At 37.9% G+C, this 57671-nt stretch carries 52 protein-coding genes and 1 tRNA gene (2 of these 53 running past the window's edge); 32 read left to right on the forward strand and 21 right to left on the reverse strand.

Translation table 11 applies throughout. The annotated features are described in order from the left end of the window. The 3 genes from lspA to MCS_RS05230 form a co-directional block, all read left to right on the forward strand. Positions 1-277 carry the 3' portion of a signal peptidase II gene (gene lspA / locus MCS_RS05220; RefSeq protein ID WP_004856213.1) on the forward strand. Its footprint begins 227 nt before the window's first position, so the window shows 277 of its 504 coding nt (coding positions 228-504); its start codon lies off the left edge, out of view; the stop codon is at positions 275-277. Between the two features lie 819 nt (positions 278-1096). After that, a complete protein-coding gene (locus tag MCS_RS05225; protein WP_004856214.1) occupies positions 1097-1870 on the forward strand; it encodes a Bax inhibitor-1/YccA family protein in 774 nt (257 codons plus the stop codon). A 108-nt stretch (positions 1871-1978) separates the two neighbouring features. Then, positions 1979-2842 (forward strand): endonuclease/exonuclease/phosphatase family protein, encoded by an 864-nt coding sequence (locus MCS_RS05230; protein WP_004856215.1) that lies wholly within the window; start codon positions 1979-1981, stop codon positions 2840-2842. Between the two features lie 5 nt (positions 2843-2847). Here MCS_RS05230 and polA read toward each other — a convergent pair whose 3' ends face one another. The 6 genes from polA to MCS_RS05260 form a co-directional block, all read right to left on the reverse strand. Further along, positions 2848-5754, reverse strand: coding sequence for a DNA polymerase I (gene polA, locus MCS_RS05235; RefSeq protein ID WP_004856216.1), 2907 nt, complete (start codon positions 5752-5754; stop codon positions 2848-2850). Positions 5755-6077: 323 nt separating this feature from the next. Then, the gene (gene dnaQ / locus MCS_RS05240) at positions 6078-6785 is read right to left on the reverse strand and encodes a DNA polymerase III subunit epsilon (protein ID WP_004856217.1); all 708 of its coding nucleotides are present in this window, start codon (positions 6783-6785) and stop codon (positions 6078-6080) included. Between the two features lie 5 nt (positions 6786-6790). Next, positions 6791-7378, reverse strand: a complete 588-nt coding sequence (gene coaE / locus MCS_RS05245; RefSeq protein ID WP_004856218.1) for a dephospho-CoA kinase — start codon at positions 7376-7378, stop codon at positions 6791-6793. Beyond that, positions 7375-8256 (reverse strand): shikimate dehydrogenase, encoded by an 882-nt coding sequence (locus tag MCS_RS05250; RefSeq protein ID WP_004856219.1) that lies wholly within the window; start codon positions 8254-8256, stop codon positions 7375-7377. Before MCS_RS05250 ends, coaE begins: the two co-directional genes overlap by 4 nt. Beyond that, entirely contained in the window at positions 8249-8845 is a 597-nt protein-coding gene (locus tag MCS_RS05255) for a Maf family nucleotide pyrophosphatase (RefSeq protein ID WP_024864148.1), read from the reverse strand. The genes MCS_RS05250 and MCS_RS05255 overlap by 8 nt, the downstream gene beginning before the upstream one ends. Before the next feature lie 14 nt (positions 8846-8859). Next, a complete protein-coding gene (locus tag MCS_RS05260) occupies positions 8860-9684 on the reverse strand; it encodes a pyruvate, water dikinase regulatory protein (RefSeq protein WP_004856221.1) in 825 nt (274 codons plus the stop codon). Positions 9685-10239: 555 nt separating this feature from the next. Here MCS_RS05260 and rho point away from each other — a divergent pair. The 6 genes from rho to MCS_RS05290 are packed head-to-tail and all read left to right on the forward strand — an operon-like array spanning position 10240 to position 17165. Next, complete coding sequence (gene rho, locus MCS_RS05265) at positions 10240-11505, forward strand: transcription termination factor Rho (RefSeq protein ID WP_004856222.1); 1266 nt, start codon at positions 10240-10242, stop codon at positions 11503-11505. A 32-nt stretch (positions 11506-11537) separates the two neighbouring features. Then, positions 11538-12845, forward strand: coding sequence for a tRNA uridine-5-carboxymethylaminomethyl(34) synthesis GTPase MnmE (mnmE, locus tag MCS_RS05270; RefSeq protein ID WP_004856223.1), 1308 nt, complete (start codon positions 11538-11540; stop codon positions 12843-12845). 46 nt (positions 12846-12891) lie between these two features. Continuing rightward, positions 12892-14760, forward strand: a complete 1869-nt coding sequence (mnmG, locus tag MCS_RS05275) for a tRNA uridine-5-carboxymethylaminomethyl(34) synthesis enzyme MnmG (RefSeq protein ID WP_004856224.1) — start codon at positions 12892-12894, stop codon at positions 14758-14760. Then, a complete protein-coding gene (rsmG, locus tag MCS_RS05280; protein ID WP_004856225.1) occupies positions 14760-15407 on the forward strand; it encodes a 16S rRNA (guanine(527)-N(7))-methyltransferase RsmG in 648 nt (215 codons plus the stop codon). The genes mnmG and rsmG overlap by 1 nt, the downstream gene beginning before the upstream one ends. Positions 15408-15413: 6 nt before the next feature. Continuing rightward, positions 15414-16211 (forward strand): ParA family protein, encoded by a 798-nt coding sequence (locus MCS_RS05285; protein ID WP_004856226.1) that lies wholly within the window; start codon positions 15414-15416, stop codon positions 16209-16211. Between the two features lie 48 nt (positions 16212-16259). Beyond that, positions 16260-17165, forward strand: a complete 906-nt coding sequence (locus tag MCS_RS05290) for a ParB/RepB/Spo0J family partition protein (protein WP_004856227.1) — start codon at positions 16260-16262, stop codon at positions 17163-17165. A 486-nt stretch (positions 17166-17651) separates the two neighbouring features. Here MCS_RS05290 and gloB read toward each other — a convergent pair whose 3' ends face one another. From gloB to dapF, 5 genes are all read right to left on the reverse strand, one after another. After that, positions 17652-18413 (reverse strand): hydroxyacylglutathione hydrolase, encoded by a 762-nt coding sequence (gloB, locus tag MCS_RS05300; RefSeq protein ID WP_004856229.1) that lies wholly within the window; start codon positions 18411-18413, stop codon positions 17652-17654. 66 nt (positions 18414-18479) lie between these two features. Further along, entirely contained in the window at positions 18480-19175 is a 696-nt protein-coding gene (locus MCS_RS05305) for a septation protein A (protein WP_004856230.1), read from the reverse strand. Beyond that, complete coding sequence (gene ftsY, locus MCS_RS05310; RefSeq protein WP_004856231.1) at positions 19172-20380, reverse strand: signal recognition particle-docking protein FtsY; 1209 nt, start codon at positions 20378-20380, stop codon at positions 19172-19174. Before ftsY ends, MCS_RS05305 begins: the two co-directional genes overlap by 4 nt. A gap of 14 nt (positions 20381-20394) precedes the next feature. Then, entirely contained in the window at positions 20395-21678 is a 1284-nt protein-coding gene (mtaB, locus tag MCS_RS05315; protein WP_004856232.1) for a tRNA (N(6)-L-threonylcarbamoyladenosine(37)-C(2))-methylthiotransferase MtaB, read from the reverse strand. Beyond that, positions 21678-22529, reverse strand: coding sequence for a diaminopimelate epimerase (gene dapF, locus MCS_RS05320; protein WP_004856233.1), 852 nt, complete (start codon positions 22527-22529; stop codon positions 21678-21680). Before dapF ends, mtaB begins: the two co-directional genes overlap by 1 nt. Before the next feature lie 234 nt (positions 22530-22763). On the opposite strand from dapF, the gene MCS_RS05325 reads away from it, so the two are divergent. The 8 genes from MCS_RS05325 to lpdA all read left to right on the forward strand — a co-directional run bounded on the left by MCS_RS05325 (position 22764) and on the right by lpdA (position 33886). Next, positions 22764-23306 (forward strand): AprI/Inh family metalloprotease inhibitor, encoded by a 543-nt coding sequence (locus MCS_RS05325; protein WP_024864149.1) that lies wholly within the window; start codon positions 22764-22766, stop codon positions 23304-23306. Between the two features lie 104 nt (positions 23307-23410). Beyond that, positions 23411-24592: a cell division protein ZapE gene (gene zapE, locus MCS_RS05330; protein ID WP_004856235.1), complete on the forward strand. Its 1182-nt coding sequence runs from the start codon at positions 23411-23413 to the stop codon at positions 24590-24592. 292 nt (positions 24593-24884) lie between these two features. Beyond that, positions 24885-25847, forward strand: a complete 963-nt coding sequence (mdh, locus tag MCS_RS05335) for a malate dehydrogenase (protein ID WP_004856236.1) — start codon at positions 24885-24887, stop codon at positions 25845-25847. Positions 25848-25941: 94 nt separating this feature from the next. Beyond that, positions 25942-27138 (forward strand): ADP-forming succinate--CoA ligase subunit beta, encoded by a 1197-nt coding sequence (gene sucC, locus MCS_RS05340; RefSeq protein ID WP_004856237.1) that lies wholly within the window; start codon positions 25942-25944, stop codon positions 27136-27138. 3 nt (positions 27139-27141) lie between these two features. Further along, on the forward strand, positions 27142-28044 hold the full coding sequence (gene sucD / locus MCS_RS05345) for a succinate--CoA ligase subunit alpha (protein WP_004856238.1): 903 nt from the start codon (positions 27142-27144) through the stop codon (positions 28042-28044). Between the two features lie 159 nt (positions 28045-28203). Further along, positions 28204-31203, forward strand: coding sequence for a 2-oxoglutarate dehydrogenase E1 component (locus tag MCS_RS05350; protein WP_004856239.1), 3000 nt, complete (start codon positions 28204-28206; stop codon positions 31201-31203). Between the two features lie 32 nt (positions 31204-31235). Next, positions 31236-32447: a 2-oxoglutarate dehydrogenase complex dihydrolipoyllysine-residue succinyltransferase gene (gene odhB / locus MCS_RS05355; RefSeq protein ID WP_004856240.1), complete on the forward strand. Its 1212-nt coding sequence runs from the start codon at positions 31236-31238 to the stop codon at positions 32445-32447. Positions 32448-32479: 32 nt separating this feature from the next. Further along, entirely contained in the window at positions 32480-33886 is a 1407-nt protein-coding gene (gene lpdA, locus MCS_RS05360) for a dihydrolipoyl dehydrogenase (protein WP_004856241.1), read from the forward strand. A gap of 152 nt (positions 33887-34038) precedes the next feature. Here lpdA and MCS_RS05365 read toward each other — a convergent pair whose 3' ends face one another. After that, on the reverse strand, positions 34039-35277 hold the full coding sequence (locus tag MCS_RS05365) for a saccharopine dehydrogenase family protein (protein ID WP_004856242.1): 1239 nt from the start codon (positions 35275-35277) through the stop codon (positions 34039-34041). 56 nt (positions 35278-35333) lie between these two features. Further along, the gene (locus MCS_RS05370; RefSeq protein ID WP_004856243.1) at positions 35334-36431 is read right to left on the reverse strand and encodes a carboxynorspermidine decarboxylase; all 1098 of its coding nucleotides are present in this window, start codon (positions 36429-36431) and stop codon (positions 35334-35336) included. 176 nt (positions 36432-36607) lie between these two features. Between MCS_RS05370 and MCS_RS05375 the strand changes: the two genes are divergently transcribed. The 7 genes from MCS_RS05375 to mnhG all read left to right on the forward strand — a co-directional run bounded on the left by MCS_RS05375 (position 36608) and on the right by mnhG (position 43322). Then, on the forward strand, positions 36608-37108 hold the full coding sequence (locus tag MCS_RS05375; RefSeq protein WP_004856244.1) for a BA14K family protein: 501 nt from the start codon (positions 36608-36610) through the stop codon (positions 37106-37108). Between the two features lie 186 nt (positions 37109-37294). Continuing rightward, positions 37295-40216 (forward strand): monovalent cation/H+ antiporter subunit A, encoded by a 2922-nt coding sequence (locus MCS_RS05380; protein WP_004856245.1) that lies wholly within the window; start codon positions 37295-37297, stop codon positions 40214-40216. After that, entirely contained in the window at positions 40216-40557 is a 342-nt protein-coding gene (locus tag MCS_RS05385; RefSeq protein ID WP_004856246.1) for a Na+/H+ antiporter subunit C, read from the forward strand. Before MCS_RS05380 ends, MCS_RS05385 begins: the two co-directional genes overlap by 1 nt. Continuing rightward, positions 40557-42179 carry a monovalent cation/H+ antiporter subunit D gene (locus tag MCS_RS05390; protein ID WP_004856247.1) on the forward strand — a complete coding sequence of 541 codons (1623 nt, stop codon included), beginning with the start codon at positions 40557-40559 and terminating at the stop codon, positions 42177-42179. Before MCS_RS05385 ends, MCS_RS05390 begins: the two co-directional genes overlap by 1 nt. Continuing rightward, on the forward strand, positions 42176-42661 hold the full coding sequence (locus MCS_RS05395) for a Na+/H+ antiporter subunit E (protein ID WP_004856248.1): 486 nt from the start codon (positions 42176-42178) through the stop codon (positions 42659-42661). Before MCS_RS05390 ends, MCS_RS05395 begins: the two co-directional genes overlap by 4 nt. After that, positions 42658-42939 carry a K+/H+ antiporter subunit F gene (locus MCS_RS05400; RefSeq protein WP_004856249.1) on the forward strand — a complete coding sequence of 94 codons (282 nt, stop codon included), beginning with the start codon at positions 42658-42660 and terminating at the stop codon, positions 42937-42939. Before MCS_RS05395 ends, MCS_RS05400 begins: the two co-directional genes overlap by 4 nt. Continuing rightward, on the forward strand, positions 42936-43322 hold the full coding sequence (mnhG, locus tag MCS_RS05405; protein WP_004856250.1) for a monovalent cation/H(+) antiporter subunit G: 387 nt from the start codon (positions 42936-42938) through the stop codon (positions 43320-43322). Before MCS_RS05400 ends, mnhG begins: the two co-directional genes overlap by 4 nt. Before the next feature lie 39 nt (positions 43323-43361). On the opposite strand, the gene MCS_RS05410 is transcribed toward mnhG, so the two are convergent. The 4 genes from MCS_RS05410 to MCS_RS05430 form a co-directional block, all read right to left on the reverse strand. Next, entirely contained in the window at positions 43362-43742 is a 381-nt protein-coding gene (locus MCS_RS05410) for an MliC family protein (RefSeq protein ID WP_004856251.1), read from the reverse strand. A gap of 17 nt (positions 43743-43759) precedes the next feature. Further along, the gene (locus MCS_RS05415; RefSeq protein WP_004856252.1) at positions 43760-44155 is read right to left on the reverse strand and encodes an MliC family protein; all 396 of its coding nucleotides are present in this window, start codon (positions 44153-44155) and stop codon (positions 43760-43762) included. A 408-nt stretch (positions 44156-44563) separates the two neighbouring features. Then, positions 44564-45703: a 3-dehydroquinate synthase gene (aroB, locus tag MCS_RS05425; RefSeq protein ID WP_004856253.1), complete on the reverse strand. Its 1140-nt coding sequence runs from the start codon at positions 45701-45703 to the stop codon at positions 44564-44566. After that, positions 45693-46310, reverse strand: coding sequence for a shikimate kinase (locus tag MCS_RS05430; protein ID WP_004856254.1), 618 nt, complete (start codon positions 46308-46310; stop codon positions 45693-45695). Before MCS_RS05430 ends, aroB begins: the two co-directional genes overlap by 11 nt. A gap of 260 nt (positions 46311-46570) precedes the next feature. On the opposite strand from MCS_RS05430, the gene MCS_RS05435 reads away from it, so the two are divergent. The 3 genes from MCS_RS05435 (at position 46571) to MCS_RS05445 (ending at position 49291) form a co-directional block, all read left to right on the forward strand. Next, positions 46571-47509 (forward strand): tyrosine recombinase, encoded by a 939-nt coding sequence (locus MCS_RS05435; protein WP_004856256.1) that lies wholly within the window; start codon positions 46571-46573, stop codon positions 47507-47509. 74 nt (positions 47510-47583) lie between these two features. Further along, entirely contained in the window at positions 47584-48540 is a 957-nt protein-coding gene (locus MCS_RS05440) for an acetyl-CoA carboxylase carboxyltransferase subunit alpha (protein WP_024864151.1), read from the forward strand. 37 nt (positions 48541-48577) lie between these two features. Then, positions 48578-49291 (forward strand): L,D-transpeptidase family protein, encoded by a 714-nt coding sequence (locus MCS_RS05445; RefSeq protein ID WP_035451903.1) that lies wholly within the window; start codon positions 48578-48580, stop codon positions 49289-49291. Positions 49292-49480: 189 nt separating this feature from the next. Here the strand turns inward: MCS_RS05445 and MCS_RS05450 are convergent, their stop codons facing one another. The 3 genes from MCS_RS05450 to MCS_RS05460 all read right to left on the reverse strand — a co-directional run bounded on the left by MCS_RS05450 (position 49481) and on the right by MCS_RS05460 (position 52576). Next, on the reverse strand, positions 49481-50551 hold the full coding sequence (locus MCS_RS05450; protein ID WP_004856259.1) for a CobW family GTP-binding protein: 1071 nt from the start codon (positions 50549-50551) through the stop codon (positions 49481-49483). Next, positions 50548-51654: a D-alanyl-D-alanine carboxypeptidase family protein gene (locus tag MCS_RS05455; RefSeq protein ID WP_004856260.1), complete on the reverse strand. Its 1107-nt coding sequence runs from the start codon at positions 51652-51654 to the stop codon at positions 50548-50550. Before MCS_RS05455 ends, MCS_RS05450 begins: the two co-directional genes overlap by 4 nt. Before the next feature lie 118 nt (positions 51655-51772). Further along, on the reverse strand, positions 51773-52576 hold the full coding sequence (locus MCS_RS05460) for a lysophospholipid acyltransferase family protein (protein WP_035451905.1): 804 nt from the start codon (positions 52574-52576) through the stop codon (positions 51773-51775). A 130-nt stretch (positions 52577-52706) separates the two neighbouring features. Here MCS_RS05460 and thiD point away from each other — a divergent pair, with 130 nt between their 5' ends. Continuing rightward, entirely contained in the window at positions 52707-53570 is an 864-nt protein-coding gene (thiD, locus tag MCS_RS05465; RefSeq protein WP_004856262.1) for a bifunctional hydroxymethylpyrimidine kinase/phosphomethylpyrimidine kinase, read from the forward strand. A gap of 141 nt (positions 53571-53711) precedes the next feature. On the opposite strand, the gene MCS_RS05470 is transcribed toward thiD, so the two are convergent. Further along, a tRNA-Gly gene (locus MCS_RS05470) sits at positions 53712-53786 on the reverse strand. A 192-nt stretch (positions 53787-53978) separates the two neighbouring features. Here MCS_RS05470 and MCS_RS05475 point away from each other — a divergent pair. The 4 genes in view from MCS_RS05475 to holA are tightly spaced (at most 51 nt apart) and all read left to right on the forward strand, a layout consistent with a single transcriptional unit that may run on beyond the window. Continuing rightward, positions 53979-54944: an ABC transporter substrate-binding protein gene (locus tag MCS_RS05475; RefSeq protein WP_004856263.1), complete on the forward strand. Its 966-nt coding sequence runs from the start codon at positions 53979-53981 to the stop codon at positions 54942-54944. Positions 54945-54995: 51 nt separating this feature from the next. Next, positions 54996-55892: an ABC transporter permease gene (locus MCS_RS05480; RefSeq protein WP_004856264.1), complete on the forward strand. Its 897-nt coding sequence runs from the start codon at positions 54996-54998 to the stop codon at positions 55890-55892. Continuing rightward, positions 55885-56679 (forward strand): ABC transporter ATP-binding protein, encoded by a 795-nt coding sequence (locus MCS_RS05485; protein ID WP_004856265.1) that lies wholly within the window; start codon positions 55885-55887, stop codon positions 56677-56679. The genes MCS_RS05480 and MCS_RS05485 overlap by 8 nt, the downstream gene beginning before the upstream one ends. 4 nt (positions 56680-56683) lie before the next feature. Further along, positions 56684-57671 carry the 5' portion of a DNA polymerase III subunit delta gene (holA, locus tag MCS_RS05490; protein ID WP_004856266.1) on the forward strand. 56 nt of this gene lie beyond the right edge of the window, so the window shows 988 of its 1044 coding nt (coding positions 1-988); its start codon is at positions 56684-56686; its stop codon lies off the right edge, out of view.

Raw genomic sequence — 57671 nt, forward strand, 5'->3', positions numbered from 1 at the left:
TCTTTTATGGCTATGGAAAAATACTGAATACAATAAACCTTTATCGCGCTTCGGTCTTACCCTTATTATTGGCGGAGCAATCGGCAATCTTATTGATCGTATCCGTTTTCAACATGTGACTGACTATATACTCTTTCATATTGATGATATTTTTTATTTTGCTATTTTCAATCTTGCTGATAGTTTTATCACACTTGGCGTCATAGCTTTGCTTATCGAGGAAGTCCGCACCTGGATGAAAAGAAGACGTCATTCTAATTGTAAATTTTCTGAATAAAAACCTATTCACTCACCTAAAATAGTTGCATTTCATCCAACATATCTATGAAATGAATATGATTTTTTTATTTGTGAATGCATTGCCTTCTGTTTTTGACACTGTTTCCTTAGTAGCTGTAGTTGTTATGTTAAAATATTTTTTATTAATTTATAAAGGATAACCATCGCTATCTAGCTTAAACGAGAACACCTAATACAGAAAGATTTTCCCTTTTTAAACCCTCTTATGATGAATCATCCAAAAACCATTTTAGAAAAGATTAAATATTCCTTTTTAAAAATTATCTTAACGCAGAAATTTTGCAATATTGGAAAAGAGCAGAATATAATGATCCTAGTCTATTATTGGATAAACATCAAAATGGCAATATCTAATGGGTTTTAGCTTCTCCCCTTCATAAGGAACGCTATGAAATTAATAGGAAGTATCGTGAAATGAGACTGAAACAAAGTAAAAGATTGCTCTACAAATTTATCCATAGGCAATATCATGGCGTACTGTGCCTCGCTTTGTGAGAAAGAAAAAACGTTCACATTCAAGCTTTTTTTCACACACAACATATTTCTAAAAGGATTGAATATGTTTGGCAAAAATAAACTCTTTCCTTAACAATTTGTAAGGTTTCTTACTAACAAAAGTCTCTTGTAATTTTTAAATAAATCTCCATAATAGGGGAAGGCATGCTGGAATTCCGCCAGCGGCGCCTGGGTTAGGTTGTGTTTGCCAAGTAAGGGCTTATACAGAGCTGTCGCCGTAAGGACACAGATTCTTTTAACCCCCACACCTGACGGAACATATGCTAAAGGACTTTTAATTATGGCTGATTTCAAAAATTTACGTTCGGCATCTATTTCTCATGCCGATGCATCAATTGATCGAGGATTGCGCAGCTATATGCTGGGCGTCTATAATACAATGGCCGTTGGTTTGCTCATCACAGCAGCTGCTGCTTATGTAATTGCATCATTAGCAACAACAACAGATATGAATCAGGCAGCCGCCCAAATCAATAGCAGCGTTTACTTAACCCCATTTGGAGTCACATTTTACACATCACCATTTTCTTATATTGTTATGTTTGCACCGCTGGTGGCGGTATTCTTCCTCAGTTTCAAAATCAATACACTGAGTACAAGTGCTGCGCGGAGCCTTTTCTTTGGCTATGCTACTCTCGTTGGACTTTCTTTGTCCTCGATTCTGTTGCGTTATACAACAGAAAGTATTGTGCAGACATTTGTCATTAGTGCAGCATCATTTGGTGCTCTTTCGCTTTATGGTTATACAACGAAGCGTGATCTCACAGCTGTAGGGTCATTCCTTTTCATTGGTTTGATTGGTTTGATGCTTTCTATGATTGTGAATATCTTTCTTGGATCAAGTGCCTTGCAATTTGCTATTTCTGTGATAGGCGTTTTTATCTTTGCTGGTTTAACAGCTTATGATACCCAGAACATTAAATTAATGTATTACGAAGGGGATGGAGATGATACCAAAGGCCGTAAAATTATTATGGGTGCATTGAATCTTTATCTTGATTTCATCAATATGTTTATCTTCTTGCTGCAATTTCTTGGTTCAAACCGTAATTGATTGCAACAATTATTGCTATTATTAAAAACCTTGTTTCCCCTTGAGAGAAACAAGGTTTTTTAGTTTTCAGCACAAGCTTTTATTCTTTTGGCACATCATATTCACAAAATGACAAAGAAATCTTATACGCAGAAATTTCCTCGGTTTACCACATTTGTCCAGAAAAAGCTCCATAGCTCTCTTTTAAATGCTATCCGCAATCGCTCTACTCATTGGCCGGATACAATCAACCGGAATGATAATTATGATCTTACTATTGCTTCTTATAATGTGCATAAATGCATAGGTATGGATAAAATTTTTAATCCTACGCGTATTGTACGTGTTATTACTGAACTACAAGTTGATATTCTCGCTCTTCAAGAAGCAGACAAGCGTTTTGGTGAACGTATTGGTTTGATTGACTTGCAATTGTTAAAAACCGAAACAGGTCTAATTCCAATTCCTCTAAACACTATGTCACCTCATGGTCATGGCTGGCATGGTAACGCTCTTTTTTTACGAAAAGGATGTGTACACGACATTTTACAAATCACTCTTCCTGGTATTGAACCGCGTGGCGCTGTAATTGTAGAATTGAAAATGGAGGTTGGTTTTATTCGTGTAATTGCCGCGCATTTTGGCTTATTACACCATTCTCGTAATAAGCAAACAAAAATGCTCCTTGCTCTTTTGCAAAATCGCCCTCTTATGCCTACAATTCTCATTGGAGACTTTAATGAATGGAGGATAGGAAAAAATTCATCTCTAAACCATTTTTCTTCCTATTTTGATAGTACAATTGGAACTGTTCCAAGCTTTCCTTCTCGCTTTCCTTTTCTGGCCCTTGATAGAATTTTTGCTTTTCCTCATCAACTGGTAAAAAAAGTTGAAAGTCACCATTCACCGCTTGCACGCATTGCCTCAGATCATTTGCCTATCAAAGCTTATCTCGACCTTGCCAAGGCGGTAACCTTTCTAAAAAATAAATGAAAAAACTAATGTGCTTCATCCCAATTTTTAGCAGCCATTACTTTGACTTCTAACGGTACAGATAAGGATAATACCGGCATTGTAGCATTTTCCATAACCTTTTTAACAAGAGTCATGGTTTTTTCACTCTCATCTTCCGGTACTTCAAAAATCAGTTCATCATGTACTTGCAACAACATTTTTGCTGACAGTTTTTCTTTTTCCAAAGTATCTTCCATTTGAATCATGGCACGACGAATAATATCTGCCGCCGATCCTTGAATAGGCGCATTAATAGCAGCTCGCTCATTAAAAGCACGAACTTGTAAATTAGCCGCTTTTATTTCTGGATAGTGAATACGACGTCCAAAAATGGTTTCTACATAACCATTTTTACGTGCAAAATCCTTCGTTTCTTCCATGTAATCTTTAATTCCTGGAAATCTTTCAAAATAAAGTTGAATATAACGCCCTGCTTCTTGCCGTGAAAGACCTAATTGATTAGCTAGTCCAAAAGCTGAAATACCATAGATAATACCAAAATTAATTGCCTTCGCGCGTCGCCGTATATCTGAGGGCATCCCCTCTATTGCAACCCCAAACATTTGCGACGCCGTTATAGCGTGAATATCCTGACCTTGAGCAAAAGCCTCTTTTAATGCCGTGATATCTGCAACATGTGCAAGAATGCGCAATTCAATCTGGCTATAATCAGCAGAGAGTAGCAAGTGTCCTTTTGGAGCAATGAAAGCTGTACGAATTTTACGCCCTTCAGCAGTTCGCACTGGAATATTTTGTAAGTTTGGCTCTGATGATGACAGCCGCCCCGTTGATGTTGTTGCTAAAGAATAATTCGTATGAACACGTCCTGTTTTGGGAAAAATATAAGAAGGTAAAGCATCCGCATAAGTAGATTTTAATTTTGCAAGTTGACGCCAATCTATAACTTTACGTGGTAAAATATGACCTTCAGCAGCTAATTCCTCTAAAGTTTGCGCAGAAGTTGACCACTGTCCACCTTTGGTCTTAGCTCCTCCAAGTAATCCCATTTTTCCAAAAAGGATATCACCTAATTGCTTTGGCGAAGCAAGATTAAACCTTTCACCAGCTAATTGATAAATTTCCTCTTCCAGAATAAAAGCAGCCTGAGCTAATTCTCCTGAAAGGCGTAATAAAATTTGCCTATCAACAAGGATCCCACGTTCTTCCATTCTGGCAAGAACTTCTATCAGTGGTCGATCAAGACGTTCATAAATTCTTGTCATTCCCTGCGCCACAATCTGTGGTTTTAAAACTTGCCACAAACGGAGTGTAATATCAGCATCTTCCGCAGCGTAAAGAGTTGCCTGCTTCAAATCAACTTGTGCAAAAGAAGTAATTTTTTTTCCGTTATGTGTTAAATCTTTGTAAGAAACCGGTTTATGACCAAGCCAGCGCTCTGATAAAGCATCCATACTATGTGTTAAAACTCCAGCATCTAAAGCATACGATAAAAGCATTGTATCATCAAAAGAGCGTATCACAATGTCGTATTGCTTCATCACTAACCAGTCATATTTTATATTCTGACCAATTTTTAATACTGCATCATTTTCTAAGATCGGCTTTAAAAGTGCTAAAGCTTTTTCTATCTCAATTTGCCCAACAATGCGTCCACTGCCTAAAAGGTCATCTCCCCCCTCAATATGTGCAAGTGGTACGTAGGCTGCTTTTTCTGGTTGTAATGCTAACGAAAAACCAACAAGCTTTGCTTGCAGTGGGTCAAGTGAAGTTGTTTCTGTATCAAAAGCAAAAAATCCCTGTTCTTGCGCTTCTGATAACCATTCTTTCAAAGTTTTTTCATCAAGAATTGTTGTATAAGACTCTCTTATAACTTTTTGAAACAGTGCCTGATCTTTGCGTTTCTGTGCTAAAACTTGTGGAGAATTTTTAGAAAGATTATGAGAAAATTCCTTCTCTGTTTTTTTTTCATCAAAATTAAACTCATATACAGGATTCGTCCATTCAACAGACATGTCAAGTGCATCAATAGCGGCCGCATCACATTCTGTTGCTTCTGCTACACGCCGTGTTAATGTTGTAAATTCCATCGCCTTAAGAAAAGCAATTAAGCGTGGGCCATCTTGTGATTCTAAAATTAAATCATCTAAATTTCTCTCTATAGGCACGTCAGTTCTCAGTCGAACCAATTCACGAGAAATCTTTACCTGTTCACTATAAGATTGGATATTTTCACGCCGTTTTGTTTGTTTAACTTCTGATACGCGCTGTAATAAAAGATCAAGAGTACCAAATTCATCTAGCAATTGTGCCGCTATTTTGGGACCAATGCCTGGAATACCTGGTATGTTATCTGTTGAATCTCCAGTTAAAGCTTGCAAATCAATCATTTTTTCAGGTGTTACACCCCATTTTTCTACAACTTCATCAACACCAATATGTTTGTCTTTCATTCCGTCATACAAAGAAACATGTGCATTCACTAATTGCATAAGATCTTTATCAGAAGAAATAATTGTTGTTTTTGCTCCAACCTTTGTTGCCATCTGTGCATAGGTAGCAATTAAATCATCCGCTTCAAATCCTTCCTTTTCAATACAAGGCACATTAAAAGCCTTTGTTGCCTGGCGAATCAGGAAAAATTGAGGAATAAGATCTTCAGGAGGAGTTTCCCTATTAGCTTTATATTGTGGATAAATCTGCTTCCGAAAAGTATCAGATGAATAATCAAAAATAACTGCAAAATGCGTTGGAACAATGCCGGAGGCTGTGTTGCGTGCATCACAGAGTAATTTCCACAACATATTACAAAAACCAGCTACAGCTCCTACAGGAAGTCCGTCTTTTTTACGCTTTAGAGATGGTAAAGCATAGTAAGCACGAAAAATATAACCTGATCCATCAACCAAAAAAAGATGATCTGTTGCTTTCATGACAATTTCATTTCTCCATTTCAGCTAAAAAACATCTTACTCTTATATATTTTTTTTAATTGTTGTTTTTAATTTTATCGATCCGCCTCTAAAAAGCCATTTTTTGTTTTCATAAAGCATAACTGTCATTACGTTTTATTTAGTACCTAGAGCTTTTCTTTGCTGTTACAGGATATAATAGCTTTCATTTTGCTCCTCCTATGATAGCTGAGGTACGATGTAGTGACAGGGTCGTTGTGGTGTTCCCCTCCCCACAACGACCGTTTTTTATAAATCATGTTATTGCTAAATTTTTAATGATCTTTTCAAAAATAGTGTTCTTTCTATTCGGGGATTTTGAAATCATTCCAAAGAGCTTTTTCACCCATTTTTTTGATAAAATTTGCGTGCATATTTTTTTCATGGACACTTAGCCTTGCAGGAAGAACTTCTGGACGAGACTTAACTGCATAAAGACCGCTCTTATCATTTTGGCTATCTACATTGATGCCATCCTTGTTATTAAAGCCCAGTACGCCTTGTTTTCCACCAATAAGTTCAATATAAACATCAGCGAGAATTTCAGCATCAAGCAAAGCTCCATGCAAGACACGATGACTATTGTCAATTCCAAAACGTTTACATAAAACATCAAGAGAATTAGGACCCATGGGAAACTTACGTCGTGCCATAGCCAATGTATCAAGAATATTATCAACACTGATAAGTGGCTTATTCGCACGTCCTAATTCTGCATTAAGAAAGCCAATATCAAAACTTGCATTATGCGCAATCATTGTAGCGCCATCTATAAATTCTAAAAATTCATCAACAATATCACTAAAGCTTTTTTCATTTTTTAAACGTTCATTGGTCAATCCATGGATCGCTACAACTTCATCAGGAATAATAACTCCTTGCGGATTCAAATAAACATGGAATTGACGTCCTGTAAGATAACGATCAACCATTTCTACACAACCGATTTCGATTATGCGGTCTCTTTCTTTATCTAAACCTGTTGTTTCTGTATCAAAAATAATTTCACGCATTTATTTTAATTCTTTAGCAAACCTTCTATTAAACAAAAAACCTGTTGGCGTGTATTCTCTAAATCTTTTCCTGTATCAATAATAAAATCAGCGCGTTCTCGTTTTTTTTCATCAGACATTTGTCTAGCATTGATCAAGGCAAATTTTTTCTCATTCATATTTGGACGAATCTCTATACGCCCTTTTTGTATAGCTGATGGAGCAGAGACAACAACTACACTATCTACACGTTTTTCACTCTTTGTTTCAAAAAGAAGTGGAATATCAAGAACGACTAATTTTTCTCCTTTTTGGCGCGCTATATCAATAAACTCTTTTTCTTTTTTTTTGACTAAAGGGTGAATTATTTTTTCCAATTTTTGTAATTTTTCATTATTCTTAATCAAGATTTCAGAAAGCTTTAACCGATTAACTTTACCATTTTCAATAACACTAGGAAATGTATGTGCTATGAGAGATAAAGTCGGTTCACTCTCATAAAGTTGGTGTACTACTTCATCAGCATTAAAAACAGAGATACCAGCCTGTTTGAAAAAATCAGCAACTGTTGATTTTCCCATAGCAATTGATCCAGTAAGTCCTATGATTTTCATTCCTTTTCTTCACCCATGTCCTCTAAAATTGCTGCTCGTAATGCTTTTGTAACCTGTGGTCTTATTCCAAACCATCGTTCAAAACCAGGAACAGCTTGATGTAAAAGCATACCAAGTCCATCTACTATCCTTAAACCATGCGCTTTTGCTTGTTGTAAAAAAGGCGTTATCAATGGTGTGTAAACGATATCTGTTACCAATGTTGTTGTTTTTGTTTTATGAAAATCGCAAAAAAAAGAATCACTTTTATTCTCGTGTGAATTTGTCATCCCCACAGAAGTCGTATTGACAATTAAATCAGCCTGATAAAGTATTTCATTAGAACAGTGCCAATCGTAGACTTTTACAAGTTTTCCAAAATATTCGGCTAAATCATTTGCTCGTTTTTTTGTACGATTAAGCAAATAAATACGTTCAAATCCACGTTCCCTTAAAGCATATAAGATTGCACGCGCAGCACCTCCTGCTCCAAAAACAAGAGCTGTCTCCCCAACCCAACCAGGGATAGAATCATCAAGATTCGCACTAAAACCATAGGCATCAGTATTTGTAGCACAAAGTTTATTTTCTTCGTACCATAATGTATTAGCAGCACCAATCATTGTTGCTACTTCATCTTTATAATCTGCTAAATGAAAAGCTTCTTGCTTATAAGGTAAGGTAACATTCCCTCCACAAAAACCTCTTTTTTGTATAGATACAAGAAAATGGCTAAATTCTTCAGATGTTACTTCTTGTGCGAAATATTCACCCTGCAAACCGTAATGTTTAAGCCAAAAATTATGAATCTTCGGTGATTTTGAATGGCTAATAGGAGAACCAACAACAAAAGCGCGTGGAGAAATTATTTTTTCGCGTTTTATTGTAAAGTTAACCATCGATAATTCCCAAATGACGTAATTTTTCTAATAAGGGTAATAAAGGTAAACCAATAATAGTAAAAAAATCTCCATCAATCTTTTCAAAAAGATGGATTCCTTCTCCTTCAATTTGATAAACTCCCACGCTGTTAAAAACATCTGTTCCCACACGAGCTAAATAACGTTTAATAAACTCCGATGAGAGAGAACGTACTGACATATATGCACTAAAAGCTTCCACCCAAATTTCTTGACCATTCTGAAATAAAGCTACTGCACTATGAAGAGAATGGGTTTTTCCTGATAAATCAGATAAACGTTGATGTGCTTCTTTGCTACTTTTTACTTTGTAAAAAATATGTCCTTCCAAATCAAGGACTTGGTCACAACCAATAACCAAAGCATGAGGAAATCGATCAGAAACATTTTTTGCCTTTGCACTTGCAAGAAAGCAACTGAGTTCTTTAGGTGTCTTTTTTTTTCCTTCCTTTTCTACTTCTCTTTCATCAAAAGAAGCTCCTTCAATGAAAAAATTTAAACCTGCCTTTTTCAATAATTGCGCACGATAAGAACTAAGGGATGCTAAGATTAACGTATCTGCTACCATAGGAGTTTTTTCTTTCATTTTCCTTCACGAAATCGGGATAAAAGTTCAAATATAGCTGCAGCTGTTTCTTCAATAGAACGTCGTGTGACATCAATAATAGGCCAACCAAAACGTTCACAAATGCGTTTTGCATAGGTTAATTCCTCAGCTATATTCACACGATCAGTATAACTTTCAATGACATAACCATTCCCAAAATCTCTATTTTGACGAATATGCGATATCCGTTCTGCTGAGGCAATTAAACAAACAATCAGAGAATTGTTTGCTTCTAAAAGAGCCTCTGGTAAATCAATTCCCGGAATAAGTGGTATATTAGCTGTTTTTATTCCACGATTTGCTAAATAAATACTTGTTGGCGTTTTAGAAGTTCTTGAGATTCCTACAAGAATCACATCTGCATTCGATAAATTATTGGAAGACTGTCCATCATCATGCTCTATTGTAAAATCCAACGCCTCAATACGACGAAAGTAATCTGCATTAAGATCATGCTGCGCACTCGCACGCAAATTTGTCGGTGTTCCAAGGTAAGATTGAAAGGCATCTAAAACAGGATATAATATATCAATACAGGGAACCTCTATTTTTTCGCATCTCCTTCTAAGAAGCAATTTAATTTTTTTATCAATGATTGTGTAAAGAACAATTCCGGGTTCTTTTTGTATTTCATCAAGAGTTCTCTCTAACTGCTTTTCATTGCGAATCATAGGATAAATATGTTCTGTCGCCTGAATTGTCGTGTATTGAGATGCTACAGCTCTTCCAACAGAAATTAATGTTTCTCCAGTTGCATCAGAAAGCATGTGTAAATGAAAGGACTTTTTTTCTTTTGTCACAAAAATTTTAACTCCTTGTTAACAAATGTGCATATATCTTAGTTTCTCCGGTAAAGTGAAAATTTAAAGATAATCTTACACTTTTATACACAAATTGAATGCGTGTGATAAATGAACTCCTTTCAGTTTTAAAGATCGGGGATAAAACTTTTAAAGTAGTATTATGGCTCATTTTTTTTCTTTTCTTTTTGTGGATAAAATTGAGGATTAATGAAGTATAAATAATAATCCACATTAAACACAGGTTTTAATAAGAAGAATCCTTTTCTTTAAAATTTAATTTATACAAAAATCTTCGGAAATTTTTTTATAAAAATTCATTTATCAATGATAGAAAACAATTTTATATTTTCATCTCTATAGTTTAATAAATTGTTTCAATTCCTTTATATAAAGCTGTTAAGTGATATATGAAAACAAATCATTATGAATGATGCTTGCAGTTTAAGAAAGTTAAGTGTAAAATGCCTCTACATTTCATAGGAATGTTCCATTCTTTAAATTTTCCGTGAGTTAATTTCAAAACAATTCCCCTCCTACTAAAGAGCATATTTCATGCAAGAAATGAAACTACAAGAACTTAAAAGTAAAAATCCCGTTGAACTCGTCTCTTTTGCTGAAACATTAGAAGTTGAAAATGCTTCCTTAATGCGTAAACAAGAATTAATGTTCGCTATTTTGAAAAAACTTGCTCTGCAAGATGTAGAAATTATTGGTGAGGGAGTTGTTGAAGTTTTACAAGATGGATTTGGATTTTTGCGATCTGCCGATGCAAATTATCTTCCAGGACCTGATGATATTTACCTTTCACCGGCACAAATTCAATCTTTTTCTTTGAAAACAGGAGATACCGTTGAAGGTCCTATACGAAGTCCAAAAGAAGGAGAACGTTATTTTGCTCTTCTTAAAATTAATACAATCAATTTTGAAGATCCAGAGAAAATTCGCTATAAAATACATTTTGATAATCTCACTCCCCTTTATTCTAATGAACGTTTTCAAATGGAAATACAAGATCCTACAGAGAAGGATATGTCGTCACGGGTGATTGATTTAATATCACCTTTGGGAAAAGGGCAAAGAGGGTTAATTGTGGCGCCTCCTCGAACAGGAAAAACAGTTTTACTTCAGAATATTGCTCATTCTATTACAACTAATCATCCTGAATGTTACCTTATCGTTCTTTTAATAGATGAACGACCAGAAGAAGTTACTGATATGCAGCGTTCTGTACAAGGAGAAGTTGTTTCTTCTACTTTTGATGAACCCGCAATTCGTCATGTGCAAGTGGCTGAAATGGTTATTGAAAAAGCAAAACGTCTCGTTGAATACGGGCGTGATGTCGTTATTCTTCTCGATTCTATTACACGTCTTGGACGTGCGTATAATACGGTTGTTCCTTCATCAGGTAAGGTTTTGACAGGTGGTGTAGATGCAAATGCGCTACAGCGTCCAAAACGTTTTTTTGGTGCAGCACGTAATATTGAAGAAGGTGGATCTTTAACCATTATTGCAACGGCTTTAATTGATACAGGTAGTCGTATGGATGAGGTTATCTTTGAAGAATTTAAAGGTACCGGTAATTCGGAAATTGTTCTTGATCGCAAGGTTGCTGATAAGCGTATTTTCCCAGCTATGGATATATTAAAGTCAGGAACACGTAAAGAAGAGCTTTTAGTAGCACGGCAAGACTTACATAAAATTTTTGTACTCCGTCGTATTTTAGCGCCTATGAATGTAACAGATGCAATTGAATTTTTGATTGATAAACTAAAACAGACAAAAAACAATAGTGAATTTTTTGATTCAATGAATACGTAGAAGTATTGGATTTTTTGATTGGGATACATCCTGTGGATACAATCTTTGCTATTTCGAGTGGATTGTTGCCTTCAGGGGTTGCAGTCATTCGGCTTTCTGGTCCCCATGTTGTAAATGTAGTTAAAACGCTTTGTGGTTATTTACCAAAAGCGCGGTTCATGCATTATGGAAATCTTACTGCTCGTGATGGTAGTTTTCTAGATTCTGCTTTAACAGTTTTTTTTCCTGCTCCTCATAGTTTTACGGGGGAAGATTGTGCAGAATTTCATTTGCATGGAGGAAAAGCGGTTGTTAATCGTTTTCTCGATGAGTTATCCACATTTACTGGATGTCGTATTGCAGAGGCAGGTGAATTTTCGCGTCGTGCATTTATAGAGGGAAAATTAGATCTTGTTCAAGCAGAAGGTCTTGCTGATTTAATAGAGGCAGAAACAGAAAGTCAGCGCCGTTTAGCAGTTATGAGTACAAGTGGACGTTTAACTACACTTTATCGTGATTGGCGTCATAAGCTTATAAAAGCGCGTGCTTTTATAGAAGCAGAGCTTGATTTTTCTGATGAAGCTGATATTCCAAACTCGATATCTGATGAAGTTTGGAAAGACATGGAAGAATTTTGTACTTCTCTTCGCAATCATATTGCTGAAGGGGAGCGTGCTAGTATCTTACGTGATGGATTAAAGATTGTCATTGCTGGTGCTCCAAATTCCGGAAAATCGAGTATTATGAATCGTTTGGCTGGAAGGCCTGTTGCTATTGTAACAGAAGAAGCAGGAACGACTCGTGATGCTTTGGAAATGAGACTTGTTTTTTGCGGTTTACCGGTCTTTGTGACGGATACTGCTGGTTTTAGGGAAACAGAAAATAAAATAGAGCAATTAGGAATAGAAGTAGCAAGGCAGCATGTTAAGGATGCTGATTTAGTCATTTTAGTTTATGATATGCTAAATCCAGAAGAGATTGAATTACCAAAAACATCTGCTGAAATATGGCGTATTGGTAATAAGCTTGATCTTTATGAGAAAAATGAAAAACATTGGTCTATACAGTTTTCTGCAATAACGGGGTTAAATTTTGATTATTTTATTAAAGAACTTGAGTCATTTTGTTTACGTCGTGCTGCTGAAATTGGAAATCTTGTTCCAGCACGTAAAAGGCAACTTCAGTTACTAAAAGAAGCTCTTAAAGAAATAGAATTTTCCATAAATCATCATACTCTTGATCTAAGTTTACGTGCAGAACATCTTCGTCGTGCAAGTGATTTTCTCGGGAGAATTACGGGAGATATAGATGTTGAAGATTTGCTTGATATTATTTTTTCAGAGTTTTGTGTTGGTAAATAATGATTCACGTGAAACTTGAGAAGAGGTTCTCTATGGGATGAAACAAATGCAATTATATGATGTCATTGTTGTTGGTGGTGGTCATGCAGGTTGTGAAGCAGCTTCAGCTTCAGCGCGTGTTGGAGCACGGACAGCACTCATTACGCATAAAATATCAGCAATAGGGACAATGTCTTGTAATCCTGCTATCGGTGGGCTTGGAAAAGGACATTTGGTTCGTGAAATAGATGCTTTGGATGGTCTCATGGGGAGAGCAGCAGATGCTGCTGGAATTCAATTTAGATTACTTAATCGACGCAAAGGACCCGCAGTAAGAGGACCGCGTACACAAGCTGATAGACAACTCTATAAAGAAGCAATTCAAAATTTTTTACAAGAACAAAATAATCTCATTCTACTTGAAGATGAAGTCGTTGATCTGATTGTTAAAGATAATTACGTTTCAGGTGTTATTTTAAAAAAACAGGGAAAACTTCTTTCTGGTGCTGTTGTTTTGACTACAGGGACATTTTTAAATGGGCTTATTCATATTGGTGATAAGAGATGGCCTGCTGGACGGATGGGAGAACAGTCGAGTGTCAAGCTTGCTGAACGCTTAAAAAGTTATAATATAAATCTTGGAAGATTAAAAACAGGAACTCCAGCTCGTCTCAGTAAAAAAACGATTCGTTGGGAATGCCTTCCTAAACAACAAGCCGATGAAAATCCAGTTCCCTTTTCTCTCTTAACAGAAAAGATTGAACAGCCACAAATTGAATGTGCAATAACACGTACTAATACGCAAACTCATCAAATTATTCGTGAAAATATTCATCGGTCTGCTTTATATTCTGGAAATATTGAAGGATTAGGACCACGTTATTGTCCCTCAGTTGAAGACAAAATTATTAAATTTGGAGAACGTGATGGACATCAGATTTTTCTAGAACCAGAAGGATTAAATGATGATACTATTTACCCAAATGGTCTTTCTACTTCTCTTCCTGAGGATGTTCAAATTTCTTTATTGAAAACAATAGAAGGGCTAGAAAACGTTAGAGTTTTACAACCAGGTTATGCTATTGAATATGACTTTGTTAATCCACAACAGCTGACTAAAACTTTAGAATTGCGTTCTTTACCAGGATTGTTTTTAGCAGGTCAAATTAATGGTACAACAGGATATGAAGAAGCTGCAGCACAAGGACTTTTAGCTGGATTAAATGCTGCACGGAAAGTTTCTGGATTAGATGAAATTCTTATAAGTCGTTCTACAGCTTATATTGGTGTTATGGTAGACGATTTAATTTCACGTGGGGTTTGTGAACCTTATCGCATGTTTACATCACGTGCTGAATTCCGTTTGTCTTTGCGGTCTGATAATGCTGATGCTCGTTTAACTCCTTTGGCACAACAATGGAGCATTGTGAGTAAAATACGTTGGGATTGTTATCAAAAACAACAGCAACGTCTCGATTATGCACGATCAATTTGCCAAGGACTATTTCTAACACCTAATGAAGCCTCTTCTCGTGGATTACAAGTAAATCACGATGGAATTCGACGTTCGGCTTATGATCTTCTTGCTTATCCTCATATGACGATAAAACGTCTTTCGCACTTTTGGCCGCAATTACAATCTATAGATTCTAAAACTGTTGAATCTTTAGAAATTGAAGCGCAGTACGCAGTTTATCTAGAAAAGCAAGCACAAGATATTGCCACTCTTCAGCGAGATGAACGTTTAGAAATACCTTCTTCTCTTGATATTCAGGCAATTTCAGGTCTTTCAAATGAATTAAAAACAAAAATTCAAGAAATATCGCCACGTTCAATTGCTGACGCTCAAAAAATTGATGGTATGACGCCTGCGGCATTATCTCTTATTATTACGTATATTCAGCGCCAACGACGTAAAGAGGCTCAATTGGTTTAATGGATATTTTTACAGAACAAAAATATCAAACACTCTTAGATATTGTTCCTTCTGTTTCACGTGAAACAATAGAGGATTTGATACAATTTGAGAATTTGATAATTCAATGGAACAAACATATTAATTTAATATCTTCTACAACAATACCTGTTCTCTGGACACGTCATATTTTGGATTCGGCACAAATATATCCTTTACACAGTAATTTTTTACATTGGTGTGATCTTGGATCAGGTGGAGGATTTCCCGCAATTGTTATTGCTATTTTTCTAAAAGAAAAAAAAGCAGGACATATTGATCTCGTTGAAAGTAATGGTAAAAAAGTAGCTTTTTTACGAATGGTCATCGCTCAACTTAATCTTCCAGCAAAAGTTTACCACTGTAGAATTGAGGATGTATACGAAAAAATAGGGACACCGGAGGTTATAACAGCGCGTGGATTGGCTTCACTTGATGCTCTTTTACAACTCATTTTTCCTTTATTTACACGAAAAACAATAGCTCTTTTGCAAAAAGGTCGGGATTACGCTACAGAAATAAAAAATGCCTCTGCCAATTGGCAGTTTGATCTGCTAAAACATAAGAGTAAAATTGATGAAAGTTCTATTATTTTAGAAATTTCTCATGTTCGATCATGTAGAGGGTAAAGCAAAATGAGCGAAACACGTATTATCGCTATTGCAAACCAAAAGGGTGGGGTCGGAAAAACAACCACAGCAATTAATCTCGCAACGGCTTTAGCAGCTATTGGAGAAAATGTTCTTATTATGGATATTGATCCTCAAGGGAATGCCAGTACAGGATTGGGAATTGATCGTAATAGCCGTCCTTTATCCTCTTATGATGTTTTGGTTTCTGGAATTTCAGTTACAAAAGCGGCTTTAAAAACAGCTGTACCCAATCTCCATATTGTGCCATCTACTCTTGATCTTTTAGGCGTAGAAATGGAAATTTCTTCATCAAAAGATCGTATTCAACGTTTACGTAAAGCTTTCTATGATGATCCTAAAATGGAAAAAAAATTCAGTTATATTTTAATCGATTGTCCCCCGTCACTTAATCTTTTAACACTCAATGCCATGGGGGCGGCCGATTCTGTTTTAGTGCCCATGCAATGCGAATTTTTAGCACTTGAAGGTTTAAGCCAATTACTTGAAACAGTAAAGCAAGTGCGTTCTGTTCTTAATCCATCTCTAGAAATTCAAGGTATTGTTCTCACAATGTATGATGGGCGTAATAATCTTTCCAATCAGGTTGTCGAAGATGTACGTTCTTTTATGGGAGATAAGGTTTATCGTACCGTTATTCCACGAAATGTGCGGGTATCAGAAGCCCCCTCTTTTGGTAAGCCGGTATTGCTTTATGATCTCAAGTGTGCTGGGAGCCAAGCTTATTTACGTTTGGCATCAGAAGTAATCCAACGTGAAAAACAAGCACGTGCTGCTGCTTAGTAATGTAAAAAAAACAATTTTACAAAAGAAAATTCAAAGAGAAAAATTATGAATGATGATCAATCAAGAAAAAGACTAGGGCGTGGGTTAGCAGCGTTGATTGGGGATATTAATTTAAATAACAATCTTGTACGCGCGCCGAATACTGATAAATTGACAGAATTCAATACAGTTTCTCCTGTTTATGAGAAATTTGTGCCTCTTGAATCTATTTCGTGTAATTCACACAATCCTCGGCGTCATTTTACTGATTCAGAACTTGATAGTTTAGCACAATCAATTCGTCAGCATGGTGTTGTTCAACCTGTTGTTGTCAGGCCTTCGCGTGATCATCCATACCGGTTTGAATTGATTGCTGGTGAACGACGGTGGCGTGCTGCACAACGTGCCAATTTAAGTCAATTGCCCGTCATTGTTCGTGATGTGGATGATAAAACGGCTTTGGAATTAGCAATTATTGAAAACGTTCAACGTGCCGATCTTAATTCTATTGAAGAAGCAATGGGATATGAAATTTTGCTGAATGAGCACGGTTATACGCAAGCAGATTTAGCACAAGTGATTGGAAAAAGTCGAAGTCATATTGCAAATACACTCCGTTTGTTAAAACTTCCATCAAAGGTACAACAATTTTTAATTGATGGACAACTTTCTGCTGGTCATGCACGCTGTCTTATTACCGTCGACAATCCACAGGATTTGGCGGAGAAAATTATTCGTGAAGGTCTCTCTGTACGCCAAACAGAAATACTTGCGTATGAACAGGCAAATCCTAAGGTCAAAAAACGAACCACCGTGGAAAAAGACACAGAAACAAAATCTTTAGAAAAATTACTTGCAGATGTTATCGGAATGAAAGTTGTTATTCGGCATGGTAAAAAAGGTGGAGATCTAAAAATACATTATTCCTCATTAGAGCAATTGGATGATATTTGTCGGCGTTTACAAAATTAAGGAGCGTTTACGAAGTTAATCAATTGTTCAAAATAGTATGGTCACAAATTTTTTTATAACAGTTATATTCTATACATATGTTTTTTACCAAATCCCAAATTTCTTAAAAACATCGTGTTTTTTCATCAAATTTAAGATCCTAAAAAAGCGTTATTAATGTCGCTCCAAGACATTACAACCAACAGCAAAATCCCTAGGCGTGATATTATTGTTTTTTTATACTCATTAATTTTTTTATAATCAGAAATATAAGCGGTAAGTCCTTCAATACTATTGTTATATGATGCTTTTAATTCTGGTGGTGCGTTTAATATTTTTTTCCAATTTGTTTTATTTTAAAAAGGAAATCTTCTTTTAAGGTATAATTTTCAATGACATACGGGAAATAGAATTTATTGTCTGTTTCTTTTTCCTTTGCCATTGTTAGTTGGGTATATATTACAAAAAGAAAAAGAGGAAACAAACGCAAGAAAAGCTTAAACATGGTTAGAAATTATCCTTTTTCCTTCGAATTTCAGCAAAGACTTGTTCATCTGTTTCTTTTTCCATTGCAAGGTTTTTTCGCAACGTACTATCATCCCATCGGAGAAAGGGATTAGTAGCTTTTTCTTGCCCTAAAGTTACTGGTAAAGTCATAGTATTTTTTGCATGTAGCAAAAAAACTTCTTCTACTCTTTGACGAAGTTTTTGATTATGTGGGTCAAGTGTTAACGCGAAAAGAGCATTGTCTTTGGTATATTCATGACCACAATAAAGAAGTGTCTCATCAGGAAGTTGACGAAGCTTTTTTAAAGAGTTCAGCATTTGCATAGGGGTTCCTTCGAAAAGACGCCCACAGCCGAGTGAAAAAAGTGTATCTCCGGCAAAGAGTAAATTCTCTTCAGGAAAATAGTAAGATAATGCGCCTAAAGTATGGCCCGGTGTTGAAAGAGCCAAAAGCGGGTGAGAACCAAAGAGAAGTTTTTCATCAGGTTGAAGTGTTTGATCAAGATGATGAATCTTCTCTTTTTCTGCCTCTGGTCCGATAACTACAGCGTTGTATACTTGTTTTAATTCTTCCAGTGCTTCTACATGATCGTGATGATGATGAGTTATAAAAATAGTATGAAGTGTCCAGTTACGGCGTTTTAAGGCGTTATGAATAGCTTCATTTTCAGGCGCATCAATTGCAGCTGTGTAACCACTTTTTTCATCATGAATGAGTACACCAAAATTATCTTTTCGGCAAATGAACTGTTCAATTAACATGTCTTTTCCTTATGAACAGTGTACAGCGATAAGTCTACAATATAACAATCTATAGTTATAGATGTATTATGTTTGAGAATCAGATTTGTCCCTTTCCGTAAAAAGTCCTTGTGAGTGTTTAAAGATAAGGGGCATTTGGGTAAACATGAAGAGAACTGTTAAAGGCATGACGCCAAATACTTTAAAACTTGTCCAAAAATTATCGCTAAAATTACGCCAAATAACTTCATTCAGAAGAGCAAGAAAAATGAAAAAGAATGCCCAACGGTAGGTAAGTTTTTGCCATCCTAAATCATCGAGTTTTAACGTAGAATCAAAGACATAACGCAAAAGTGGTTTTTTAAAAAACATTCCACCAAAAAGGATGAAAGCAAATAAGCTATTAATAATTGTTGGCTTCATTTTGATGAAAGTATCATTGTGAAGCCAAAGTGTTAAAAATCCAAAGACAAGAACAAAGATTCCCGAGATAAGAGGCATTATAGGAATTTTTCGTACAAGAATCCATGATAAGCTTAGCGTGACAATGATTGCTACCATGAAAATAGCTGTTGCAGGGAAAATAGGTTTATTAAAATTTTTAAAAAGTCCAATATTTTTTATCAACCATTCGCCTTTATAATTGGCAAGGAAAAAGATGACCAATGGTCCCATTTCTAAGAAAAATTTAAGTGTTGGTGAAAGAGGATTTTTTTTATTATCATTCATATTCTTTGAATTAGGATTATTGTATGAATGAGGCTTAAAAGAAGATTGTTTCATGTGTGTTTTCCTGCAATAGTTTCGGCAAATTCAGAAGCAGAAAAAGATTGAAGATCTTCAATATTTTCTCCTATACCGATAAAGTAAACGGGTAATTTATATTTTGCTGCTATGGCAACAAGAATTCCTCCTCGTGCGCTACCATCCAGCTTTGTCATGATTAAACCATTAACACCGGCTATATCGCGGAAAATATCCACTTGGTTGAGTGCATTTTGTCCGGTTGTTGCATCAAGCGTTTGAAGGATTGTATGGGGCGCATGAGGGGTATGCTTGCCTAAAACACGAATAATTTTTGCTAGTTCATCCATCAATTCAGTTTTGTTTTGTAGGCGTCCAGCTGTATCGATGATCAAGACATCACTGTTTGCTTTTTTGGCTTTTTCATAAGCATCAAATGCTAGGCTGGCAGCATCTGCACCAAGTTTTGTTGAAACAACAGGAGCTCCGATGCGTTCTCCCCAAATATGCAATTGCTCAATGGCTGCTGCACGGAATGTATCACCAGCAGCGAGCATAACTTTTAGTCCTCCAGCAGTCAGTTTAGCTGCAAGCTTTCCAATAGTTGTCGTTTTCCCAGTACCATTTACACCTACTAGCAAAATAACATGAGGCTTATGATTAAGATCAAGTTCTAATGGAATTGCAACAGGTTCCAACACTTTTTTTATTTCATTTGCTACGATGGCGTGAATATCATCTGGAGATAAATTCTTTTCATAACGACTAGAAGCTAATGTGTTAGTGATACGTGTAGCTGTTTCTACACCAAGATCAGCTTGAATAAGAATATCTTCCAGCTTTTGCAATGTTTCTCCATCAAGTTTTCCTTTAACAAAAAGGTCACCAATCGATTCACTTAAACGTTGTGAAGAAAGAGCTAAGCCTTTTTTTAAGCGCCCGAACCACGCGGTATTTTTTTTATCAACAAAGGATATAGGCGATAAATCTTCAATTTTCTTTTCGCTTATCGTATCTGTAACAATAACTTTTCCAGAATGAAATTTAAAAGGTTGTGTTTTTTCATCACATTTTACAGATGCTGCGCTCTGATTTTCTCCTTTTATGTTTAGAGCGGGAGGATCATTTTTTTTAATTTTATTCTCTTCAACTATATAGGCTTCATTAAGGAGGGAAACTTGTTCTGTTTCCTGCCCTTTAGACTTGTTAAAAGAGAATATTTTTTTTATAAAAGATTTCGTCATAAGGGCTTTCCTGCTCACGCTGCATTTAGTTTTGGGAGGGCAGCAATCAATTTATTGGTATCATGGCCAATAATAAGAGCTTGAACGATTGTTCCAGCTTTAGCACCTTTAATATGTGCAAGGGTATAATCTTCTGTCCGTCCAATTTCATCTTTTTCCACGAGAATTGTTTGTTGACTATTTTGTAAATGAGCAAGGTGCTTTTGGTAAGCTTCTTCACCTGCTTTGCGTAACATTTCTGCACGCATTTTAACCACTCTGCGATTTATTTGTGGCATACGCGCAGCAGGTGTTCCTTCTCTTGGGCTAAAGGGAAAAACGTGGAGATGTGTTAAATTACAATCTTCTATCAAGGCAAGACTATTTTGGAACATTTCCTCTGTTTCAGTCGGGAAACCAGCAATTAGATCTGCACCATAAACCATTGTAGGACGTTTGGTACGCAAATCTTGACAAAATTGAATTGCATGTTCACGTAAGTGTCGCCGTTTCATCCGCTTGAGGATCATATTGTCCCCTGCTTGCAAAGATAAATGCAAATGTGGCATTATTCTCTTCTCATAGGCTAAAAGATTTATGAGTTCTTGATCTGCTTCAATAGAATCGATAGATGATAGACGCAATCGAGGCAGGTCTGGAACGTGATGCAAAATAGCTGAAGTTAATTTCCCTAAAGTTGCTTTTCCAGGAAGATCTTGGCCATAGCTAGTGAGATCAACGCCTGTTAGAACCACTTCTTGAATACCATTGTCTATTAGCTGTTTTATTTGTTCAATAACGGCACCCATCGGGACTGAGCGTGATGGTCCACGACCATAAGGAATAATGCAAAACGTACAACGATGATCGCATCCATTTTGCACCTGCACAAAAGCGCGTGTACGCTCTTCCATTGCATTTACCATATGGGGTGCAATTTTTTGGACTTCCATGATATTATTGATACGTAATTTTTCATCATGATTGATGCCAAAATCAGGAAGTTGCCGATAGGAGTGCGCATGGAGTTTTTCTTCATTCCCTAAAACAAGATCTACTTCTGACATCGAAGCAAAATTTTGTGCTTCTGTTTGTGCGGCACATCCTGTTACAATAATTCGGGCGTGAGGATTTTCACGTCTTGCTTTCCGTATAGCTTGTTTTGCTTGTCTCACCGCTTCAGACGTTACAGCGCAAGTATTAAAAATAATAGCACCGTCTTTTACTTGATCTAGTCCTGAAGCAGAGCTCTCTTTGCGTATAATTTCCGATTCGTAGCTATTGAGCCGACAACCAAATGTTACAATTTCTATTGTCATCAATAGTAATCCTTTGTGTAGCTCCCTGTTAAAGGGTTTAAAAAGCCACTAAATTCATACTTTATTGGTCCTGTCATGACAATATGATCGTCTTCTCGATAAAAAACATTAAGGGTTCCCCCTGGTAGATTTACATCGATATGGCGTTCTGCGAGTCCCCTTCGGTAAGCAGCCACTGCACTTGCACAGGCAGCACTCCCACATGCTTGTGTTAATCCAGCTCCTCTTTCCCATGTTCTTAAATTTAGGCTTTTTTTTGACATTACATGCGCAATAGAAATATTGCATCGCTCTGGAAAAAGGGGGTCATGTTCAAGTTTTGGTCCATATTTTTCTAATGGAATCTTTTGAATATCGCTCTCAACAAAAAAAATAGCATGAAGATTGCCAACAGAGACAAGGCAAGCATCCTTTAAGGGACCAGCAGTAATTTCTACGTGATTGGTATCAATTATTTCACGTGAAACAGGCATCTTTTTTGCATTGAAATTTGGGCGTCCCATGTCAACAGAGATAAGATTGTCGCTTTGGCGTTTACCTTCAATAATTCCAGCGGGTGTTTCTAATCGAAAGGTTTCACCAAGATTATGGTCTGTAAGCCATGCAATGACGCAGCGAGTACCATTACCACAAGCTTTAGCCATTGATCCGTCAGCATTCCATATTTCAATGCGGAAGTCAGCTTCTTTTTGGGTGGGTGCATGAATAGTCATAATTTGGTCAAAATGCGTTTGAGAATCCGCTGCTAAGGCAAGAATTGCTTGCGATGTGATAGTGTGTGCGCTTTCACGCATATCAGCAACAATAATTTTATTTCCAAGACCGTCCATTTTGCTAAATGGCTTTTTCATGAAATTTCTCTATCTCTCGTAAATACTCACGAAAAATATATGGCTGAAAATCTTATAAATTTCCAGTCGTTAATGCATATAAAACTGGAAACAAAATTATTATTGCTTAAAATCAGCAATTTTTATTCTGTTTTTCTTAATTTATTAATTTATCTCTGTAATATGTCATATAGTAAAGATTCACTGATTTTAGAGAGAATCTATTCATTATTGTCATGGGGAAAGAATATAGATATGATCTTTTCAAGAATTTCATTTTTCGTTGTAATACCAGTTATGGCGCTCTTAGCTGGCTGTTCAACACTGCTCTTTGAGGGCAATAGTGAAAGCAATACATTAGGAGTTGTTTATCCTGTTCAGCAAATTTTAGCTCCTGAAACAATGTCTGATTTGTCGATATCCCATTCTTTAGCACATGAAGATAATTCAATGTATGAGAAAGGAGATTCTCATAGTGATGAGCGAATGACAAGTTTCGAATTGCCAAGTAATGCTATTGATCTGTCTTCTGCTACTGTTGCTGGGGTGTGGAACTTTTCTGTAGGAGATAAAGTTTGCCGAATTGCAACGCCGCAAACAAAATTTGGCCAAGGATATCGTGCTAGCCCTTTACACTGTCCAGGAATTGTTTCTCAGGTAAGTTCATGGGCTGTTAAAGGAAAAAGATTGTATTTTTATAATAATTCAGGACGTGTTATCGTTGTTCTTTATTCTTCCAATATTGATCGTTTCGAGGGACGCACACTTAATGATCATCCAGTTGTTTTAAGTCGTTAGAACCTTTTGGTTGGTTTATGAAAAAAGAAGAAAAGAAATACACACATATTTGTGAAAAGAGATTGTATTTTACGTTGAGAACGCTTTGAAAAAAGGTTGTTTGAATGATTTTAGTCTCAACGCGCTATGAAGAATTGGTATCCAAAGGGCAAATCAACTTGGATATGGCTCAATTGGCTTTGGCAAAGCATTTTGATCATTTATTGCAAAAAATTTCTAAGCAAAGCGTTTCTCGTTCATGGGCATTTTTGCATCGTTTTCAAAGGAAAAAACAAACCTCTGTTCGTGCTGTCAAACAGGATGATTTAAATGATCGTTTTCAAGGGATGTATGTTTATGGCGAGGTAGGGCGAGGAAAAACCATGTTGATGGATTTATTCTTTTCCTGTTTACCGAAAAGTCGTAAAATACGTGTCCATTTTAATGATTTTATGCATGATATACATGAACGCATTAATATTCATCGTCAAACGTCAAAATACGTAAAAAGCAGACAAAATGACCCTATTCTGGCAGTTGCAAAAGATCTTGCACGAGAAGCACAGGTGCTTTGTTTTGATGAATTTAGTGTGACAGATATTGCAGATGCTATGGTGCTTGGTCGCCTTGTTTCTGCTTTGTTTGATCGTGGAGTTTTTTTTGTTGCTACCTCAAATGTTGCTCCTGAAAACCTTTATTATAATGGTTTAAATAGAGAACTCTTTTTGCCTTTTATCCAGGTTTTGAAAGCGCGTGTTCATGTTATTAATCTTGATGCAAGAACAGATTATCGTTTGGAAAAATCAAATCTACAACATATGTATGTAACACCGTTGGGATTAGAAGCAAATGAATATATGGATAAGGCATGGGTGTTGGTGCTGCAAGGACAAAAGGAAATGTCTGATAAGCTCTCTATAAAAGGACGTCTTATTCATATTCCACGTGCAGGAATGGGTTGTGCGCGCTTTGATTATAAAGATTTATGTGCAAAGCCTTTGGCTGCGGCTGAATATTTGGCATTAGGAGAGCATTATCACACGATTTTTATCGATAATGTACCGGTAATGGATGACACGTATCGAAATGAAACAAAACGGTTTATTTTACTTATTGATATCCTCTATGAACGCCACATAAGATTGTTTATGTCAGCAGCAGTAAAATTTGAAAATTTATATCAGGGACATGCACGTACAGCAGAAACATTTGAGTTTAAAAGAACACAGTCGCGTCTTTTTGAAATGCAAAGTCAGGATTATTTAAAACTTTGGGAAAAACATTTGCTTTTAAGGAGGAATAACTAATTATTACTTTACCTTTACGTAAACTGTGAAAATAATAACTTCTTGAATCTAAAGGTAGTATAATAATTCTGTTGTATTTTCTAAAAATTCATTTTATCGGTACAACATGTCAATTTTTTAATAGTCATCCCTTTGGAGGATTTTTATTCTATGAAAAGAGAGGTTTTATAAGTTTTATGCCTTTCTCCTTTTGATGGTATCGTTAAAAATAGAGTTAAAAGCAAAATAAATATTCAGTATGCCAATATTGGTGATTATGTGCTGAATTATCTGAAGTTAGGAGTAATACAAGATGACGCGAAAGAAAATAGCTCTTATTGGTTCGGGCATGATTGGCGGTACTTTGGCACATCTTATTGGGCTTAAAGAACTGGGTGATGTTGTTTTGTTTGATATTGCAGAAGGTATACCACAAGGTAAAGCTCTAGATATTGCTGAATCTTCACCTGTTGAAGGTTTTGATATCAGTCTAAAAGGTGCTAATGCTTATGAAGCAATTGAAGGTGCTGACGTTGTTATTGTAACAGCAGGTGTTGCACGAAAGCCAGGTATGAGCCGAGATGACCTTTTGGCTATTAATTTAAAGGTGATGGAACAAGTTGGAGTTGGGATAAAAAAATATGCACCTTCGGCATTCGTAATCTGTGTTACGAATCCTCTTGATGTTATGGTATGGGCATTGCAGAAGTTTTCTGGTCTTCCAACACATAAAGTTATAGGCATGGCTGGTGTTTTGGATTCAGCGCGGTTTCGTTATTTCTTGTCCGAAGAGTTTAATGTTTCTGTTAAGGATGTGACAGCTTTTGTTTTAGGAGGGCACGGTGATTCTATGGTGCCTCTCGTGCGTTATTCAACGGTTGGGGGTATTTCTTTACCTGATCTTATACAAATGGGTTGGACTACACAGGAAAAGATTGATCAAATTATTCAGCGTACTCGTGATGGTGGAGCAGAGATTGTTAATTTCTTAAAAACAGGTTCTGCTTTCTACGCTCCTGCAGCTTCTGCTGTTTCTATGGCTGAAGCCTATTTGAAGGATACTAAGCGTGTACTTCCTGTAGCAGCTTATCTTTCAGGTGAATATGGGATTAAGAATACTTATGTTGGTGTGCCTGTTATACTTGGTGCGAATGGGGTTGAGCGAATTATCGAAATCAACCTTAATAAAGAAGAAAGAGATGCTTTTGAGCGCTCAGTAAATGCTGTACACAAGCTTTGTGAAACTTGTATCGCTATTGTACCTAGCCTCAAATAAATTGAGCAAGGTCCTGTTTATTAAAACAGGATATGAAAATGTTATGAATATTCGAAGATCAATTGAGTGATTCGTAAAAGAAAAGGACAAATAAATGAATATCCATGAATATCAGGCTAAACGTCTGCTTCATGAATATGGAGCACCCATTGCAAATGGTGTTGCTGTTTATTCTGTAGAGCAAGCTGAAAAATGGGCAAAAAAATTGCCTGGACCGCTCTATGTGGTTAAAAGTCAGATTCACGCTGGTGGTCGTGGTAAAGGAAAGTTTAAAGAACTTGCTTCTGATGCAAAAGGTGGTGTTCGGCTTGCAAAATCCGTTGAAGAAGTTGTTGCAAATGTCCAAGAAATGCTTGGTAAAACTTTGGTAACAAAACAAACAGGACCAGAAGGTAAGCAAGTCAAACGTCTTTATATCGAGGATGGTGCTGATATCGAGCGGGAGTTATACCTTTCGCTTTTGGTTGATCGTACGGTTGGTCGAGTTGCTTTCGTTGTTTCAACGGAAGGGGGAATGGATATTGAAACTGTTGCTGAAGAGACACCAGAGAAAATATTAACTCTTCCTGTTAATTTTGAACAGGGCATTACTTCTGTTGATTGTGCAAGACTTTGTGATGCGTTGGAATTGAGTGGGACTGCGCGAGAAGATGGTGAAAAGCTTTTTCCAATTCTCTATAAGGTGTTTTGTGAAAAAGATATGAGCCTTCTTGAAATTAATCCGCTTATTGTGATGAGCAGTGGACATTTACGCGTTCTTGATGCGAAAGTTTCTTTTGATAACAATGCTCTGTTCCGTCATCCAGACATTTTGGAATTGCGTGATATCTCAGAAGAAGATCCAAAAGAGATAGAAGCATCAAAGCATGATCTTGCTTATGTTGCTCTTGAAGGAACAATTGGTTGCATGGTCAATGGTGCAGGTCTTGCTATGGCAACAATGGATATTATTAAGCTTTATGGAGCTGAACCAGCAAACTTCCTCGATGTTGGTGGTGGTGCATCAAAAGAAAAGGTGACTGCTGCTTTTAAAATTATCACCGCTGATCCAAACGTTAAAGGCATTTTGGTCAATATCTTTGGTGGTATTATGCGTTGCGATGTCATTGCTGAAGGTGTTGTTGCCGCCGTTAGGGAAGTTGGTTTACAGGTTCCTTTGGTTGTTCGCCTTGAAGGTACGAATGTTGAGCAGGGTAAAGCGATTATCAGTGACAGTAGTTTGAACGTTATTCCCGCTGATGATTTAGATGATGCTGCTCAAAAAATTGTTGCAGCCGTTAAGGGAGCTTAAGCTATGTCGATTCTTGTGAATAAGGATACAAAAGTTCTGGTTCAAGGGCTTACAGGAAAAACAGGAACATTTCATACAGAACAAGCGCTTGCTTATCATAATACGCAAATGGTTGGGGGTATCAATCCTAAAAAAGGCGGAGAAACGTGGACTGGGTCAAAAGGTGAAACACTTCCTATTTTTGCTAGTGTTGCTGAGGCAAAAGAAAAGACTGATGCGGATGCTTCCGTTATTTATGTTCCTCCTGCAGGGGCAGCAGAAGCTATTATAGAAGCTATAGACGCTGATATACGTTTAATTATCTGCATTACGGAAGGCATTCCTGTTATGGATATGATTAAAGTTAAAGCGCGTTTAGAGAAATCAAATTCGCGTCTCATTGGCCCCAATTGTCCTGGTATTCTTACACCAAATGAATGTAAAATTGGTATTATGCCTGGCTCTATTTTTAGAAAAGGTTCTGTTGGAGTTGTTTCTCGGTCAGGAACTTTAACGTATGAAGCGGTTTTTCAAACAAGTCATGAGGGGCTTGGACAAACAACCGCTATTGGTATTGGTGGAGATCCTGTTAAAGGTACTGAATTCATTGACGTGTTGGAAATGTTTTTAGCGGATGATGAAACTGAATCTATTGTTATGATTGGGGAAATTGGTGGTTCCGCTGAAGAAGAAGCAGCACAATTTCTTCAAGATGAAGCAAAAAAAGGACGAAAAAAGCCTGTGGTTGGCTTTATTGCTGGTCGTACCGCTCCTCCAGGGCGTACAATGGGTCATGCTGGTGCTGTCATTTCTGGTGGTAAGGGTGGGGCAGAGGATAAAATTGCTGCAATGGAATCCGCAGGAATTCGTGTTTCTCCTTCACCATCACAGATAGGCAAAACTTTGGTATCTGTTTTGAAGGGATAAAAGAAATCTCATTTGAATGAGGAATTCTCCTCATTCAAATGAGGCATTTGGTATAAATAAGGTGAAGCTTTTTTGAATTTTCTAACCTTTGGTTATTTTTTAATATCGAAAGATTGAAAAGATGTATAAGGAGACGGAATAGATGTTCTGGAGATGTATATGGCAAAGCAGGACGAGATAAATAGTCTTTTTGCACAAACGTCGTTTCTATATGGTGGAAACGCGGATTATATAGATCAACTTTATGCTGAATATGAAAAAGACCCCACAAGTGTTGATGCACAGTGGCGTGTTTTTTTTAAAACACTTCAGGATAATAAAGAAGATGTTTTTAAAAATGCTGAAGGCGCGACATGGCAGCGTGACCATTGGCCGTTAAAGGAAAATGGAGAATTAGTTTCTGCTCTTGATGGTAACTGGTCTGTTCTTGAAAAACATCTTGGTGATAAACTGAAAGAAAAAGCAGCAATCAGTGGTGGACAAAAGGGAAAAACTTCTAGCGAACAAGATATCATTCAAGCAACGCGTGATTCTGTTCATGCACTCATGATGATTCGTGCTTTTCGTGCACGTGGGCATCTTCATGCACGGCTTGATCCTCTCCAATTGGCAGAGAAACTTGAGGATTATAAGGAATTATCTCCTGAAGCTTATGGTTTTACTCCTGCTGATTATGAGCGTCCCATTTTTATCGATAATGTTTTAGGATTGGAATATGCGACTATTCCGCAGATGCTTGAGATTCTCAATCGTACCTATTGCTCAACGATCGGTATAGAGTATATGCACATTTCTGATCCTGCTCAAAAAGCATGGTTGCAAGAGCGTATTGAAGGACCAGATAAGCAGATTGCCTTCACGCAAGAAGGCAAGAAAGCTATCCTCAATAAAATTATTGAGGCGGAAGGATTCGAACAATTTTTAGATACAAAATATAGAGGAACAAAGCGTTTTGGTCTTGATGGGGGTGAGGCACTTATTCCTGCTCTTGAACAGATTATTAAATCCGGTAGTACTTTGGGTGTGCAGGAAGTTGTTTTAGGAATGGCGCATCGTGGTCGTTTAAATGTTCTTTCACAAGTTCTTGCGAAGCCCCATCGGGCTATTTTTCATGAATTTAAAGGCGGATCTTATAAACCAGATGATGTAGAGGGATCAGGTGATGTTAAATATCATTTAGGAACTTCAGCGGATCTTGAATTTGATGGGAGAAAGATTCATCTATCCCTTCTAGCTAATCCATCTCACCTAGAAATTGTTGATCCGGTTGTTATTGGAAAAGCACGTGCTAAACAAGACCAACTTGTTGGTCCGACACGTACGGATTCTCTCTCATTAACAGAGCGTTCAAAGGTCTTGCCATTACTTATCCATGGTGATGCTGCTTTTGCTGGGCAAGGGGTTATCCAAGAAACTTTTGGTCTTTCAGGTCTTAAAGGTTACCGTGTTGCGGGATCTATTCATGTTATTATTAATAACCAGATTGGCTTTACAACAGATCCACGCTTTTCGCGTTCTTCGCCCTATCCATCAGATGTAGCAAAAATGATTGATGCACCAATTTTCCACGTGAATGGTGATGATCCTGAGGCTGTTGTTTTTGTTGCGAAAATAGCAACAGAGTTTCGTCAAATTTTCCATAAACCGGTAGTCATTGATATGTTTTGTTATCGTCGTTATGGACATAATGAAGGCGATGAACCTTCCTTTACACAGCCGCTTATGTACAAGGCAATACGTAGTCATAAAACGACTCTCAAGCTTTATGGGGATCAGTTGGTGGCAGAGGGGGTGATCACTGCTGAGGAGATTGAACAAAAAAAGAAACTATGGCGCGATAAGCTTGAAGCTGAGTTTGAAGCGAGTGTTTCTTATAAACCCAATAAAGCTGATTGGCTTGATGGAAGTTGGACAGGATTCAAAGCTTCCAGTAATGCCGATGAACAACAGTATGGTACAACAGGTGTTGAATTAAAGACTTTAAAAGAAATTGGTCAGAAACTTGTTGAGATTCCTGAAAATTTTCATGTTCATAAAACCATTCAACGTTTTTTAAGCAATCGTGCTAGAGTTTTTGAAACCGGTGAAGGGGTTGATTGGGCAACAGCTGAGGCTTTAGCTTTTGGTTCGCTTTGTTTAGAAGGAGCGCCGGTTCGTCTTTCTGGTGAGGATGTTGAACGGGGAACTTTTTCACAGCGTCATTCGGTTCTTTACGACCAAGAAAATGAAGCACGTTATATCCCTTTGAATAATTTGCAAAAAGGGCAAGCACTTTATGAAGTCGTCAATTCTATGCTTTCTGAAGAGGCTGTTCTTGGTTTTGAATATGGTTATTCCCTTGCTGAACCACGGGGCTTAACGCTTTGGGAAGCACAGTTTGGTGATTTCTCTAATGGGGCACAGGTTATTTTTGACCAATTTATTTCTTCTGCGGAGCGTAAATGGCTTCGTATGTCTGGCCTTGTGTGTTTATTGCCTCATGGTTTTGAAGGTCAAGGACCAGAGCATTCTTCAGCGCGTTTAGAGCGTTTCCTTCAGCTTTGTGCGGAAGATAATATGCAGGTTGCTAATTGTACGACGCCTGCAAATTATTTTCATATTTTACGTCGACAGATTAAACGTGATTTTCGTAAACCATTGATTCTGATGACACCAAAATCGCTTTTACGTCATAAACGAGCCGTTTCTTTTCTTAATGAAATGGGGACAGATACACGTTTTCATCGTTTATTACTTGATGATGCAGAATGTCTCAAAGATTCTGTGGTAAAATTGCAAAAAGACAACAAAGTTCGCCGTGTTATTCTTTGTACGGGTAAGGTTTATTATGACCTTTATGAAGAACGTGAAAAAAGGGGAATTAATGATGTTTATTTGTTGCGTGTTGAGCAGCTCTATCCTTTTCCAGCGAAAGCTTTGGTGGATGTGTTATCTCGCTTTTCACAGGCAGAGATTGTGTGGTGCCAAGAAGAGCCCAAAAATATGGGTGCATGGTCGTTTATTGAGCCTTATTTGGAATGGGTTTTGATTCACATTAATGCGCTGTATTCGCGTGCACGTTATACAGGGCGCCCTGCAAGTGCATCACCAGCCACTGGGTTGATGGTAAAGCATGCTGAACAACTTGCCGCGTTTCTTGAAGACGCGTTGGGTTCTTAATTTATTATTACTCTGATGTATGGAAAAATATTATGACTACTGAAATTCGTGTTCCTACTTTGGGTGAATCGGTTACCGAGGCAACAGTCGGAAAATGGTTTAAAAAGCTTGGTGAAGTTGTGGCTGTGGATGAGCCTCTCGTTGAGTTAGAAACTGATAAGGTGACTGTTGAAGTTCCTTCCCCTGTTTCGGGAAAATTATCTGAGATCATTGCAAAGGAAGGTGATACGGTTGAAGTGAATGCGCTCTTAGGTGCGATTGAAGCTGGAGCGGCTGGTGTTTCTCAATCCTTTTCACCTTCTGCTACACCTGTTCCAGCAGTTTCCTCTGAACAGAAAACGCCTTCTTCAAGCAGTATAATGCCTCCTGCACCCTCAGCAGCAAAGTTGATGGCTGAAAATAATATTGCAAAAAGTAATGTTTCTGGTTCTGGAAAGCGCGGCCAAATTCTTAAAGAAGATGTTCTTGATGTTTTGGCACAAGAAACAAAAGTATCTACTTCTACTCCTTCTGCAGAGGTTTCTGCTGCTGTATCTGTTCATGAAATGCCTGTAGAACGGGTTCGCATGACAAAATTGCGTCAAACAATTGCGCGTCGTCTTAAGGATGCGCAGAATACAGCGGCGATGTTAACGACATTTAATGAAGTTGATATGTCTGCGGTTATGGATTTGCGTAAGCGTTATAAAGATCTCTTTGAAAAGAAACATGGTGTTAAGCTTGGTTTTATGGGATTTTTTACCAAAGCTGTTTGTCATGCATTAAAAGAATTACCTGCTGTTAATGCAGAAATTGATGGAACAGATATTGTATATAAAAACTATGTTAATGCTGGAATTGCTGTTGGAACGGATAAAGGACTTGTTGTTCCTGTGGTTCGCAATGCAGATCAGATGTCACTCGCAGAGATTGAAAAAGAGATTGGTCGTCTAGGTCGTCTCGCGCGTGATGGAAAATTAGCGGTTTCTGATATGCAGGGTGGGACTTTTACCATTACCAATGGAGGTGTTTATGGGTCATTAATGTCGACACCGATTTTGAATGCACCGCAGTCTGGTATTTTAGGGATGCACGCGATTAAAGAACGAGCAATGGTGGTTGGAGGACAAATTGTGATCCGACCCATGATGTATTTGGCGCTTTCTTATGATCACCGTATTGTAGATGGACAAGAGGCCGTGACTTTCCTTGTACGTGTTAAGGAAAGTTTAGAAGATCCGGAACGCCTTGTTCTTGACTTGTAAAAGTACAGTTTTCAGGATGAAAGGAAAAATGGATGTCTTATGATGTGGTCGTGATTGGAGCGGGACCAGGTGGTTATGTTGCAGCAATAAAAGCGGCGCAACTGGGGCTTAAAACAGCAATTATTGAAAAGCATACAACATTGGGAGGTACATGTCTCAATGTTGGTTGTATTCCTTCTAAAGCGTTGTTGCATGCTTCAGAAGTATTTGCTGAAACGCAGCATGGTTTTGAAACTCTTGGTATTTCTATTGGAAAGTCTAAGTTTAACCTTGAACAAATGATGGCGCATAAAAAAGCTGTTGTTACTGCGAATACTAGTGGTGTTTCTTTTTTAATGAAAAAAAATAAGGTTGATACTTTTTTGGGTTCAGCCAAAATTTTAGGTGCAGGGCAAATTGAAGTTGTTGCTAGAGATGATAGCAAACACACGATTACAACAAAAAATATTATTATTGCTACAGGTTCGGAAAGTTCAGGAATTCCGGGTGTAAATGTTGAGATTGATGAGAAGATTGTTGTTTCTTCTACAGGAGCACTTGCACTTGAAAAAGTTCCAACGCGTATGATTGTGGTTGGTGCTGGCGTGATTGGTTCTGAACTTGGATCTGTTTGGAGTCGCTTAGGTTCTAAAGTTACCATTATTGAATATCTTAATAAAGTTTTAGGATCAATGGATGGTGAAGTTTCACGGCAATTTCAGAAATTAATGGAGAAACAGGGAATTGAATATAAAACTGGTGCGAAAGTAACAGCTGTTACGCAATCTGATTCAACAGCTCAGGTAACTTTTGAAGCTGTTAAAGGCGGTGAATTTGAAACTCTAGAGGCTGATGTTGTACTCATTGCTACTGGGCGCTCTCCGTATACCGAAGGTCTTGGTTTGAGGGAGGTTGGTGTTCAATTGGATGAACGCGGCTTTATTGCTATTGATGCGCATTGGCAGACTAGTATTCCAGGAATTTATGCAATTGGTGATGTTGTTAAAGGGCCAATGTTAGCACATAAGGCTGAGGAAGAAGGTATTGCTGTTGCAGAGATTTTGGCAGGTCAAAAGGGGCATGTTAACTTTGATGTCATTCCTAGTGTTGTTTATACCCAGCCGGAAATTGCCAGTGTCGGTAAGACAGAGGAAGAACTTAAAGAGGCTGGAATTGATTATAATGTTGGGAAATTTCCTTTCATGGCGAATGGCCGCGCACGCGCGATGCAAAAAAGTGATGGATTTGTTAAAATTCTTGCTGATAAAAAAACAGATAGAATTCTGGGGGGGCATATTCTTGGCTTTGGGGCTGGAGAAATGATTCATGAAATTGCGGTTTTGATGGAATTTGGCGGTTCATCGGAGGATCTGGGGCGTTGTTGCCATGCGCATCCTACTTTGTCAGAAGCTGTGCGGGAAGCAGCTTTAGCAACATTTGCTAAACCGATTCATATCTAATCTAAGTACATTTTAAAGTGCATTCTGTCATGCTGTTTGAGGAGATGTAAAAGATAGCTTTGTTTTTGTAGCTTAATGTGATGTGTATTTATGAAAAAACCGCCTCTCTAGGGCGGTTTTCTGTCTTTTATATCAGTATAGAAAGAATAAAGTTAAAATTGTAATTTTTTTTCTTCTTGCTGTTCTCTAATACAGGTCGGAAGTCCCATACGATCGAGATGTTTCAAGAAAGGATGTGGTGGTAATTCTTCTACGTTGACCATGGTTTTAACATCCCATTCACCAGTGGCAATAAGAAGGGCTGCTGCTGCTGCTGGTACACCAGCTGTGTAAGAAATGCCTTGGGCACCAGTTTCATTAAAAGCTTGTTTGTGATCGGCTATATTATAGATGAAAACTTCTCTTGGTTTTCCATCTTTTTCACCTTTAATAAGGTCTCCAATACAAGTCTTTCCTGTGTAGTCTGGTGCCAAAGAAGCGGGATCGGGTAAGACAGCTTTTACAACTTTTAAAGGGACGACTTCCTGTCCTTCTGCTGTTTTAATAGGCTGTTCGGATAAGAGTCCAAGATTTTTTAAAACGGTAAAAACATTGATATAATGTTCGCCAAATCCCATCCAAAACCGGACACTTTCTACATCAAGATTTTTGGATAATGAATGAATTTCATCATGTCCGGTCATATAGGCTTTTTGTTTTCCAACAACGGGAAGATTCCATTCACGGCTAACTTCAAACATCTTATTAGAAACCCATTTTTTATTTTGCCAAGACCATACTTGTCCTGTAAATTCCCGAAAGTTAATTTCTGGATCAAAATTCGTGGCAAACCAACGCCCATGATTTCCGGCATTAATATCAATAATATCTATATCTGTGATCTTATCAAAATAACACTTATGTGCCAATGCTGCATAAGAATTCACGACACCTGGGTCGAATCCAGCACCTAAAATAGCGGTTATACCAGCTTTTTCGCATTCTTGACGTCGAGGCCATTCATAATTGCCATACCAAGGGGGTGTTTCACAAATTTTCAAAGGGTCTTCGTGAATTGCAGTATCAATATAGGCGCACTTAGCTTCAATACAAGCTGAAAGAACTGACATATTAAGAAAGGCCGATCCAACATTGATGACAATTTCACATTTTATTTTTTTTATGAGCTTTACAGTTTCTTCTATATTCATTGCATCGAGTGTATGACCTTTAAGAACCCCTTTTTCTTTCATTGTGTTTTTTTCTTTAATAGAAGCAATGATAGCTTCACATTTTTTCAATGTCCGTGAAGCAATATGAATTTCATTGAGGATATCATTGTTTTGAGCACATTTGTGTGCGACAACTTGTGCGACACCTCCAGCACCAATAATGAGAATATTTTTCTTCATAATAGGTTTATCTCCTTTTAAATATTGCTATATAACGGTTTGTTAAACTATCATTTTTATGAAAGACTTTTCTGATAATCCTTATAGCTAAATTGGCGTTGAAGCGTTAGTGTATCATCGCATTCTTTGATAACGATGGCAGGCATAGTAACACCATTGAACCAGTTTTTCTTAACCATTGTATAACCTGCTGCATCTTGAAAAGACAGTCTGTCACCTACTTTAAGAAGCTGAGGAAACAGGAATGTTCCAAAAATATCACCGGCAAGGCAAGATTTTCCGCAGACCATAATTTCATGAGGTCCTTGATTAGGTTCTAACTTTGCATTTTCACGATAAATTAAAAGGTCAAGCATATGTGCTTCAATTGAGCTATCAACGATGGCAAGGTTTTTTTCATTATATAATGTATCAAGAACCGTTACTTCTAGTGTTGTACTTTTTGTGATAGCGGCTTCTCCTGGTTCCAGAAAAACAGTTACGCCATGAGTTTGAGAAAAATGCTTTAAGCGTTGTGCAAAAGCTTCTAAAGGATAATTTTCAGCTGTAAAATGAATACCGCCACCAAGGCTTATCCAATCAACAGAAGAAAAAAGTTCTGAAAACTTTTCTTCCATGTGATTAAGCATTTGGTTAAAAAGATTAAAATCAGAATTTTCACAATTGTTGTGGATCATCAAGCCATTGATGAGAGGTAAAACTTCTTTAATAGCGCTTTTATTGGTTTCTCCTAAACGACTAAAAGGACGTGAAGGATTGGCAAGGTCAAAATTAGATGCGCTGATGCCTGGATTTAACCTTAAACCTCGTTGAATGGTTTTTGTAGCGTTGGTAAAACGTTGAAGCTGTTGGATTGAATTAAAGATTATTTTGTCTGCATAACTACAGGCTTCATCAATTTCATGGTCTGCCCAAGCTACCGAATAAGCATGTGTTTCTTTGCCAAATTTTTCTCTTCCTAAACGGAGCTCATAAAGGGATGATGATGTGGTTCCGTCCATGTATTGAGACATGCAATCAAAAACACTCCATGTGGCAAAACATTTCAAAGCAAGCAAAATTTTTGCTCCAGATATTTCGCGGAGACGAGCGATAGTTTCCATATTTTTTATAAGTTTAGACTTATCTATAAGGTAATAGGGGGTTCTTATCATGTCATTATTTATCCATTCTTTTTTGAAGGATCTTATTGTGAAGATTAACGTTTAGTACAAAGAGCAGCAGAATGTCTCAAGAAAAAAAAGAATCTTAAGAAAGAATCTGTTTTTGTCTGGAAAAAGCAAAGCTTTCTGTAACTGCGTGGTGTTTTTGTTATTTTGAGATTTGCGTTATGAATATGGCAAAAAAAAAATATTATGTTTTCACTCTTGTGTTGATTGGAATTTTTTCCATTATAATAACCAACATTGTCAAGTTAGGGCACAATAAGAACGATGCTGAAGCTAAAACAGTGCATCAGCCTTCTGTTCAAGATAGTACGATTCCTTTGATTGTTACAGGGCGGAGAGAACTCAATGGTTTCAAGGGTTATTATCATTATCGGCGTGGTTATCGTAAATATAGTGACAACTGGTGGTATCCTGAAGCGGCATTTTTTGCACCTAGACTTTCAAAAACAAAAGATGTGTCATTAAAAACTTTATCAAAATTAGATTCAAAAACGATGTTTTTGTTTTCTTCTTTAGAACAAAAAGAGCCATTGATGTTTAAGAAACATATTGATTCTTGCAGTATGCGTTATCGTTCTTACGATAAAAGTGACAACAGTTATCAACCTTTTCAAGGATCTCGTAAGCAGTGTTTTTCACGTTTTCTAAAGGATAGGACGTGAAAAAGATAAAAAGCTTTGAGTTATCTTATAGATTGTGCTGATTTTCGTGCAATGGTTGTGCTATAAGAATTTTAGATACTTTTAATCTTTATTAAAACTTATTGTGTAGATAATAAATGAAAAATGACAATGTGAATTGTCATTTCGTTGGTGGCAGAATATTAAGAACAAGGTGGAGCTTAAAAAATGACAACATGGGAAGCAATGTTGATGTTGCTTGTTTTGCTTCCCTTTGGTGGAAGTGCTGTTATTGGTTTTTTTCGTTCGACAGCAAAAAATAATGAAGCATGGTTTGCTGGAACTATTGCGCTTTTCAGTTTTCTTTTCACAATAATACTCTATCCAACGGTTCATGGGTATCGTGTGGTGCGTTTAGATATTTCTTGGCTTTCAGAGTGGGGGGTAGATTTGATCCTCCGTATGGATGGTTTGTCCTGGCTTTTTTGCCTTCTTATTACAGGAATTGGGCTGCTTGTTGTTGTTTATTCACGTTACTATATGGATCCGGCGGATTCTGTACCACGTTTTTTTTCTTTTTTTCTAGCCTTTATGGGTTCAATGACGGGGATCGTTTTATCAGGTAATCTTATCTTTTTAGTTATTTTCTGGGAGCTTACCAGTATTTTTTCTTTTTTGCTGATCGGTTATTGGTACCATAATGCGAGTGCGCGAGATGGTGCGCGTATGGCTTTAACAATCACAGGTTTTGGTGGTTTTGCTCTTTTTATTGGAGTTTTATTGATTGGCCGTGTCGTTGGTAGTTTTGATTTGGATAAGGTTTTGCAATCTAGAGATTTGATCCTGTCCAGTTCTTTTTATAATCCTATTCTTATTTGTGTTTTATTAGGGGGGTTAACAAAAAGTGCCCAGTTTCCATTTCATTTTTGGCTGCCCAATGCAATGGCTGCTCCAACCCCCGTATCGGCTTATTTGCATTCGGCAACAATGGTGAAAGCAGGGTTATTTTTACTTGTTCGTTTATGGCCCGTGCTCTCTGGGACGGAAACTTGGTTTTGGTTAGTTGGTTTTTCAGGACTCTCAACATTGTTGCTTGGTGCCTATTTTTCCATGTTTCAGCAAGATTTGAAAGGGTTGCTTGCTTACTCAACAATTAGTCATCTTGGATTGATTACCACGCTTTTGAGTCTTGGTAGCCCACTTGCATGTGTTGCAGCGATTTTTCATATGGCCAATCATGCTACTTTTAAAGCTTCTTTATTTATGGCTGCCGGCATCATTGATCATGAGACGGGAACACGTGATATGCGTAAGCTGACGGGTCTTTATCGTTCTATGCCTATTACTGCAACGCTTGCTTTAGTCGCAAGTGCAGCGATGGCTGGAGTTCCTTTGTTGAATGGTTTTTTATCAAAAGAGATGTTTTTTGCTGAAGCGGTTGAAACGCATATGGAATCATGGCTCGATTGGATTGCACCTTATGTAGCAACGCTGGCCAGTCTATTTAGTGTGACCTACTCTATACGCTTTATTCATGGGGTCTTTTTTGGGCCAAAACCTATTAATTTGCCCAAAATTCCCCATGAACCACCACATTTTATGCGTTTACCCATGGAACTTTTGGTATTTATTTGTTTGGCGGTTGGTATTTTTCCTAATTTAACAATAGGGCCTATTTTGGATAATGCTGTTGTCTCTGTTTTAGGGCCGATGACAGTTTCTTATAATTTGGCTGTTTGGCATGGTTTTAATACTCCATTAATGATGAGTTTAGTGGCCTTATTAGGAGGAGGATTGCTCTACGCTATTGGGCAGCGTTATTTTTTATCCTGTGATGATGGGCCTCCCTTTTTTCGTCATTTGAAAGGACACCGTATTTTTGAACGTATTCTCGTTATTATTTCTTGGAAATGGGCACGTGCGGTGGAATCTGTTTTATCAACGCGTCGTTTGCAAATACAGTTGCATTGGATTTTGGGTGTGTGTTTTGCATTTGTTGGTCTTTTGCTTTGGTATGATGGTTTAATTTCAGCAGGTTCGTTGCCACTTGTTCCGCTTGATATTCCTTTTCTTGCTCTTTGGGTGATTGGTGGATTATGTGCATTTTTAGTTGCTTGGCAAGCAAAGTTCCATCGTCTTGCGTCACTCATGCTCTTAAGTGGCGCTGGCTTGATGATTTGTGCAACCTTTTTATGGCTTTCTGCACCAGATTTGGCAATAACACAATTGGTTGTTGAAGTTGTGACAGCCATCTTATTGTTGCTTGGTTTGCGTTGGTTACCTAAGCGTTTGCATAATCCTGCTCCAACATCTGTTCATTTTTTTGTGTATCTGCGTCGTGTTCGTGATTTCGTTATGGCCTTTGTGGGAGGTGCTGGGGTCGCGTGGCTTTCCTTCGCGATGATGACACGTCCTCAAGGTACGACAGTTTCTGATTTTTTTCTGACAAATGCTTATTCGAGTGCTGGTGGTCGCAATGTTGTGAATGTATTATTGGTTGATTTTCGTGGTTTTGATACCATGGGAGAAATTGTCGTTTTGGTGATTGTCTCACTTACTGTTTTTGCTCTTTTAAGACGGTTTCGTCCTGCTCCTGAAAGTATTGATGCGCCTTTTCAACAACGTATTCAGAAAGATTTTGATATGGCACAGCCTAATCGGGATGTGGGGGATACAGTACTCAATTATCTCATTGTTCCTGCTGTTATCATGGGTTGGCTCTTTTCAGTTATTATCGCTTTTTCGGTTTACTTATTTATGCGGGGGCATGATCTTCCAGGAGGTGGATTTGTAGGTGGCGTGACTCTAGCTATAGGTTTTATTTTGCAATACCTTGCACGTGATATTCGGTGGGTGGAAAGCCATTTGAAAATTTTACCTTTGCGTTGGATGGGCTTTGGTTTATTGTTGTCAGTTGCAACGGGAGTCGGGGCTTGGTTCGTTGGATATCCTTTTTTAACATCCTTCTTTCAATATATGCATCTTCCGTTGATTGGAAATGTTCCTATGGCATCTGTTTTTTTGTTTGATTTTGGCGTGTTTTCTCTCGTGTTGGGAGCAACTGTTCTCATTTTAATTGCACTTGCGCACCAGTCAATTCGTAGTTACCGAATCGGTAAGAAACCACTTTTGGAAGAGAAGGAAAATTAATGGAAATTGTTCTTTCTTTAGGTATCGGTATTTTTGTTGGATCGGGCATTTGGCTTGTGTTACGTCCGCGAACTTTTCAAGTTATTCTTGGTTTGTCTTTGATATCCTATGGTGTCAATCTTTTTATGTTTTCAATGAGTAGGCCGCGTAGTAATGCTGCTCCGATTATCGATTCTTCTATTATGATCAATCCAGAAAATTACGTTGATCCTCTTCCACAAGCTTTGGTTTTAACAGCAATTGTAATTGGTTTTGCAACAACAGCTTTATTTTTGGTTATCCTTCTGGTTTCACGAGGATTAACAGGTTCAGACCACGTTGATGGGCGTGAGGTGCAGTGATGGAAGCTTGCGCGCAGCATCTTCTTATTTTGCCTATTCTTTTACCTTTGAGCACAGGAGCACTTCTTCTTTTTTATGATGAACGTCGTTCAAAATTTAAATCATTTATAAGTCTTTTTTCTACGGGACTGTTGGTTATTATTGCTGTTTTATTGATTATGCGTACTCTTGAAACTATGCCGGCTGCGCATGTTTATCAGCTTGGCAATTGGCCTTCTCCTTTTGGAATTGTTTTAGTTCTTGATCGTTTAAATGCTATGATGCTTTTACTTTCTAGCTTGTTGATGACAAGCACGTTGGTTTTTGCACAGGCTCATTGGTACAAAGCTGGTCCTCATTTTCAGTCACTCATGCAATTTTTCATGGTTGGAATAAACGGCGCTTTTTTGACAGGTGATTTGTTTAATTTATTTGTATTTTTTGAAGTGATGTTAACGGCGTCTTATGGGCTTGTTTTGCATGGTTCTGGACAGTTACGTGTGCGTGCAGGCTTGCATTATGTCGTGGTTAATCTTGTTGCTTCATTGTTTTTTTTAATTGGTGCGGCTCTCATTTATGGAATCGTTGGTACTCTTAATATGGCCGATTTGGCTGTAAAAATAAAACATATAACTTCTGAAGATATCGTTTTATTCGAAATAGGTGCTGCGTTTTTGGGTATTGCTTTTTTACTCAAAGCGGGTATGTGGCCACTTAATTTTTGGTTGATGCCAACTTACAGTGCAGCAACAGCCCCTGTTGGGGCTTCTTTTGCAATTTTGAGTAAGGTGGGTATTTATGTTATTTTACGTTTAACGTTGTTATGGTTTGGTCCTGAAAGTGGATATTTTAGCCATTTTGGTCATACGGTCTTGTTTTATGGTGGGCTTGCCACTACGGCTTTTGGTTTTATTGGAGTGTTGGCTAGCCAAGTTTTGGTACGTTTAGCGGCTTATAGCGTTCTTGTCTCTTCTGGTACATTATTGGCTGCAATTGGGATCGGTAATCCAGCACTTACAGCAGGTGCACTCTTTTACATTGTTTCTTCAACTTTAGCACTTGGCGCTTTTTTTCTTCTGGTTGAATTGGTTGAACGCTGTCAAGATGTGGCTGCTAATGTTTTGACTGTTACAATGGAAGTATATGGTGATGATGAAGAGGAAGAAGAAGATGAAGTTGGTATTTATTTACCGGTAACCTTAGCAATTCTTGGGGCTTGTTTTGGTATTTGTGCTATTTTGATTATTGGTTTACCACCTTTTTCTGGTTTTGTTGCTAAATTTATGATGTTCACGGCAATCTTAAATCATACTAAGGAGGATTTGTCTGCTTCTTTACCAGTTTACTATGATTGGCTCTTTGTGATTTTTGTCACCCTCTCTGGTTTTGCGGCTTTGATTGCTTTGACACGAACGGGTATTCGAACTTTTTGGGTTTCTCTTGAAGGAAGAGTTCCGCGTGTGCAGGTCATTGAATTTGCTCCTATTGCCATTCTCCTTGCTTTGTGTTTCCTTATAACAATTGTAGCTGGTCCTATTAGTCATTATATGTCTGAAACAACCAAGGCTTTGTATGATCCTCAAAACTATATTGAGAGCGTTTTAGGTGATTTTTCTTTTGAAAAGAGGGAAGTGAATCGATGAATTATTTTTGTCCTTTCCCTTTTTTCAGTGGTATGCTTGTTTTTATGTGGTTGACCTTAAATGGTTTTAGTTTAGGCCAATTGCTTTTAGGGATTATAATTGCTTTATTTAGTGGTTGGGTGATGCGGTTTCTTGAACCAGAAAAGATCACTATTAAAAACTGGAGTGCAGTCTTTCGTCTCGTTTTTCGCGTATTTGTTGATTCTATAATTTCAAATATTTCTGTAGCTTGCTTTGTTTTAACAAAAAAGTCTCAAAAACAACAGTCAGGTTTTATTGTAGTGCCTCTTTTGCTCGAGAGTCGTACTGCTTTGGCTGTTTTAGCATGCATTCTCGCGGTAACTCCAGGAACCGTCTGGATTGCTTATAATAGAAAAAATAGTGAGCTTTTGCTTCATGTCTTAAATTTTAAGAATGGGTATGATTGTCAACGGTTGATCAAACAACGATATGAACAATTGCTTTTGGAGATTTTCTCATGAGTATGGTTATCCTTTATTGGGGGCTTTTCCTCTCGCAGTTTTTTTTAAGTGTAGCGATGATTCTTGCACTTTTTCGATTGATTCGTGGTCCACGGGCGCAGGATCGGATTGTGGGTTTGGATGCTCTTTATATAGACGCTATTCTTTTGTTTCTTACATTTGATATTCGTTCAGGAACAACCATTTATTTTGTAGCAGCGCTCATTATTGGGCTTTTAGGTTCTGTATCAAGTATTGCTTTGGCAAAATTCTTAATGCGAGGAGAGATTATTGAATGAATGATAATATATCACTTATAGTTGCCATTGCTATCACAGTTTTCTTAATATTAGGATCTGGACTCGCATTGGTTGGAGGAATAGGACTTGTGCGTCTTTCCAGTTTTTATAAGCGTTTGCATATGCTTTCATTGAGTACGAGTTGGGGGGCGGGTAGTATTCTTATTTCCTCGTTTCTTTATTCAACATTTGTGGACCATCACTTTGTTTTTCATGAACTCTTGTTAGTGATTTTTTTGTTTGTAACAGCGCCCGTGGCTTCCATGTTGTTGTCACAGGCAGCTGCTTATCGAGATCATTCAGAAAACCAATCAGAAAAGCCGCTGACTCTTTTGTCTCATCGGACGGAAGAAAAGGTATCCACATCAGAAAAAGCATCATAAGATGAGAGCCAGCGTGGTTCTTAGTATAAAGAATCTTCTTTATTCTGTGTTTTTTTCTTTTATACAGTCGAGGAAGTTTTCTTCCTTTGGATCATTAATGACGTCATAAAATGTTGCATTGTTTCCTTTTGTCCACCAAGTATATTCACCTCCTACATATTTTACTCCAGAAGCGGAAACAACATTGGAAGCGATAATACGCTTTCCGTTCCATTTGAGATAAACTAGTCCAAACTCATCGGTATCGTAGTAGGTTGCTTCAACACGCATTTTTTTTGTTTTATTGCTGCATTGATAGACAACAGTTTCTTTTCTTGGTTCTGGAGTGTCTGGTACCTCAATGACTAAAGAGGCAGCACAGGCACTCATTGAGCTACACAGTGATAGACTCAAAACGGCATTAAAAAGAGTTTTTTTCATAATGCTTCTTTCTTTATTTAGAACAGTAATGTTGATTCATCTTTACAACGGATGGGGGTTTTTCTTTCTGGATCACGAAGATGATCGTAAAGTGTGACTTCGTCGTTCATTTTCCACCAAACATACCATTCTCCTTCATATTTTTTTCCTGTGTCGGCAATGACATTTGCAGCAAGAACACGTTCACCTTTCCATCTGAAGTCAACCAATGAAATATTGCCAGCATCGAGATAGGTTGCTTCAACGCGCTCTTTACCTGTTTTAGTATCACATTGATAGGAAATGGTTTGCGTTGTTGGCTCTGGATTATCTGGTACTTCAATGATTAAAGAAGCAGCCAAGGTATTGCCTGAGCCAAAGAGTGATAAACTTAAGGCGGTCAAAAATCCTAAAATATGCAGAGTTTTTTTCATAATGCTTCCCTATATTAAGCAGAAGAATAATTTAACTGATGCGATGGTGTCTACGGCAGGATTCGAACCTGCGACCCCAGGATTCATACCACTTCGGCTTTCACCGCCAGCTTTACAGACTGTTTGTGGTCTGGACTGTCTCTTCACCTTGAAGCTTATGCTCTTTAGGTGCTGCCCGTTCAGTCTCTACACCTTCCTCTCCTTTGAAGAGAGGCTTGGCTCGGGATTGGCACGGGAGCTCCCCGTAAAGCTTTCCCCGAATTTGAGCAGATCCACTTTGAAGATTTCTCCTTAAAGCGCCCAATTTCTTTAGGAATCCTGTGCTCTATCCTACTGAGCTACGCAGACATCATCATGTTTATTTCTTTAATAGAAGTATAAAAACGAATCAATTATATTCAATATGAATTAACGAATTTCTGCTAATTTTTGTTCCAGAAAAGTTAAAACTGCTTCCGGAGAGACATTTTTTGCAATAAATGATTGGCCAAGTCCGCGTGTTAGGATGAAGGTTAGATTGTTTTGTGAAACTTTTTTATCTTGGGAGATAAGAGTCATCAGTGTTTCAGCATTTGGTATTTTACCTGGGATATCTTGTAATTGTGTAGGCAATCCCACTGCTTTAAGGTGTGTTTCCATGCGGTGTGTGAGTGTGGGGCTTATTAAATTCAGTTGAGCGGAGAATTGGTGGGCTAGAACCATCCCAATCGCTACAGCTTCACCGTGGATTAAACGGTTTGAGTCATAATCCGTTGCTGTTTCAAGCATATGTCCAAATGTGTGACCAAGGTTTAAGAGTGCGCGTTCTCCTGTTTCGTATTCATCGCGTGCTACAATATCAGCTTTAAATTGGCATGAGCGTACAATGGCATCTGTTCGTATAGGGCCATTAGAAAAAATTCTTTGACCATTTTTTTCAAGCCATTCGAAAAAATCAGGCTGGTTAATGAGTCCATATTTAACCATTTCAGCGTAACCAGCACGAAATTGGCGCAATGGCAGTGTATCAAGGGTACAAGTATCAGCAATAACACATTGGGGCTGATAAAAAGTACCAATAAGATTTTTACCATATCGGCTATTAATCCCAGTTTTTCCGCCAACAGAGGAGTCAATTTGTGCAAGTAACGTTGTAGGCATCTGAATGAAGTTCATTCCGCGGCGTATAATACTTGCAGCAAATCCTCCTAGGTCGCCAATGACACCACCGCCAAAAGTAATGACACTATCGCCTCTTTCTAGACGTGCAGCAAGAATTTTATCGATGACAATTTTGAGGGTTGAAAATGATTTTGATTTCTCTCCCGCTTCCACAATAATTGGAACAGTGTGGATTTTATTTTTTTTAAATTCTTCTTGTAGTATTTCTAAATGGAGGGAAGCAACATTTGTATCTGTAATGATGGCCAAACGTGTTTGATGAAGATTTTGGTGATTATGATTAAGAGATTGCTTAATCTGTGAAGCAGCTTGCGTAATCAAACCTGGACCAATGATGATATTATAACAGTGTTTGTCCAGTTTAACAGTGACGGTCTTAGTTTGCATGCTGGTTGTTCCTATCGTTGATTTCTTTATATAAGTAGTGCTGTATAGATCGTATGACATTTTGTGCTACGGTATGACGACTTTCTTTATGGCTTTTAATTGTTAAATCCGCTTTTGCGTAGATAGGATGGCGTTGGTCCATGAGTCTTTGCATAGTTTCTTGAGGATTTTCTGTTTGAAGAAGTGGTCGGGTTGGACGCCGAGAAACACGTTTCATGAGGATATTAAGATCTACTTTGAGCCATATGGATATACCATTTTGATGAATAGCTTTTTGGATGTTTTCATTAATGTAGGCACCGCCACCTGTTGCTAAAACAAGAGGACTTTTTTTCATAAGGTTTAGAATAACACGCTGTTCAAGAGCGCGAAATTCCGATTCGCCATAAGTTTTAAAAAGTTCAGTGATTGTCATTTGCGCAGCTTTTTCAATTTCTTGGTCGGAATCATAAAAGGGCAAATGGAGCATGGTGGCAACCCGTTTTCCAATTACGGATTTACCGGCACCCATAAGACCAACAAGTACAAGAGCACGTTTATCAAGGGATGATAAGAGCTGGTTTCTTACTTGTATTATTGGGATATGTTTAGGTCGGCTATTTTTCATGGCTTTATTTCGGCATTTATCTGTCGGAAAGTCAATTCCTGTTAATCTTTGTAAGGCATGATAGGGATAAATTGTTTTTAGATAGTTCTATTGTATCATGCCAACATTAACCAGACTTTTAATAATTCTTTTTATTTCGCTTGCTGTTCTTTTCGGTATAATGGTAACTCTTGTCGTCTGGGTTGAGCCGGTAACAGTAGATATGTTTATCGATGTTCCTTTAAATTCATCCAATCTTTCTTTGAAAGTGAATCAATGAAATGAAAAGTGGTGCTATGATAGATCATTTTCTTGAGATGATGAGTGCGGAGCGAGGAGCTTCCGCGCATACGCTTGCAGCATATCAGTATGATTTACAGTGGGCACAAGACAAACTGTCTTCACACTCTGTTTCACTTTTTTCAGCCCAAAGAAAAGATTTAGTTGGTCTTTTTGCGCTTATGCATACTCTTGGTTTTGCAGCATCCTCACAAGCGCGTCGTTTATCGACTTTGCGTCAGTTTTATCAATTTCTTTATGCGGAAGGATTGAGAAAAGACGATCCTTCCAACGATATTGATGCACCTCGTCAAAAGCGCCCTTTACCTAAGGTTATCAATGAAAATGCAGTGACAAAATTGCTTGATTTTGCACAATTGGAGGTTAATCAAGCAGATTCAGGCTCTAAAGATTATCTCCGTGCATTGCGTCTTCAGCTGTTAAGCGAAATGCTGTATGCAACAGGATTACGCATTAGTGAGTTGGTAAGTCTTCCGGTGCAGGCAGTTCGTGGGAAGGGATTTTGTATTTTGGTTCGTGGTAAGGGCAAAAAAGAAAGAATGGTATTGTTGTCAAAAAAAGCGTACCAAGTTCTTTCGCAGTGGTTAAAATTACGTGATCAAGGAAAAAATTCAGCGAGTCTTTATCTTTTTCCAGCGCGCTCAGAGACGGGATATATTGCTCGTCAGTTTGTTGCACGGGAGTTGAAAAGTCTCGCTAGAAGGGCTGGGATTAAAAGCGATAGATTTTCTCCTCATGTGTTGCGTCATGCTTTTGCTAGCCATCTTTTGCAAAATGGTGCAGATTTGCGTGCTGTGCAACATTTGTTAGGTCATTCTGATATTGCTACTACTCAGATTTACACACATGTTTTAGAATCAGGGCTCTATCGTTTAGTTAATGAGCATCATCCACTTGCTGATGAGCAGGAGGCTAGGTAAAAAGTAGTGTTTTTGAAAAATACTTTATAAAACGAATTATAAGTATATAAGTCACACCAGATAAGATGGGTACAATGTATAATTATCTTGATTTTGAAAAACCAGTTGCTGATCTTGATGGGAAAATTCTTGAATTAAAAAAGATTTCTCAAGAAGAAGGTAGTCTTGATATGAGCGATGAGATTGCGCGTCTTGAAATGCGTTCTCAAACGGCTTTACGCGATATTTATAGAAAGTTATCGCCATGGCAAAAAACACAAGTGGCTCGTCACCCTGATCGTCCCCATTTTATGGATTATTCTGCGCGTTTGCTAAGTGATGTTACACCTTTGGCAGGAGATCGCAAGTTTGCTGAAGATGAGGCTATTCAAGCAGGTTTTGCTCGCTTTAAAGGTGAAGCAGTTGCGTACATAGGTCAGGAGAAAGGTCACGATACGCAAACTCGTTTGCGTTATAATTTTGGTTCTGCACGTCCAGAAGGGTATCGCAAAGCTGTACGTATTATGGAAATGGCGGATCGTTTTGGCTTGCCACTCCTCACTTTTGTGGATACAGCAGGGGCGTATCCTGGTGTGAGCGCTGAAGAGCGCGGTCAAGCAGAAGCAATTGCTCAGTCAACAGCAGCGACTTTACGTTTAAAGGTTCCTGTTGTTTCGGTCGTTATTGGAGAAGGGGGATCAGGAGGAGCGATAGCAATTGCTGCAGCTAACAAAGTTTATATGCTAGAGCATGCAATTTATTCTGTTATTTCTCCAGAAGGCGCAGCTTCTATTTTATGGCGTGATCCAACGCGGGCAAAAGATGCCGCAATGAATATGCGTATTACCGCTCAAGATCTGTACCAGTTAAAAATTATTGATGGTATTATTCCAGAGCCTTTAGGAGGTGCACATCGAGATAAAGAGGCTGTGATTGATGCTGCCGGAAATATCATCTCTGTTGCTCTAAAGTCTATGGCGGGAAAAGATGGTGAAACTCTTAAACAGGAACGTTGGGAAAAATATCTTCAAATTGGTCGATCATTAGCATAGGACGTTTATGAGGGGTTATGATAGGTTGGAGTTTTTTATGATATTCAACAGATTCCTCGTAGTGTGTGTTTTGGTTACAATTGGAGTTTTAACAGCATGTAAAGAGAGGTTGCCAGCTTCTATTAAGGCTAAAGTTGAGCAACCATTACCGCAAGAAATCCAAAATAGAATGGTTTTGTACAATATTGATCTTTATGCGCCGATTATGATGCGTTTTTTTAAGGAAGAAAATATTGCCGAAATTTGGAAACAGTCCCGTTCAGGGTCTTTTGTTCTGGTAGCTCGCTATGATATTTGCAAATGGTCAGGCCAGCTTGGACCTAAATATAAGGAAGGAGATCTGCAAACACCGGAAGGCTTTTATCTTGTTAGCGCAAACCAGATGAATCCTTATTCGCAATATTATCTTGCTTTTAATATTGGTTTTCCTAACCTTTATGATCAAATGCATGGTCGTACAGGAAGCAATCTTATGGTGCATGGTTCGTGCTTTTCTGCTGGTTGTTATTCCATGACTGATGTTAATATGGCACAGATTTATGCTTTTGCACGTGACGCTTTTAGAGGCGGGCAGAGAGAATTTCAGTTGCAAGCTTTTCCTTTTCGCATGACTGATGCTAATATGGCACGCCATCGCGATAATCCTCATTATCAATTTTGGGTTATGCTCAAGAAAGGTTATGATTTTTTTGAGGAAAATCGTAAACCCCCAAGAGTTTGGGCTTATGAAAAGCGTTATGTTTTCAACTAAAATACAAAAAACTTAAGTTTTTCTCATGTTGTAAGTCTTAAAAGAGAGATTTCTTGGCATTTTTGAAATGCTTTATTTTTTAGTGTGTGAGCGTTTATGGTGTTCTCTTGTATAGGGCATGTGGAAGAACGTGTCTGAAAATACGCATTATTTTTCATCAAAGATTTTTATGGATTGACGAGGAAGAAACTAAAATTTTATTCCTGGAATGACTAAAGGGTTATCTAATATAGCGGTTTTATCTGCGGTATCTATTGTTGGTTTATTTAAAAAAGCATCGAAGAGTTTTTGTATTGCTTGTTTTTCAACACCATCGGCAATGATGACAAAACGCGTTTGTGTGATTCCTTTTGGCCATGCGGATAATCTTATTGGCGGATGAAAAAACGTCTGTATCCCATGTAATACAAGAGGGCGATGAAGGTCATCACGCAAGGCGATAATTGCTTTAATACGTAGTAATTTTTTGCCATAGAGGTTTGTTAGAAGATCTAAAAAAGCTTCTACAGTTACGTAATCAATAGGCTCTTCACACTCTAGGGAAAAAGCACGGATGTTCCATTGGTACGTATGGTTATACGGAGCAAAAGTGTATTGTTGTTTAAGTTCCGTATTTTTTTCTTTTTCATCCCATGATGTTTTACTTATTAATGCACTTGAGCGGCTGTGATCAGAATGGACATCAATGATGTGCGCTGTAGGATTAATTGTTTTGAGAGTACTGATGAGTGTATCTAAGGGCGTTTTTTGGTCAATAAGATCTGTTTTTGTGAGTATAATTTTGTCAGCAAGCGCTAATTGTTTTTGTATTTCAGGATAGTGTTCAATTATAGAAGGCGTATTTAATGTATCAAATGTTGTAAGAACAGCGTCTATGGATAATGTTTGCATTAAGAGTGGGTGGCTTAGGAGAGCTTGTAAAATGGGAATTGGATCAGCGACACCTGTTGTTTCAATGATGATGCGATTGAGTTGTTTAAGATGTCCTGTATGAATGCGATCAATTAAATTAATTACTGTATCAATAAGGTCACTGCGTAAATTGCAGCATAAGCAACCATTTGCGAGTTCGATGATTCCTTCTGTCGTTTTTTCAACCAGAAGGTGGTCTATACTGACCGCACCAAACTCATTTATGATAACAGCACACTCAGCCAAAAGAGGGTCTTGCAGCAGGCGATTGAGTAAAGTTGTTTTTCCAGAGCCTAAAAAGCCTGTAATAAGTGTAAGAGGAATGCGCTTTGTTTTCGTTTTCGTCATTGAGTGTACTTTATGGGCTTTTTCATAGGGCGCTTTGTTTGTTTTTTATGCAAAATGTGAGGTTTTTTAAGGGGCTTTTCTTTGAATGTAAGCGTAGGTGGTGCACTAATGAGTCGTACCGGTAAAGGGGGAGCAAAAGAAGGTGTAGCAGTGATAAAAGGTGAAGTAAGAATAATGTTTCCTTGTTTATCGTAAGAGTTTAAGTTTATTTTAGCAGCCTCAGGCGTACAAGTTTGTTTTCTCATATCAGTTGCTTGTGTCATTTTGGTTCCATAGGGGCCTAGTGTTGCTAATGTTAATTGAAGCGTTCCTTGGTGAGAAAATCCTGTATCAAGGAGCTGAGCGGCTTTTTCTTCTCTTTCAATTACGGTATTAGATCCTAAAATTACTGCAATAATTGTGCGTTTATTGCGGGTCGCTGAGGCAACAAGATTGAAACCAGAGGCACAAATAAAACCTGTTTTCATGCCGTCTATGCCATCAAAACGACCAATGAGATTATTCGAATTGTGTTGGATTTTTCGTTTGTTACCGAAATCAATTGCTGGAATCGAAAAATAATGGGCATATTGAGGAAATTCTCTACGGATCTGAACCGCCAAAAGAGCAATATCGCGTGCTGTAGAATAATTATATGGGTCTGGTAAGCCGCTTGCATTAGAAAAATGGGTTCCAAACATGCCTAAGCGTTGCGCTTCAGCATTCATTTGTTGCACAAAAGCTTCTTCTGAACCTGCAACAGCTTCACTCATGGCAATGGCCAGATCATTGGTGGATTTAACCAAAGTAATACTTAAAGCTGTATCAAGCGTAAGAACAGAACCTGCTTTATATCCTGAACGGTATGCGGGAGCTTTTGCTGCATATTCGCTGATAGTGATGTGTTTGTTTAGAGAAATTTCACCTCGGCTTATGGCGCGAAAAATGACATAAGTAGTCATTAATTTTGTTAAAGAAGCAGGATACCAGCGCTCAAAGGCTTGGTTATGTTCTAAGATACGTCCGGTTGCGACATCAACAGAGATAAAGGGATGTGCGAGAGCTAGAGTACTCGTCAAACTTAGAATAAAAGATAAAAACAAGTTATAAAATAATTGCCGCATTAAATGAGTTCCATATCTTCTTATTTATGTTTATAACTTAGAACTACTTCAATGTAGCACACGATATTTTTCTGTCCATAATAGAGAAAATAGATGGTTAATAACGTGCTAAGTCTTTTCAATCATGACTAATATGACTAAGTTTTTGAAGTCTTTTAATAGCAGAAGGTGGCATAGGAGGAGAGTTCGGATCTTGAGCGGCTAATACAAGTAATTCATCACAGGCTTTTTCTGTCTTTTGGATAAGTTGGTCTAGAAAATCTTTTTTGGTTAAACCAACTTCTATGGGGGGAAGAATGCGAACGCGGATTGTTCCGGGGTAGCGGCGAAAATTGTTACGTGGCCAATATAAACCGGCATTATGTGCAATGGGAACAACTTGAAGTCCTAACTCATTATAAAGAGCAACAATTCCTGATTTATAATTTGGCTCTTGTCCGGGTTGTCGGCGTGTCCCTTCGGGAAATATCAGGATTTGGCGCCCTTGCTGTGTTTTTTCTTTTGCTTTTTGTATGATGATTTTTAGAGCTTTAATAGGTGTTGTCCTATTAATGGGAATAATTTGTGTTTTTGCCATGTACCAGCCAAAAAATGGAATCCATGTTAATTCACGTTTTAAGATGAGAGCAGGGTCGTCAAAATAGGGAACAAGGCTGAAGGTTTCCCATGCGGATTGATGTTTAGGAGCTATGATATATGCTCCCTTAGGGAGATTTTCTAATCCTTCAATTTCATAGTTTGTACCGGCAATATATTTTTGCAAAAAAAGTGTAACACGCGCCCATATTTTGGGTACAATCCATGCTTGTTTGCGTGGCATTAAAAAATAAACCGGAGCATAAAGAATCATTTGTATGAAAGTGGTTGTATAAAAAGCGAACGTGAAAAGAAGAGAACGAAGGATCAGCACTACATTTTCCATTTTATATCTACAAAAACACTTTGTATATAACGTATTTTATATGAGAAAACATCTCTCTTTATGTTTTTTCAAAGATCTATTTTTAGGGAAAACTATTTCCCAATATTGTAAAACATAAGGAAAGAAGTTGATGAAACAACGCGGTAACCAAAACACTCTTTTTATTCCACGGATTTTATCTATTGCGGGGACTGATCCTTCTGGTGGTGCTGGAATGCAGGCAGATTTGAAGGTTTTTTCAGCCATGAAGACTTATGGTATGAGTGTGGTTACAGCTGTTGTTGCACAAAATACCCAGGGTGTGCATGCTTTTCAGGCATTGGATGCCTCTTTTGTTGCTGATCAAATTGATTCTGTTTTTGAGGATATTCATGTTGATGCTGTTAAAATTGGTATGGTTGCAAATGCTCAGATTGCACGGGTTATTGCAGAGCGTCTTGCTTATTACAAAGCGCCTTTCATTGTTTTTGATCCTGTTATGGTGGCAAAAAGTGGCGATGTTCTTTTAAAGCCTGATACAGTTGAAATTATGCGTGATGTTCTTGTGCCGATGTCAACACTTATTACGCCTAATTTGCCTGAGGCTGCGATGTTGTTAGAACGTGAAGTACCATGGTCGTTAGAAGCAATGTATCATTATGGTCCACAGCTTTTGGAACTAGGGTGTCGTGCTGTTTTGTTGAAGGGAGGGCATTTGAATGTTTTTAGCCAAAAAGGGACAGTGAATCACGATTGTTCTAGTCCAGATCTTTATTGTGATTCTGAGGGTCTTGTAATGCTAGAAGCTTCTCGTCTCACAACAATTCATGATCACGGTACAGGCTGTACCATTTCAGCGGCGATTGCTGCTTTGTTGCCTACAAAACCTTTGGTTTCTGCGGTTAAAATAGCAAAAGACTATTTGAATGGCGCTTTATCCGCTTCAAATGCTTTGCAAGTGGGAAAAGGACGTGGACCACTACATCATTTTTATGAATTATGGAAGAATGAATAAAGCGATTAATAGCTAAGAACGAAGAAATTTTACTCTATCATTCGTTTCACTGCGAAGCTTTATTTACAGGGATGTTATATAAAGACCCATAAATATAAGCTGATTAATACAAAAATCCATGAATAATAGAATAAGAACTAATGGAGCGGGCGATGGGATTCGAACCCACGACCCCAACCTTGGCAAGGTTGTGCTCTACCCCTGAGCTACACCCGCTCACTGATATGAAACATCTTTTGTTCCAGATGTTGCTTGTATGGCTTAGGCTTCACTGAATTGCAACAAAAAAATAACATCTCAGTTTGATTTATTGTGTGAATATTTCAAAAATGGAAATAAGGATTGATTTTATACATACTCTTCAATAAGTTGTTTCCTTTTCAGTTGTTGAAAAAGGGGTGGAGTAAAATGTCGAAAATTGTGAGAATATGTATTGCTATTGTGGCTATTTTTGTCATGAGCAGTTTTGTAAAAGCGAAAGATCATGTTAAAATTGCACTTACACAAATTATGCTACATCCTGCTGCGGATGCAGTTCGCAAAGGAGTTGAAGATACACTAGAAAAAAATGGATATAAGCAGGGTGAAAATTTACAATTGACTTTTTTATCAGCGCAGGGAAACATTTCTACAGCAACACAAATTGCACGTAAATTTGTTGGTGATAAACCCGATGTTATCGTTGCGATTACTACCACTTCAGCACAAACAATGGTGGCAGCAACAAAAACAATTCCTATTATTTTTGCTGCGATTTCTGATCCTATCGAAGCAAAAGTTGTGTCTTCGCTTGTTAAGCCTGGTGAGAACGTGACAGGAGTTTCTGATCGTATTGATCTTGCAGAAAATCTGCGGATTTTGCGGGAAGTAAAACCAGATTTGAAAAAGCTTGGTTATCTTTATAATGCGTCTGAGGCGAACTCCGTTGCGACTCTTAAAAGTTTGCAAGATTTAGCAGATAAGGTGGGAATCGAAATTGTTTCTTCATCAGCGCCAAAACCTTCCGATGTTCAAGCGGCAGCACGGGCTTTAGTCGGTAAAGTAGATATTATTTTTATTCCTGCGGATAATACAGTTCTCTCAGTTTTAGAAGGTGCAGCGAAAGTTGCACGTGAAACAAATATTCCTTTGTTTACTGTTGATTCGAATACGATTGGTCGCGGGCCTTTTATGACGCAGGGTGTGAATTTTTATAATGTAGGCGTTGATGCTGGAAAACTGGTTTTACGTATTTTAAATGGTGAAAAACCTGGTGATATTGATGTTATGTATTCTGCAAATGATAATATTATGATTGATATGAAAGCAGCGAAAGAGACAGGTATTACAATTCCACGGGCAGTTCTTGAACGTGCAACAAAAGTTATTCAATAAATTTTTTGTGAAAGGATAGACTACATAATTCCTCGTGGAGGGGGTATTTAAATGAATATATTTGCTTTTTTTGGAGCTTTGGAATTAGGACTTATTTATGCTTTTGTTGCGGTTGGAGTTTATCTTTCTTTTCGTGTTTTAGATTTTCCTGATTTGACGGTTGATGGCTCCTTTCTTCTTGGATCATGTGTTTGTGGTGTTTTGATTCTTTTGGGTTTTAATGCGTGGATTGCGATACTATGTGCTTTTTGTGCAGGAATGGCGGCGGGTTTATTAACGGCTTTTTTAAATTTGCAATTTGGTATTTTGAACCTTTTAGCTTCAATTCTTACCATGTCTGCTCTTTATACCGTTAACCTTCGTATTATGGGAATTACGGGGGGATCGAGTGTTAATTTGGCGCGTTCTGATACAGCTTTAACGCCTTTTTATGGTCTCTTTGGTCTTTCTGACATTTTTGTGCGCCCGCTTTTTGTGGGGTGTGTTTTGTTGATTGTTGTCTTTTTTCTTTGGCGTTTTTTGGAAAGTGAAAAAGGTCTTGCTATGCGGGCAATGGGGGCTAATCCACGGATGGCGACAGCGCAAGGAATTCACACATCAGCATTGATTTATTTTGGTATGGGGCTTTCAAATGCATGTGTAGCGCTTGGAGGTTCTCTTTATATCCAAACAGCAATTGCTACAGATATTACAGGGGGGGCTGGTACGATTGTTTTCGGTTTGGCGGCGGTTATTATTGGCGAAACTTTATTTCGTACACGCAATATTTTTTGGATTATTATTGGTTGTATTATGGGATCAGTCCTTTACCGTGTTGTGGTGCAATTTGCATTTGAAGCAAATAATTTTGGTATTAATACCTCAACGGATCTTCAGTTGATCACAGCGCTTTTGGTCGCTTTTACCCTTATTGTACCACGCATTTTGGAAAGACGTAAACATGATTGAGTTTTCTCATGTCGGAGTTACTTTTAAACCGCACACACCTCTTGAAAAACAGGCTTTGATTAATATTAATCTTAAAGTTGAACAGGGAAGTTTTGTTACAGTTATTGGTTCAAATGGCGCTGGTAAATCAACTTTGTTGGGTGTTTTATCGGGTGCATTGTTACCTACAGAAGGGCAAGTAATTATAAATGGGCAAGATGTTTCTTGTCAATCAATCAGCGAGCGAGCTGGTAAAGTTGCTTGTGTTTTTCAAGATTCGTTAATAGGAAGTTGTAGCTCTTTGACGATTGAAGAAAATTTAGCTCTTGCAGCTCTTCGGGGAAGTCGTCGTAGTTTTCGTTCGGCTTTGACACGTGAGAAACGGCAATTTTTTCAAGATAAAATTGCTCAATTAGGCCTTGGTCTTGAAAAGTATCTTCATAATCGTATGGACAGCTTATCTGGTGGACAGCGTCAAGCAGTTTGTCTTGTCATGGCTACTTTAGCGCACGCAGATGTCTTATTGCTTGATGAACATACTTCGGCATTAGATCCAGGAATGGCTGATTTTGTAATGCGTTTGACAGAAAATATTATTGAAGAGAAGAAGTTAACTACTATCATGGTGACGCATTCTATGCGTCAAGCCCTTGATCATGGAGATCGGACATTGATGTTACATGGTGGAGAAGTGATTTTAGATGTATGCCACGAGGAACGTAAAGGCCTTAATGTAAATGATTTACTTGGTATGTTTCAGAAAATTCGTGGGGAGGTTCTTGATAATGATGAACTTTTAATGGATTAATATTTTGGCTCAGAAAAAAGCACATGAAGTTGATGGTTTTTTAACACGTTTTTCGCGGTCTTTTCCTATTATTCTCATTTATGGTCCAGATCGTGGTCTTGTTTGTGAACGTGCACAGCGTTTTGCTAAGTTGACAAAGGTAGCATTAGAAGATCCCTTTTCGACAATTCGTTTAGATGCTGCTGAGATTGATAAAGATCCTATCCGTTTGGAAAATGAAGCACGTACTTTATCGCTCTTTGGGGGAGATCGTTTGATTTGGGTCTCTCATGGTGTAAATCAAAAAGGCTTTCTTACAGCATTGAAACTTTTAATCGAGAAACCACCAGAAGCGTGTTTTATTCTTATTGAAGCTGGAGATTTGAAAAAAGGAACAGGGCTGCGCAATATTATTGAAACGGCATCAAATACTATGGCTTTACCCTGTTTTGCAGATGATGCGCGTTCTCTTGATGGTTTAATTGATGACGTTTTAGGACATTTTAAAAAGACGCTTTCTTTAGAAGCACGTAAGTGGTTACGCGAAAGTTTGGGAGGAGATCGTCTCGTATCACGGGGTGAATTGGAGAAGCTTTGTCTTTATGCATCAGATTCTCATATTACTCTTGAAGATGTAAAAGCTGTTGTGAGCAATGTGAGTGTTTTTTCTCAAGATGAAGTAATTGATGCTTTGTTATTGGGCGATATAGCAGGTTTTGAGGATCATTTTAACCGACATGCAGCAATGGGTACACTTTTTTTTATTTTGAGTACGGCGCAAAGGCATTTTCAGCAGTTACAGCTTTTGCGTTATCAAGTGGAAGTTGAAGGAATGCCTCCTTTTACAGTGGTTTCTCAAGCGCGACCGCCGATTTTTTTTCAACGAAAAAAAATCGTTGAACAAGCTTTAAAATATTGGAAACTTGAGTATATCTCTTACGCCATGGAAAAAATTCAAAATGCTGTGTTAGACAGCCGTAAAAATCCACTTTTAAGTGAAGCTATCACTCGTC

This window comes from Bartonella doshiae NCTC 12862 = ATCC 700133 (assembly GCF_000278155.1).
Classification (GTDB): Bacteria; Pseudomonadota; Alphaproteobacteria; order Rhizobiales; family Rhizobiaceae; genus Bartonella; species Bartonella doshiae.

Bases quoted from the DNA above. Each gene is read 5' to 3' on its own strand.
- polA (WP_004856216.1), bottom strand. From the start codon at position 5,754: ATGAAAGCAACAGATCATCTTTTTTTGGTTGATGGATCAGGTTATATT.
- MCS_RS05455 (WP_004856260.1), bottom strand. From the start codon at position 51,654: ATGCGGCAATTATTTTATAACTTGTTTTTATCTTTTATTCTAAGTTTG.
- MCS_RS05255 (WP_024864148.1), bottom strand. From the start codon at position 8,845: ATGGTAGCAGATACGTTAATCTTAGCATCCCTTAGTTCTTATCGTGCG.
- thiD (WP_004856262.1), top strand. From the start codon at position 52,707: ATGAAACAACGCGGTAACCAAAACACTCTTTTTATTCCACGGATTTTA.
- MCS_RS05375 (WP_004856244.1), top strand. From the start codon at position 36,608: ATGAATATGGCAAAAAAAAAATATTATGTTTTCACTCTTGTGTTGATT.
- lpdA (WP_004856241.1), top strand. From the start codon at position 32,480: ATGTCTTATGATGTGGTCGTGATTGGAGCGGGACCAGGTGGTTATGTT.
- MCS_RS05290 (WP_004856227.1), top strand. From the start codon at position 16,260: ATGAATGATGATCAATCAAGAAAAAGACTAGGGCGTGGGTTAGCAGCG.
- MCS_RS05415 (WP_004856252.1), bottom strand. From the start codon at position 44,155: ATGAAAAAAACTCTGCATATTTTAGGATTTTTGACCGCCTTAAGTTTA.
- mdh (WP_004856236.1), top strand. From the start codon at position 24,885: ATGACGCGAAAGAAAATAGCTCTTATTGGTTCGGGCATGATTGGCGGT.
- MCS_RS05250 (WP_004856219.1), bottom strand. From the start codon at position 8,256: ATGGTTAACTTTACAATAAAACGCGAAAAAATAATTTCTCCACGCGCT.
- dapF (WP_004856233.1), bottom strand. From the start codon at position 22,529: ATGAAAAAGCCATTTAGCAAAATGGACGGTCTTGGAAATAAAATTATT.
- MCS_RS05225 (WP_004856214.1), top strand. From the start codon at position 1,097: ATGGCTGATTTCAAAAATTTACGTTCGGCATCTATTTCTCATGCCGAT.
- MCS_RS05435 (WP_004856256.1), top strand. From the start codon at position 46,571: ATGAAAAGTGGTGCTATGATAGATCATTTTCTTGAGATGATGAGTGCG.
- mnhG (WP_004856250.1), top strand. From the start codon at position 42,936: ATGAATGATAATATATCACTTATAGTTGCCATTGCTATCACAGTTTTC.
- MCS_RS05445 (WP_035451903.1), top strand. From the start codon at position 48,578: ATGATATTCAACAGATTCCTCGTAGTGTGTGTTTTGGTTACAATTGGA.
- MCS_RS05480 (WP_004856264.1), top strand. From the start codon at position 54,996: ATGAATATATTTGCTTTTTTTGGAGCTTTGGAATTAGGACTTATTTAT.
- MCS_RS05350 (WP_004856239.1), top strand. From the start codon at position 28,204: ATGGCAAAGCAGGACGAGATAAATAGTCTTTTTGCACAAACGTCGTTT.
- rho (WP_004856222.1), top strand. From the start codon at position 10,240: ATGCAAGAAATGAAACTACAAGAACTTAAAAGTAAAAATCCCGTTGAA.
- gloB (WP_004856229.1), bottom strand. From the start codon at position 18,413: ATGTTAATTGAACAGTTCATTTGCCGAAAAGATAATTTTGGTGTACTC.
- MCS_RS05365 (WP_004856242.1), bottom strand. From the start codon at position 35,277: ATGAAGAAAAATATTCTCATTATTGGTGCTGGAGGTGTCGCACAAGTT.
- MCS_RS05390 (WP_004856247.1), top strand. From the start codon at position 40,557: ATGGAAGCTTGCGCGCAGCATCTTCTTATTTTGCCTATTCTTTTACCT.
- odhB (WP_004856240.1), top strand. From the start codon at position 31,236: ATGACTACTGAAATTCGTGTTCCTACTTTGGGTGAATCGGTTACCGAG.
- MCS_RS05440 (WP_024864151.1), top strand. From the start codon at position 47,584: ATGTATAATTATCTTGATTTTGAAAAACCAGTTGCTGATCTTGATGGG.
- MCS_RS05385 (WP_004856246.1), top strand. From the start codon at position 40,216: ATGGAAATTGTTCTTTCTTTAGGTATCGGTATTTTTGTTGGATCGGGC.
- MCS_RS05460 (WP_035451905.1), bottom strand. From the start codon at position 52,576: ATGGAAAATGTAGTGCTGATCCTTCGTTCTCTTCTTTTCACGTTCGCT.
- MCS_RS05325 (WP_024864149.1), top strand. From the start codon at position 22,764: ATGATCTTTTCAAGAATTTCATTTTTCGTTGTAATACCAGTTATGGCG.
- MCS_RS05475 (WP_004856263.1), top strand. From the start codon at position 53,979: ATGTCGAAAATTGTGAGAATATGTATTGCTATTGTGGCTATTTTTGTC.
- MCS_RS05485 (WP_004856265.1), top strand. From the start codon at position 55,885: ATGATTGAGTTTTCTCATGTCGGAGTTACTTTTAAACCGCACACACCT.
- ftsY (WP_004856231.1), bottom strand. From the start codon at position 20,380: ATGACGAAATCTTTTATAAAAAAAATATTCTCTTTTAACAAGTCTAAA.
- MCS_RS05380 (WP_004856245.1), top strand. From the start codon at position 37,295: ATGACAACATGGGAAGCAATGTTGATGTTGCTTGTTTTGCTTCCCTTT.
- MCS_RS05395 (WP_004856248.1), top strand. From the start codon at position 42,176: ATGAATTATTTTTGTCCTTTCCCTTTTTTCAGTGGTATGCTTGTTTTT.
- MCS_RS05230 (WP_004856215.1), top strand. From the start codon at position 1,979: ATGACAAAGAAATCTTATACGCAGAAATTTCCTCGGTTTACCACATTT.
- rsmG (WP_004856225.1), top strand. From the start codon at position 14,760: ATGGATATTTTTACAGAACAAAAATATCAAACACTCTTAGATATTGTT.
- mnmG (WP_004856224.1), top strand. From the start codon at position 12,892: ATGCAATTATATGATGTCATTGTTGTTGGTGGTGGTCATGCAGGTTGT.
- coaE (WP_004856218.1), bottom strand. From the start codon at position 7,378: ATGAAAATCATAGGACTTACTGGATCAATTGCTATGGGAAAATCAACA.
- MCS_RS05450 (WP_004856259.1), bottom strand. From the start codon at position 50,551: ATGACGAAAACGAAAACAAAGCGCATTCCTCTTACACTTATTACAGGC.
- MCS_RS05285 (WP_004856226.1), top strand. From the start codon at position 15,414: ATGAGCGAAACACGTATTATCGCTATTGCAAACCAAAAGGGTGGGGTC.
- aroB (WP_004856253.1), bottom strand. From the start codon at position 45,703: ATGCAAACTAAGACCGTCACTGTTAAACTGGACAAACACTGTTATAAT.
- sucD (WP_004856238.1), top strand. From the start codon at position 27,142: ATGTCGATTCTTGTGAATAAGGATACAAAAGTTCTGGTTCAAGGGCTT.
- zapE (WP_004856235.1), top strand. From the start codon at position 23,411: ATGATTTTAGTCTCAACGCGCTATGAAGAATTGGTATCCAAAGGGCAA.
- dnaQ (WP_004856217.1), bottom strand. From the start codon at position 6,785: ATGCGTGAAATTATTTTTGATACAGAAACAACAGGTTTAGATAAAGAA.
- MCS_RS05430 (WP_004856254.1), bottom strand. From the start codon at position 46,310: ATGAAAAATAGCCGACCTAAACATATCCCAATAATACAAGTAAGAAAC.
- mtaB (WP_004856232.1), bottom strand. From the start codon at position 21,678: ATGACAATAGAAATTGTAACATTTGGTTGTCGGCTCAATAGCTACGAA.
- MCS_RS05370 (WP_004856243.1), bottom strand. From the start codon at position 36,431: ATGATAAGAACCCCCTATTACCTTATAGATAAGTCTAAACTTATAAAA.
- sucC (WP_004856237.1), top strand. From the start codon at position 25,942: ATGAATATCCATGAATATCAGGCTAAACGTCTGCTTCATGAATATGGA.
- MCS_RS05410 (WP_004856251.1), bottom strand. From the start codon at position 43,742: ATGAAAAAAACTCTTTTTAATGCCGTTTTGAGTCTATCACTGTGTAGC.
- MCS_RS05400 (WP_004856249.1), top strand. From the start codon at position 42,658: ATGAGTATGGTTATCCTTTATTGGGGGCTTTTCCTCTCGCAGTTTTTT.
- MCS_RS05305 (WP_004856230.1), bottom strand. From the start codon at position 19,175: ATGAAACAATCTTCTTTTAAGCCTCATTCATACAATAATCCTAATTCA.